Origin of the sequence: Kitasatospora sp. NPDC096077 (assembly GCF_040303245.1) — a bacterium.
In the GTDB taxonomy this organism is placed as follows: Bacteria; Actinomycetota; Actinomycetes; order Streptomycetales; family Streptomycetaceae; genus Kitasatospora.
In genome coordinates, this window is the sequence record NZ_JBEOSV010000068.1 from 1 (window position 1) to 48,179 (window position 48,179).

General features: G+C 72.7%; 41 protein-coding genes. 19 read left to right on the top strand and 22 right to left on the bottom strand.

Going from position 1 to position 48,179, the window contains the following annotated elements:
* Positions 1 to 290: 290 nt before the first annotated feature.
* The 7 genes from ABTZ03_RS35890 to ABTZ03_RS35920 form a co-directional block, all read right to left on the bottom strand.
* Positions 291 to 2,804 (bottom strand): ABC transporter permease, encoded by a 2,514-nt coding sequence (locus ABTZ03_RS35890; RefSeq protein WP_350517367.1) that lies wholly within the window; start codon positions 2,802 to 2,804, stop codon positions 291 to 293.
* Positions 2,798 to 3,607: an ABC transporter ATP-binding protein gene (locus ABTZ03_RS35895; protein ID WP_350517405.1), complete on the bottom strand. Its 810-nt coding sequence runs from the start codon at positions 3,605 to 3,607 to the stop codon at positions 2,798 to 2,800. Before ABTZ03_RS35895 ends, ABTZ03_RS35890 begins: the two co-directional genes overlap by 7 nt.
* 135 nt (positions 3,608 to 3,742) lie before the next feature.
* Positions 3,743 to 4,000 carry a hypothetical protein gene (locus tag ABTZ03_RS35900; RefSeq protein ID WP_350517368.1) on the bottom strand — a complete coding sequence of 86 codons (258 nt, stop codon included), beginning with the start codon at positions 3,998 to 4,000 and terminating at the stop codon, positions 3,743 to 3,745.
* Positions 4,001 to 4,149: 149 nt separating this feature from the next.
* Complete coding sequence (locus ABTZ03_RS35905; RefSeq protein ID WP_350517369.1) at positions 4,150 to 5,406, bottom strand: HAMP domain-containing sensor histidine kinase; 1,257 nt, start codon at positions 5,404 to 5,406, stop codon at positions 4,150 to 4,152.
* A gap of 5 nt (positions 5,407 to 5,411) precedes the next feature.
* Complete coding sequence (cseB, locus tag ABTZ03_RS35910; protein ID WP_400916425.1) at positions 5,412 to 6,065, bottom strand: two-component system response regulator CseB; 654 nt, start codon at positions 6,063 to 6,065, stop codon at positions 5,412 to 5,414.
* 243 nt (positions 6,066 to 6,308) lie between these two features.
* Positions 6,309 to 7,610, bottom strand: coding sequence for a chymotrypsin family serine protease (locus tag ABTZ03_RS35915; RefSeq protein WP_350517371.1), 1,302 nt, complete (start codon positions 7,608 to 7,610; stop codon positions 6,309 to 6,311).
* Positions 7,611 to 7,691: 81 nt separating this feature from the next.
* Positions 7,692 to 8,771 carry a bile acid:sodium symporter family protein gene (locus ABTZ03_RS35920; protein ID WP_350517372.1) on the bottom strand — a complete coding sequence of 360 codons (1,080 nt, stop codon included), beginning with the start codon at positions 8,769 to 8,771 and terminating at the stop codon, positions 7,692 to 7,694.
* Positions 8,772 to 8,928: 157 nt separating this feature from the next.
* Between ABTZ03_RS35920 and ABTZ03_RS35925 the strand changes: the two genes are divergently transcribed.
* Complete coding sequence (locus tag ABTZ03_RS35925) at positions 8,929 to 9,819, top strand: LysR substrate-binding domain-containing protein (RefSeq protein WP_350517373.1); 891 nt, start codon at positions 8,929 to 8,931, stop codon at positions 9,817 to 9,819.
* A 203-nt stretch (positions 9,820 to 10,022) separates the two neighbouring features.
* Here ABTZ03_RS35925 and ABTZ03_RS35930 read toward each other — a convergent pair whose 3' ends face one another.
* A complete protein-coding gene (locus ABTZ03_RS35930) occupies positions 10,023 to 10,655 on the bottom strand; it encodes a hypothetical protein (RefSeq protein WP_350517374.1) in 633 nt (210 codons plus the stop codon).
* A gap of 140 nt (positions 10,656 to 10,795) precedes the next feature.
* Between ABTZ03_RS35930 and ABTZ03_RS35935 the strand changes: the two genes are divergently transcribed.
* Positions 10,796 to 11,704 carry a helix-turn-helix domain-containing protein gene (locus ABTZ03_RS35935; protein ID WP_350517375.1) on the top strand — a complete coding sequence of 303 codons (909 nt, stop codon included), beginning with the start codon at positions 10,796 to 10,798 and terminating at the stop codon, positions 11,702 to 11,704.
* Between the two features lie 373 nt (positions 11,705 to 12,077).
* On the opposite strand, the gene uppS is transcribed toward ABTZ03_RS35935, so the two are convergent.
* From uppS to ABTZ03_RS35950, 3 genes are all read right to left on the bottom strand, one after another.
* Positions 12,078 to 12,854, bottom strand: coding sequence for a polyprenyl diphosphate synthase (gene uppS / locus ABTZ03_RS35940; protein WP_350517376.1), 777 nt, complete (start codon positions 12,852 to 12,854; stop codon positions 12,078 to 12,080).
* Between the two features lie 64 nt (positions 12,855 to 12,918).
* Positions 12,919 to 13,707: a hypothetical protein gene (locus ABTZ03_RS35945; protein ID WP_350517377.1), complete on the bottom strand. Its 789-nt coding sequence runs from the start codon at positions 13,705 to 13,707 to the stop codon at positions 12,919 to 12,921.
* The gene (locus ABTZ03_RS35950) at positions 13,704 to 14,003 is read right to left on the bottom strand and encodes a PadR family transcriptional regulator (protein WP_350517378.1); all 300 of its coding nucleotides are present in this window, start codon (positions 14,001 to 14,003) and stop codon (positions 13,704 to 13,706) included. The genes ABTZ03_RS35945 and ABTZ03_RS35950 overlap by 4 nt, the downstream gene beginning before the upstream one ends.
* Positions 14,004 to 14,087: 84 nt before the next feature.
* Here ABTZ03_RS35950 and ABTZ03_RS35955 point away from each other — a divergent pair, with 84 nt between their 5' ends.
* Positions 14,088 to 15,119: a hypothetical protein gene (locus ABTZ03_RS35955; protein ID WP_350517379.1), complete on the top strand. Its 1,032-nt coding sequence runs from the start codon at positions 14,088 to 14,090 to the stop codon at positions 15,117 to 15,119.
* Between the two features lie 364 nt (positions 15,120 to 15,483).
* Here the strand turns inward: ABTZ03_RS35955 and ABTZ03_RS35960 are convergent, their stop codons facing one another.
* The gene (locus ABTZ03_RS35960) at positions 15,484 to 21,114 is read right to left on the bottom strand and encodes an RICIN domain-containing protein (protein ID WP_350517380.1); all 5,631 of its coding nucleotides are present in this window, start codon (positions 21,112 to 21,114) and stop codon (positions 15,484 to 15,486) included.
* A gap of 309 nt (positions 21,115 to 21,423) precedes the next feature.
* On the bottom strand, positions 21,424 to 22,326 hold the full coding sequence (locus ABTZ03_RS35965; protein WP_350517381.1) for a LysR family transcriptional regulator: 903 nt from the start codon (positions 22,324 to 22,326) through the stop codon (positions 21,424 to 21,426).
* A 161-nt stretch (positions 22,327 to 22,487) separates the two neighbouring features.
* Between ABTZ03_RS35965 and ABTZ03_RS35970 the strand changes: the two genes are divergently transcribed.
* Positions 22,488 to 22,781, top strand: a complete 294-nt coding sequence (locus ABTZ03_RS35970; RefSeq protein ID WP_350517406.1) for a DUF1330 domain-containing protein — start codon at positions 22,488 to 22,490, stop codon at positions 22,779 to 22,781.
* Positions 22,782 to 22,943: 162 nt separating this feature from the next.
* Positions 22,944 to 24,425, top strand: a complete 1,482-nt coding sequence (locus ABTZ03_RS35975; protein WP_350517382.1) for a M16 family metallopeptidase — start codon at positions 22,944 to 22,946, stop codon at positions 24,423 to 24,425.
* 70 nt (positions 24,426 to 24,495) lie between these two features.
* Here ABTZ03_RS35975 and ABTZ03_RS35980 read toward each other — a convergent pair whose 3' ends face one another.
* Positions 24,496 to 24,897 (bottom strand): hypothetical protein, encoded by a 402-nt coding sequence (locus ABTZ03_RS35980; RefSeq protein WP_350517383.1) that lies wholly within the window; start codon positions 24,895 to 24,897, stop codon positions 24,496 to 24,498.
* 283 nt (positions 24,898 to 25,180) lie between these two features.
* On the opposite strand from ABTZ03_RS35980, the gene ABTZ03_RS35985 reads away from it, so the two are divergent.
* Together ABTZ03_RS35985 and ABTZ03_RS35990 are read left to right on the top strand one after the other, a co-directional pair.
* Positions 25,181 to 26,389: an alpha/beta hydrolase family protein gene (locus ABTZ03_RS35985; protein WP_350517384.1), complete on the top strand. Its 1,209-nt coding sequence runs from the start codon at positions 25,181 to 25,183 to the stop codon at positions 26,387 to 26,389.
* Between the two features lie 76 nt (positions 26,390 to 26,465).
* Positions 26,466 to 26,891, top strand: a complete 426-nt coding sequence (locus ABTZ03_RS35990; protein WP_350517385.1) for a hypothetical protein — start codon at positions 26,466 to 26,468, stop codon at positions 26,889 to 26,891.
* 70 nt (positions 26,892 to 26,961) lie between these two features.
* On the opposite strand, the gene ABTZ03_RS35995 is transcribed toward ABTZ03_RS35990, so the two are convergent.
* Entirely contained in the window at positions 26,962 to 29,928 is a 2,967-nt protein-coding gene (locus ABTZ03_RS35995) for a helix-turn-helix transcriptional regulator (protein WP_350517386.1), read from the bottom strand.
* Between the two features lie 119 nt (positions 29,929 to 30,047).
* Here ABTZ03_RS35995 and ABTZ03_RS36000 point away from each other — a divergent pair, with 119 nt between their 5' ends.
* Both ABTZ03_RS36000 and ABTZ03_RS36005 read left to right on the top strand, forming a co-directional pair.
* Entirely contained in the window at positions 30,048 to 30,605 is a 558-nt protein-coding gene (locus ABTZ03_RS36000; protein ID WP_350517387.1) for a TetR/AcrR family transcriptional regulator, read from the top strand.
* Positions 30,606 to 30,846: 241 nt separating this feature from the next.
* A complete protein-coding gene (locus ABTZ03_RS36005) occupies positions 30,847 to 31,224 on the top strand; it encodes a nuclear transport factor 2 family protein (protein WP_350517388.1) in 378 nt (125 codons plus the stop codon).
* Positions 31,225 to 31,355: 131 nt separating this feature from the next.
* Here the strand turns inward: ABTZ03_RS36005 and ABTZ03_RS36010 are convergent, their stop codons facing one another.
* The 3 genes from ABTZ03_RS36010 to ABTZ03_RS36020 all read right to left on the bottom strand — a co-directional run bounded on the left by ABTZ03_RS36010 (position 31,356) and on the right by ABTZ03_RS36020 (position 34,761).
* Positions 31,356 to 32,384: a sensor histidine kinase gene (locus ABTZ03_RS36010; protein WP_350517389.1), complete on the bottom strand. Its 1,029-nt coding sequence runs from the start codon at positions 32,382 to 32,384 to the stop codon at positions 31,356 to 31,358.
* A gap of 179 nt (positions 32,385 to 32,563) precedes the next feature.
* Entirely contained in the window at positions 32,564 to 33,223 is a 660-nt protein-coding gene (locus tag ABTZ03_RS36015; RefSeq protein ID WP_350517407.1) for a response regulator, read from the bottom strand.
* A gap of 794 nt (positions 33,224 to 34,017) precedes the next feature.
* A complete protein-coding gene (locus ABTZ03_RS36020; protein ID WP_502894698.1) occupies positions 34,018 to 34,761 on the bottom strand; it encodes a FadR/GntR family transcriptional regulator in 744 nt (247 codons plus the stop codon).
* 232 nt (positions 34,762 to 34,993) lie between these two features.
* Here ABTZ03_RS36020 and ABTZ03_RS36025 point away from each other — a divergent pair, with 232 nt between their 5' ends.
* Genes ABTZ03_RS36025 through ABTZ03_RS36045 form a run of 5 tightly spaced genes read left to right on the top strand, consistent with a single transcriptional unit; the run spans position 34,994 to position 40,875 of the window.
* Positions 34,994 to 36,619, top strand: coding sequence for an amino acid permease (locus tag ABTZ03_RS36025; RefSeq protein ID WP_350517391.1), 1,626 nt, complete (start codon positions 34,994 to 34,996; stop codon positions 36,617 to 36,619).
* Positions 36,616 to 37,974: a glutamine synthetase family protein gene (locus tag ABTZ03_RS36030; RefSeq protein ID WP_350517392.1), complete on the top strand. Its 1,359-nt coding sequence runs from the start codon at positions 36,616 to 36,618 to the stop codon at positions 37,972 to 37,974. The genes ABTZ03_RS36025 and ABTZ03_RS36030 overlap by 4 nt, the downstream gene beginning before the upstream one ends.
* Positions 37,971 to 38,732, top strand: a complete 762-nt coding sequence (locus ABTZ03_RS36035; RefSeq protein WP_350517393.1) for a gamma-glutamyl-gamma-aminobutyrate hydrolase family protein — start codon at positions 37,971 to 37,973, stop codon at positions 38,730 to 38,732. The genes ABTZ03_RS36030 and ABTZ03_RS36035 overlap by 4 nt, the downstream gene beginning before the upstream one ends.
* Entirely contained in the window at positions 38,729 to 40,102 is a 1,374-nt protein-coding gene (locus tag ABTZ03_RS36040) for an aldehyde dehydrogenase family protein (protein WP_350517394.1), read from the top strand. The genes ABTZ03_RS36035 and ABTZ03_RS36040 overlap by 4 nt, the downstream gene beginning before the upstream one ends.
* Entirely contained in the window at positions 40,099 to 40,875 is a 777-nt protein-coding gene (locus ABTZ03_RS36045) for a 3-oxoacyl-ACP reductase (RefSeq protein WP_502894696.1), read from the top strand. Before ABTZ03_RS36040 ends, ABTZ03_RS36045 begins: the two co-directional genes overlap by 4 nt.
* A gap of 124 nt (positions 40,876 to 40,999) precedes the next feature.
* Here ABTZ03_RS36045 and ABTZ03_RS36050 read toward each other — a convergent pair whose 3' ends face one another.
* Positions 41,000 to 41,974 carry a zinc-binding dehydrogenase gene (locus ABTZ03_RS36050; protein WP_350517396.1) on the bottom strand — a complete coding sequence of 325 codons (975 nt, stop codon included), beginning with the start codon at positions 41,972 to 41,974 and terminating at the stop codon, positions 41,000 to 41,002.
* 98 nt (positions 41,975 to 42,072) lie between these two features.
* On the opposite strand from ABTZ03_RS36050, the gene ABTZ03_RS36055 reads away from it, so the two are divergent.
* Positions 42,073 to 42,708 carry a TetR/AcrR family transcriptional regulator gene (locus ABTZ03_RS36055; RefSeq protein WP_350517397.1) on the top strand — a complete coding sequence of 212 codons (636 nt, stop codon included), beginning with the start codon at positions 42,073 to 42,075 and terminating at the stop codon, positions 42,706 to 42,708.
* Positions 42,709 to 42,852: 144 nt separating this feature from the next.
* On the opposite strand, the gene ABTZ03_RS36060 is transcribed toward ABTZ03_RS36055, so the two are convergent.
* Positions 42,853 to 43,299 carry a hypothetical protein gene (locus ABTZ03_RS36060; RefSeq protein ID WP_350517398.1) on the bottom strand — a complete coding sequence of 149 codons (447 nt, stop codon included), beginning with the start codon at positions 43,297 to 43,299 and terminating at the stop codon, positions 42,853 to 42,855.
* A 73-nt stretch (positions 43,300 to 43,372) separates the two neighbouring features.
* Entirely contained in the window at positions 43,373 to 44,170 is a 798-nt protein-coding gene (locus ABTZ03_RS36065) for a class I SAM-dependent methyltransferase (protein WP_350517399.1), read from the bottom strand.
* Between the two features lie 56 nt (positions 44,171 to 44,226).
* Between ABTZ03_RS36065 and ABTZ03_RS36070 the strand changes: the two genes are divergently transcribed.
* Complete coding sequence (locus ABTZ03_RS36070; protein WP_350517400.1) at positions 44,227 to 45,198, top strand: ArsR/SmtB family transcription factor; 972 nt, start codon at positions 44,227 to 44,229, stop codon at positions 45,196 to 45,198.
* Positions 45,199 to 45,306: 108 nt separating this feature from the next.
* Here ABTZ03_RS36070 and ABTZ03_RS36075 read toward each other — a convergent pair whose 3' ends face one another.
* On the bottom strand, positions 45,307 to 45,942 hold the full coding sequence (locus ABTZ03_RS36075) for a DUF6461 domain-containing protein (RefSeq protein WP_350517401.1): 636 nt from the start codon (positions 45,940 to 45,942) through the stop codon (positions 45,307 to 45,309).
* Positions 45,943 to 46,120: 178 nt separating this feature from the next.
* On the opposite strand from ABTZ03_RS36075, the gene ABTZ03_RS36080 reads away from it, so the two are divergent.
* From ABTZ03_RS36080 to ABTZ03_RS36090, 3 genes are all read left to right on the top strand, one after another.
* The gene (locus ABTZ03_RS36080; protein ID WP_350517402.1) at positions 46,121 to 46,690 is read left to right on the top strand and encodes a DUF4240 domain-containing protein; all 570 of its coding nucleotides are present in this window, start codon (positions 46,121 to 46,123) and stop codon (positions 46,688 to 46,690) included.
* 185 nt (positions 46,691 to 46,875) lie between these two features.
* The gene (locus ABTZ03_RS36085; RefSeq protein WP_350517403.1) at positions 46,876 to 47,124 is read left to right on the top strand and encodes a hypothetical protein; all 249 of its coding nucleotides are present in this window, start codon (positions 46,876 to 46,878) and stop codon (positions 47,122 to 47,124) included.
* A complete protein-coding gene (locus tag ABTZ03_RS36090; RefSeq protein ID WP_350517404.1) occupies positions 47,121 to 47,417 on the top strand; it encodes a GP88 family protein in 297 nt (98 codons plus the stop codon). The genes ABTZ03_RS36085 and ABTZ03_RS36090 overlap by 4 nt, the downstream gene beginning before the upstream one ends.
* Positions 47,418 to 48,179 lie beyond the last annotated feature (762 nt).

Here is a 48,179-nt window from a genome sequence, read left to right on the forward strand (position 1 = left end):
CCGATCCGTCAGAAGCCGACCCGATCCGGTGATCCGTCAGCGAGCTCATCAGTGTCTCCCTTAATCAGGGTGTCCACCTGATTCATGACACTCCCATCGATTCCAGAGCCATCGACACCGCGAAGGCAAGCAGGGACGCCCTGGTCCGGGCCGTGGTCAAGGCCGTGCGGGCACTGCGGGAACGCAACGACCAGCGGCCCGGGTGAGGTCGGCACAGGCCCCGGTTCTTCGGGAGGAACGGGAGCGCACAGCCCGGGGACCGTCCCCCGGTCGGGGCGCGGGGACCGCCGTTACACGGTGCCGGCCCTGGTCCGGGCCGCGGCGCGGCGGGCCGGGACGGCGGCGGCGAGGGCGCCGACCGCGAGGGAGAGCAGCCCGGTCAGCAGGAGTGTCCCCCAGGGGAGGGTGAGGGAGTACTGGGCGACGGCTCCGTTGGCCAGTGCGCCGACGGCCCAGGCGCCGAAGAGTCCGGCGGCGGTGCCGAGCAGGGTGCCGAAGAAGGCGACGGAGACCGCTTCGAGGCGGATCATCCGGCGGACCGCGGCGCGGTCCATGCCGAGGGCGCGGAGGGTGCCGATCTCGTGGGTGCGTTCGAGGACCGACACGGCCAGGGTGTTGACGATGCCGAGGGCGGAGATGACGGCGCCGATGGCGAGCAGCCCGTACATCAGGGTGAGCAGGTCGCCCATGGTGCCGGCGGCCTCCTGCGCCAGCTGGTCGCGGCTCTGCACCTTGAGCAGCGGGTTGTTGCCCACGGCGGTGCGCAGCTCGTCCGAGGTCGTGCCGGCGCTGCGGACCAGGATGCGCTGGACGGAATGGGGCAGGAAGCCGTTCTGCTGGACCTCGGCGCGCGAGCCCAGGACATCCTGGGCGGTGGGGTTGTCCTGGTAGACGCCGACGACGGTGTACTCGGTGAGGTCCTTGCTCCTGCCGGTCCGGGCCTTGACCTGGCTGCCGGTGTGCAGGCCGGTCTCCTGGGCGAGGCTGCGGGAGACGGCGATGCGGCCGGGGGCCAGGTCGGCCGGGGAGCCGCTGGTGAAGCGCAGGTTGATCACCTGGCCCACGGTGGCGGGGTCGACACCGGAGACACGGGTGACCTTGCCGCCGAGGACCATGGTGGAGTCCGCGACGGCGGCGGCGGTCCGCACACCCGGGAGTCGGGCGACGCGCTGCGCGGCGGCGGGGTCGATGCCGCTCGTGGTGTCGCCGGTGCTGATCACGTGGTCGGCGGCGAGTCCGGCGGCGGCCTGCCGGTCGAGGGCCTGCCCGGTGGAGTGGCCGATGGTGGCGAGGCCGGTGACCAGGGCGGTGCTGATCAGCAGGGTCGCGGCGGTCGCGGCGGTGCGGCGCGGGTCGCGCAGGGCGTTGCGGTGGGCCAGCCTCCCGGTGAGACCGCTGCGGCGGGTGGCGTACGCGGTCAGGCGCAGTACGGGCGGTGCGAGCGCGGGTGCGACGGCGATCAGGCCGGTCATCAGGGCGGTGGCGCCGAGCAGTGCGACGTTCAGGTTGTGCTGGGAGGCGTCCTCGGCGGTCGCGGCGAGCGGGACCAGCAGGCCGGCTCCGGCCAGCAGCAGGAGCGTTCCGAACGCCGGGCGCAGGCGGGAGCGGGGAGCGGGCTGGGCGGCCGAGCGCAGCGCCTCGACGGGGGCGATCCCGGCTGCCCGGCGGCACGGTAGCCAGGCGGCCAGGACGGTGACGCCGACTCCGACGGCCAGGGCGGCCGCGACCGGGCGGGGGCCGATCACCAGCGGGCCGGTGGGCAACTGGGTGCCGCCGCTGCTCAGCAGGCCCGGCAGGACCCCGGCGATCCCGAGGCCGGCCACGAAGCCGGCCGCCGAGGCGGCGAGGCCGACCAGCACGGCCTCGGCCATGAGGGTGCGCATGACCTGACGACGGGTCGCGCCGAGCGCCCGCAGCAGGGCGAGCTCGCGGGAGCGCCGGGTGACGAGCATGGTGAAGGTGTTGATGATCAGGAAGGAGCCGACGAACAGTGCCACGGCGGCGAACACCATCGGCGTCTTCTGGTAGCCGCGGGTCAGGACGCCGACGTAGACGGCCTGTTGGTCGGCCAGGAACTGGCCGGTGGTGGCGTGGGCGCCGACCGGGAGCAGCGCGGTGACCTGGCGGGCTAGCTGGTCCTGGCCGGTGCCGGGGGCGGCGGCCAGCTCGATCGAGGTCCAGCGGCCGGGGGTGGCGTACAGCTGCTGGGCCGTGGCCGGGTCGAACAGGGTCAGGGTGCCGCCGGTGGTGACGCGGGTGTCGGTGGTGGTGACGATGCCGACGACGTGCTCGGCCGTGGCCGGGCCGTTCGTGGCCAGGGTCACGGTGTCACCGACGTGCAGACGGCCCGCGGCGGCGGTGCCGCGGTCGACGGCGATCTCGCCGGCGCGGGCGGGGGCGCGGCCCTCGACCAGGGGGTAGCGGGCGTCCTTGCCGTCGCGGCCCGGCACGTACGCGGCGCCCAGGTTGGCGCCGCGTTTCGCGCGCAGGGGGCCGCCGTTCGCGGTGCCGAGGGTGGCGCTGCCGTCCGCCGACGGCCGGACGGCGGTGACGCCGGTGACGGCGGCCAGCCGGCGGGCGAGGGGGTCGGTGAGCGGGCTGTCGGGGTTTTCGGGGGTGTCGGCGGTGACGCTGACCGCGGTGTCGGCGAAGGTGCGGGAGGCCGCGGCGCGGTGGGCGGCGGCGGTGGAGTCGGCGAAGACCAGGGTGCCGGAGACGAACGCGACGCCCAGGCAGACCGTGAGGACGGTCATCAGCAGGCGGGCCTTGTGCGCCAGGACGTTGCGCAGGGCGGTAGTCAGCACTGGGAGCTCCCGGCGGGCAGGTGGGCGGCGGAGGCCGGCCGGTCGTCCGGGTTCCGGAGCGTCTTCATGACGTCCAGGACCCGGTCAGGGGTCGGGTGGGCCATCTCGTCGACCAGGCGGCCGTCGGCGAGGAAGACCACCCGGTCCGCGTACCCGGCCGCCACCGGGTCGTGGGTGACCATGACCACGGTCTGCCCCAGCTCGCGAACGGAGTCGCGCAGGAAGCCGAGCACCTCCGCGCCCGCCCGGGAGTCGAGGTTCCCGGTGGGCTCGTCGGCGAAGACGATCGTGGGTCGGCCCGCCAGCGCGCGGGCGACCGCGACGCGCTGCTGCTGCCCGCCGGACAACTGCGACGGCCGGTGGTCCAGACGCTCGGTGAGGCCCACCATGGCGATGACCCGCTCCAGCCACGGTCGGTCGGGCCTGCGGCCGGCGATGTCGGTCGGCAGCGTGATGTTCTCCCGTGCCGTCAGTGTCGGCAGCAGGTTGAACGCCTGGAAGACGAACCCGATCCGGTCCCGGCGCAGCTGGGTGAGCTGCCGGTCGTTCAGGCCGGTCAGCTCGGTGGTGCCGATGCGCACCGAACCGGAGGTCGGGAGGTCGAGTCCGGCGGCGCAGTGCATCAGCGTGGACTTGCCGCAGCCGGACGGGCCCATGATCGCCGTGAACTCGCCCGCCCGGAAGGTGAGGCTGACACCGTCGAGGGCGGTCACGCGGGTGTCGCCGCTGCCGTAGACCTTGGTCAGGCCGGTGGTGGTGACGGCGGTCCCGGGCGCTGCGTGCGGTGCGTGCAGTGCGTGCAGTGCGTGCGGTGCGTGCCGGGCGGGATCGTGGTCGGTCACGGGAAGTGCTCCTCTTGCTGACGGGGCGGCCGGGTACGCCTCGAAGGGCCGCGGAATGTGTCGGGGGGGCGGGTCTCGGCCCGGGCGTCCGGGCGGCTACCGGTGCCGGGCCCGCAGGATCGAGCGGCCCAGTGCGCCGACGGCCAGCAGCGTCCCGCCCAGGAACAGCGCGACCGCGCCGAGCACGCCGGCCGGCTGCCAGGTCTCACCCGCGTTCGGGTCCGCGGTGAACGCGCCGGCGATCAGCAGCACGGCGGCGAGGGTGGTGAGCGCGCCGGCGCCCAGCATCCCCGTGACCAGGCCGTTCTGTACCCGGCTCGGCCGGACGGTGAGGGTGTTGTCGGACGTGTTCATCGGTCTTCTCCTCCGAAGTGCGGAACCACCGGGGTGCACTTCGAAGAGTGGCCAGCGAAGGTGTCGGGGCCCGCGCCGCCGTGTATCAGCGACCGCGCCGCTCTGCAGCAGTTGTGCAGCGACCGGCCGGGCCGGCCTGACCGCGGACGTCAGTCCGGCAGGCGCAGGGTGGCCACGGCTCCGCCGTCGCCGGCGTTGGCCAGGAGCAGCTCGGCGCCGAGCAGCCCGGCCTGGCCGAAGGCGATGGTCAGGCCGAGTCCGTGGCCGGTGCCGCGTTCGGCGGCGCCGGTGTGGAAGCGGCGCGGGCCGTCCCGGAGCAACTCCTCCGGGAAGCCCGGGCCGTGGTCGCGGACCACGACGGTGCGGCCCGCGACGGTGACCTCGACCGGCGCCGCGCCGTGCCGGTGGGCGTTGACCACCAGGTTGCCGACGATTCGTTCGAGGCGGCGCGGATCGGTCTCCACCGCCCCGGTCGCGTCGGCTCCGGCCGCGTCGGCTCCGGTGACCTCGGCGGGCAGACCGGTACGGGCCACCGCCTCGGCGACCACCGCGCCGAGCGGCACCCGGGCGCGGACCGGCTGCTCGGCGCCCGCGTCCAGCCGGGAGATCTCCAGCAGGTCCTCGACCAGGGCGCGCAGGTCCCGCACCCGGGCCCGGATCAGGTCCTCGGTCTCACCGGGCGGCAGCAGATCGGCGGCGGCGAGCAGACCGCCGACGGGCGTCCGCAGTTCGTGGGCCACGTCCGCGGTGAACTGCCGCTCGGTGCGCAGGCGCCGGCTGAGGCCGTCGGCCATCAGATCGACGGTGGCGGCGATGTCCGCCACCTCGTCCCGGCCCTTCGTCGGACCGGTCCGGGCGTCGAGATCGCCCCGGTTGATCCGGTCGGCGGTCCGGGAGACCTCGCCCAGCCTGCGGGCGAGCAGTCCGGCCCCGTAGACCGCCACGGGCACGGCCGCCGCGAGCGCGAGCAGCGAGGCCACGGTCACGGCCGCATCGAGCCGGGGCAGGCCGGACAGCTCCGGGCCCAGGTTGATCCGGACGGCCAGCACGGGGCTGCCGGGCCCGCCCGTGCGCTGGGCACCCCAGACGCTCGGGCCGAGCACCCCGTCGCTGCGTCCGTCGTAGGCGGTGTGCCGGTCGCCGTCGGCCGGGTGACGCAGCGTCAACGGGAGCTCGGGCGGGTCGAGTTCGGCGCCGTCGGCCAGGGTGCCGGTGCGGCGGTAGACGTCCATCGCCGAGTACACGGTGTTGAACGCCCTGGCCTGGCCCCGGCTGCGGATGTCCTGCGCGGTCCACAGGTGGACCAGCACGCCCACCGCCACCGCGACCAGGCAGGCCGTGGCGGCGGCCAGTGCGGCGATCTTCCACCGCAGGGCCGTCCAGCGCGGCCGCCTCGACGGGCGCACCGGCCTCAGCGCCTGAACTTGTAGCCGAAACCGCGGACCGTCTCGATCCGCTCCCGGCCCAGCTTCTTGCGCAGCCGCTGCACGCACAGGTCCACGACCCGGCTGTCACCGTCCCAGCCGTAGTCCCAGACGTTGCGCAGCAGGGTGTGCCGCTCCCGTACGACACCCGGATGGGCGGCGAACTCCAGCAGCAGCTTCAGCTCGGTCGGCGCGAGCGCCACCGGGCGGCCGGCCACGGCCACCTCCAGCGCGGCGGTGTCGATGGTCAGGTCACCGAAGACCAGCACCTCCGGATCGGCCGGGCCCCCGGCAGGCTCCGGCACCGGAGGCGCGTAGGCGGCCCGGCGCAGCAGCGATCGGATCCGGGCCACCAGGACGAACGTGTCCACGGGCTTGACCACGTAGTCGTCGGCCCCGGCCTCCAGCCCGGCGACCACGTCCAGCCCGTCACCGCGCGCGGACATCATCAGCACCGGTACCAGGCTGCTCTCGCGGACCCTGCGGCACAGGCCGATTCCGTCCAGCCCGGGGAGCATCACGTCGAGGATCAGCAGGTCGAAGCCCTCGGCCCGGAACAGCTCCAGCGCGGTGAGCCCGTCGGCGGCGGCCGTCACGCGGTAGCCGTAGCGCTCCAGCGCGGTGGCGAAGGACCGGCGCATCAACTCGTCGTCCTCCACCAGCAACACATGGACCGGACTGGACGGGCTGGGCGAGGACACGGGCGGCGGACTCCTGCTCGGCTGACTGGTTTCGTGGGCCCGGTGCGGGGCCGGCGACCCGGAAGGAACACTACGGTACGGACCGGGCGCCGAAGCGGCGTCCGCCGTGCACCGGCCACCACCGGGGCCCGCGGCGCGGGAACGGGCGGAACCGGCCGACCGAGTAGGTGGTGACGCGGCGGCTCACAGCGCCGACCACCCGAACCGCGACGCGATCGGGTCCAGTGGTGTGAAGTACCCGGTGGAGAAGCACGTCGTCGGCGACGACGTGGCCGTGCAGGAGACCTTCGACCCGTTGTCGCCGGCGACGATCACTCCGACCGGCGCCATCGCATCGCCCTGCGGGTTCGCCACCACGGGGCCGCCGCTGTCGCCCTGTGCCACCGCGATGCCGCCGCTGCGCGAGCGGACCTCCGTCAGGTCGGTGCGCCCGTCCGCTGTGCTCATCCCGGTCCGCGTCACCTCCAACTCGCAGTGGAAGCCCGAGGTCGCCCCGGAGAAGCACGTGCTGTGGCCCTGGTCGAGGCGGGCCGGACCGTACAGCGGCCGGCTGTCCCCGGAGTCCCAGGCACCGTTGTAGAACCGGGCCTCGGGCGCCTGGCCGGTCGTGATGACCGCGACGTCGAGGGCGTGGTCGAAGGCGGTGATCTCGCCGACCGTGCGCTGCCCGTTGTACACGGTCCCGCTCGACTGGCAGTGCGCGGCCGTCAGCAGCACCCGCTTGCCGCCCACCCAGCCGGGGACCCCGGTCGAGCACTCCGAGTTGCCCGACACCCGCAGGGTCGCGCCGGGCGTCCAGGGCGCCGCGTCGCTGCGCCGGGTGCCGCGGGTCGGAACCGGCACCGTGCCGACCTCGGGGTGGACGGGCATCCCCGCGATCTCCTCGGCGCGCTTCTCGTACGCGGAGGCGGGAGACCCGGCAGGGGCCAGGCGCTTCGTCGCCTCCGGCCGGTAGGTCAGGCGCAGGCCGCTGCCGTCGGCGGCCGGGCCGACCGTCGACCACTCCCGCACGTCATGGCCCACCGCCGCGACGAACCGGCCGATCGCCTGCTCCAGCTCCGTCTTCGAGTACGCGGCCGACCGGTAGCGCACGTCGTACTCCGGGCTCACCGGCCCGACCGGGTTGTGCGCGGCCTTCGCGCGGGCCCCCGGGCGCCACGCGTCGACGGCGGCCTTCACCGGCGCGGGCACGGGCCCCTTCCAGAACAGGTCGAGAGCGTGGTCCTCCGGCCGGAAGACGACCGACGTGAACCCGGAGCCGTCGACCTGCCCGCTGTCGACCAGGCGGTGGATCTCGTCCGCGATCGGCTGCAGGTACTGCTCGTGGTACTCGGCGCTCAGCTTGACCGCCGGCTGGAAGCCCGTCGCCACCTGGGGATCCCGGGGATCCCGGCGGCCGTCCCGGGCCGCCTGCGCGACGGCGACGGAGGCGGTGCCGAGGAGCAGGAGGGCCGCCGCATGGCGGACGTACTTCGGTGGGCGCATGCGGCCACCGTAGGGTCACCGGCGCGGTCACCCACAGTTGTCGGATGGTATGCGTGCGCCCCGCCACCGGGCCCGGCGGGGTCAGCCGGTGCGATGCAGTGCCGGTACCGGTTGCGCCTGCGCCTGCGTCGTGACCTCGGTGGGTCGGGTCTCGGCGCCCCAGCGGCGGGCGAGGACGGCGCACACCATCAGCTGCACCTGGTGGAAGAGCATCAGCGGCAGCACCATCAGTCCCGCCGCGGCGCCGGGGAAGAGGACGGCGGCCATCGGGACGCCGCTGGCCAGGCTCTTCTTGGAGCCGCAGAAGACGATCGCGATCACGTCCTCCCGGACGAACCCGAGCCGGCGGCCGACCAGCAGGGTGAAGGTCAGGACCAGTGCCAGCAGTACCGATTCGACCAGCAGCAGGGCGGCCAGCCGGAGCGGCGAGAGCGTGCCCCACATTCCGCCGACGACGGCGGCGCCGAAGGCGCTGTAGACGACCAGCAGGATGGAGCCGCGGTCGACCAGGGTGAGGACGCCGCGGTGGCGGGTGGTCCAGCCGGTGATCCAGCGGCGCAGCAACTGGCCGGCGGCGAAGGGCAGGAGGAGTTGTTCGGCGATCTCCAGGACGGTGCCCGCCGAGATGCCGCCCTGGGTGTGCAGCAGCACGGCGGCGAGCAGCGGGGTCAGGAGGATGCCGAAGAGGCTGGAGAAGGTCGCGCTGCAGACCGCGGCGGCGGTGTTGCCGCGGGCGATGGAGGTGAAGGCGATCGAGGACTGCACGGTGGAGGGCAGCAGGGTCAGGAACAGCAGGCCCTGGTAGAGCTCCGGTGTCAGGACCGTCGGTACCAGCAGGCGGGCGGCCACCCCGAGCAGGGGGAAGAGGACGAAGGTCACCGTGAGCACGGTGCCGTGCAGTCGCCAGTGCTTGAGCCCGTCCCAGGCCTCCCGGGCGGAGAGCCGGGCGCCGTAGAGGAAGAACAGCACGGCGACCCCGACGGTGGCCGCGTCCGAGACGAGCGGTGCCGCGGCGCCGCGGGCGGGGAGCAGGGCGGCGAGCAGCACGGTGCCGAGCAGGGAGGCGATGAACGGGTCGACGCGGAGGCGGAGGCGTCGTATTCGGTGGAGGCGTCGTATTCGGTGGGGGCGGGGGAGCGGCGGGGTGTTCGGGGAGGGCATGGTTCTCCGCACTGGTGGTTCGGACAGGGTGGCGGTTCAGGCTGAACGGTGGTCGGGTGGGCTGGTGCCAGCCTGCCGCCGGGCCCGGTGATTGTGAATCCCGCTGGCCGCACTCACTGTCATCATGATTCGTGATATCAGCAGATAGAGTGGCCGGATGTTTGATCCGGTGCAGTTGAGGTCCTTCCTCGCGGTGGCCAGGACCGGCGGCTTCACCCGGGCCGCCGAGCGGCTGGGGCTGCGGCAGTCGACGGTCAGCCAGCACGTGCGGCGCCTGGAGGAGGCGGCCGGCCGACAGCTCCTGCTGCGCGACACCCACTCCGTGCGGCTCACCGGTGAGGGCGAGGCGATGATCGGATTCGCCCGGACGATCCTGGAGGCGCACGAGCAGGCGCTCGGGTACTTCGCGCGGACGCAGGTGAGCGGGCGGGTGCGGTTCGGCGCGTCGGAGGACTTCGTCGACACCGAACTGCCCCAGATCCTGCGGGGCTTCCGCCGGCGCAACCCGCAGGTCGACCTCGAACTCACCGTCGGGCTCAGCGCCGTGCTCTACGAACAGCTGGCCGACGGGCGGCTCGACCTGGTGCTCGGCAAGCGCCCGCCGGGCGGCGACTCCCAGGGCCAACTGGTCCGGCAGGACCGGCTGGTGTGGGTCGCGGCGGAGGACTTCCGGCTGGCCGACCCGGCGGAGCCGCTGCCGCTCATCGTCTACCCGCCGCCCAGCTTCACCCGGGCGCGAGCCCTGGAGGCCTGCGAGCGCGAGGGTCGGCCCTGGCGGATCGCCTGCACCAGCACCAGCCTGTCCGGCGTCCGGGCCGCCGCGCTGGCCGGACTCGGGATGGTGCCGCACGCCCGCAGCCTCATCCCGTCCGGCCTGCGCCAGGTGCCCGACCAACCGGGCCTGCCGGGCCTGCCGGACCTGGGGACCACCGACTTCGCCCTCACCACGGGACGCACCAGTGCCCGCGGTCCGGCCCGGGTCCTGGCCGAAGCCGTACTCGCGGACGCGTTCCGGCTGCAACGCGCCCCGGAGCGGGCCCAGCCCTGACCTGGTGTAGCCCCCTGACCGGGTGCGGCGCGGCCGTGCAAGACGGGCAGGCGCGGTGGCGGGCACGATCGTCCGGACACCCGACCGGAGAGGACCGTTCGCGATGACGACCCGTACATCGACGCCGTCGAACTCGCCGCCGCCATCCGGCGGAAGGAGGTGAGCCCGGTCGAGGTGGTCGGCGGAAGGTATTTGACGGCGCGTCAGCTGACCTGGGTGATCTTGCCATCCAGCGTCGCGCGGACCTGCTTGTCGGCGCGGGTGCCGTCGACGTTGACGAAGATCTGGATGGTGCTGGAGAACGGCAGGTTGCGCTTGATGACGGCTTCGCCGGTCTTGGCGCCCTCGATCTTCGACTCGTCGGCCGCCCCGGCGATCACCTTGGCGAGCACGTCGGACTTGACCTCGCTGCTGTCGAACAGGTTCGCCTTGAGGACGGCAGCGGGGTCGTCGCTGCCGGTGGTGGTGAGCTTGACGGGCCGCGGGTCCTCGACGCCCCCGTCGCGGTAGGTGAACTTGTTGACCTCGGTGGGCTTCGCGGGGTCGACGGCCTCGACCGAGACGTAGTCCGGGTACACGTCGATCTCAAGGACCTTCATTGGCGACGCGCCCACCTTCTTGGCCAGCGCCTGGAGGGCCTGGTCGATGGCCGGTGCGGTGAACAGGTCCGCGTTGGCCGTGGCGCTCGCGGTGCCCGCGGCGGCCGTGGTGCCTGCGGCGGCGGTGCTCGCCGTGGCCGTCGGGTGCGTCACGGAGCTGACGGCCGAGCAGCCGGAGAGCGCCACGGCGACGGCGAAGGAGAGCGTGAGGGCGGCAGTGAAGGAACGGCGGGACATGTGAGCGGTCTCCAGTGAAGGAATGAGTAGTGCCGACCGGTCGGAGGGGAGACGAACGGCCCTCTCCGGTCGGGTGCGCGGACGATCGTGCCCGCCACCGCGCCTGCCCGTCTTGGACGAATGTCGCGTAGCCTGCGGCCATGCATTCCACCGCGGCGCTCTGGGACGTCGCCGTCCCCTCCCTGCCCGGCCCGCTGCGGGGCGTCAGCATGGCCGGCTTCATCGACCACGCCGCCTCCCCGGTCGACCTGGACATGGTCCCCTACCCGGCCGTCACCATCGCCCTCGACCTCGGCGACGGGATCCTCGCCGTCGAGGACGGCACCGGCGGACGGCAGCACGGCACCGCGGTCGTCGGCCTCGGCGCCGGCGGCGTCCGCACGCACAACCAGGGCATCGAGTGCCTCCAGATCCGACTGTCGCCGCTGGTGGCCCACGCCGTGCTCGGGCCACCGGCCGAGCTCGTCTCTCTGGACGACCTCTGGGGGCGCGAGGCCGCCCGCGTCCGGGAACAGCTGCGCGACACCGCGTCCTGGGACAACCGCTTCGCGCTGGCGGCCACCGCACTCGCCCGACGGTACGCAGCAGGCCGCCCCGTCGCTCCCGAACTCCGCTTCGTCTGGGGCGAGTTGGTGCGCACCACTGGCGCGGTCCGGATCGAGGACCTGGCCGCCGAGACCGGCTGGAGCCGCAAACGCCTCTGGTCCCGCTTCCGCACCCAGCTCGGCCTCACCCCGAAGCGGGCCGCCCAGCTCATCCGCTTCGACCACGCCGCCCACCGCCTGGCGGCCGGCCGGCGTCCCAGCCAGGTCGCCGCCGAGTCCGGCTACGCCGACCAGTCCCACCTCAACCGCGACACCGCCACCTTCGCCGGAACGACCCCGACGGCTGTCGCGGAGGCCGCCTGGCTCACCATCGACGAGATCGCCTGGGCCCGCCCGGCCTACCTCCAACCGGGTCCGGCACCGTGCCCGGCGGCGGTCTCCTGCTTGTCGGGGTCTAGCCAAGGTATGTGCAAAAGGGGCCATGACATGATCTTGAAGCCCTGATTGGCTCCGCCGGATCCCTGCCACCGCCGGCTGAAGTCCTATCAGCGGATGGGCTGCTTCCCACTCGACTGCTTCGCCCTCGCCCAGCAACTCGACGGCCTCACCGACATCCCCGAAGCCTCAGGCCGAGGGCTGGAAGGTCGGCCCGGAGGACCTGGCCGGGGTCTCGCCCTACCTGACCGAGAAGATCATGCGGTTCGGCGAGTACTCCACCCACGAGCTCGACCTGGCCCCGGAGGCGTACGAGCCGCACCTGGACGTCGACTTCACCAAGCTCGACCCGCAGGATTTCGTTGCAGCCTCCTGATCGCCACCCGCCGCGGCGGACAGGGGCGGCACCGGCCGAGTCGGTGCCGCCCTACGAGACCGGGACTCAGCCGCCGTAGCGCCGCTGCCTGGCGGCGAAGCTGCGAACGGCGCGCAGGAAGTCGACCTCGCGGAACGCGGGCCAGTAGGCCTCGCAGAAGTACAGCTCCGAGTAGGCGCTCTGCCAGAGCAGGAAGTTCGACAGCCGTTGCTCGCCGCTGGTGCGGATGACCAGGTCGGGGTCGGGCTGGCCGGCGGTGTAGAGGTGCGGGGCGATGTCGTCGACGGTCAGGGCGTCCGCGGCCTCGGTCAGTGACGCGCCCGCTTCGGCTCGCTCGTACATCAAGTCGCGCACGGCGTCGACGACCTCCTGTCGGCCGCCGTAGCCGACGGCCAGGGTGACGTGAGCGCCGGTGGTGCAGGTGCGGGTGGCCTCGACGGCCTCCTTGAGGGCGCGGGCGGTGCTGTCGGGCAGGGCGTCGGTCATTCCGGCGAGGTGGACCTGCCAGCGGGCGCCCGGGCGGGTGAGGCGATCGACGACCACCTGCTCGATCAGCCGCATCAGGTAGGCGACTTCGGTGTCGCCGCGGCGCTGGAGGTTCTCGGTCGAGCAGACGAACACGGTGATGTGCTTGATCCCCAGGGCCTCGCACCAGGAGAGCACCTCCTCGACGTGCTCGGCGCCCACCTTGTGGCCGAGGCTCGGGTTGGCCATGCCCATCTGTCGGGCCCAGCGGCGGTTGCCGTCCATGATCAGCCCGACATGTCGGGGCAGCGGGCCGGCTATGACCTGGCGACGCAGGCGGTGGGCGTAGAGGGAGCGGAGCAGGTCGGGCATGGGCACCTCCGAGTGGGTCGGGAGCGGCTGCCGGTTCTGGCGGGCCACGGTGAGGCGGATGCCGCCCGGCTTACGAGGCCGACGGCAGGTCGCGTAGGTCGCGCAGGGTGCCCGCGCACACCGCCGTCAGCAGCAGCAGGCCCACGCCGATGCCGACGCCGAGCGGGTGGAATCCGGAACCGGTGAGCGAGAGTCCGAGGATGGTCGCGCCGCCGGTGGCGCTGGCGCCGGCGAGGGTCCACACCCCGACGCGGAGGCGGCCGGTGCCGGGTGGCACGACGGCGTTCGCGCCGACGCCGGTGAAGATGCGGGGGATCTGGATCGCTCCGAGGCCCAGGGTGATCCACCAGGCGGCGAGGACGGCGGTGCGCAGGGTGGGCGGTGAGGCGTCCGCGTCGACGCCGCCGTGCACCAGGACGACCACGGTCGTCCCGAGGAGTGTCGGTACGGCGAGGCGACGGAGCGCCCAGCCCAGCAATGTGATCGCGGCGCGCAGCGTGGGCCGGGGCCTGGGTGCGACGAGGGCGATGCCGAGCAGCAGCAGGGTGGTGCAGCCGTGCGTGACCTGCTCCCGGAGGCCGTCGGCGGGCAAGGGGCCGGCCTGTTCGGCGGCCAGGTGGCTCAGGAACCAGGCGGCGAGGGCGACCGTGATGCCCATGGTGGCCACCCGCCGCTGGCGCTGTGCCGGGGAGTCGGCGGGCCAGTGGGCCGGGTGCAGCCACATGTCCACGATGCCCGCGATGAGATTGGGCCAGGACTTCCAGCCCGCGCCCCGGGCCTCGTCCTCCACCATCGCGCCCCAGCGCTCGCGGAAGGCGTCCGGGTAGAGCCTGACCAGGCTGCGGGTGACGACGCTCATGCCGGGTGCACCCCCAGGCGCCGCAGTCCCGCGTTCGCGACCCGGGCCATGGCGCGCAGTTCGCGTTCCAGGACCTCGCGGCCGAGGCGCGTCAGCTGCACCGGGCGCTGGCGGCCCTGGCCGTCGAGCGGCTCGATCAGCCGCTTGGACTCCAGCCTGGCCAGCGCCCCGTACAGGCTGCCGGGGCCCAGCCGCTCCCCGGTCAGCTCCTCGATCGCCGTGTTGATGGCGTATCCGTGCAGCGGCCCGTCGGCCAGCGCGCAGAGCACCAGCGTCTGGGCATCGTTGGCTTGCATATCGCTCCTCCCGATCTGACGAAGCACCATACTACGTGCCACGAACTACACGCCACGTACTACGCGGCGTGTACTATCGCCGCCATGTCCCATGACTTGACGATCGATCAGCTGGAGGTCGGACACCCCGCTCGGCCTGCCGCTGCCGCGGCGCTGCTGACGTCCCCCGTCGGCGCCGCCGCCTTCACCCTGTTCGCCTACCTGACGACACAGGTTCGCGGGGTGCGGGCGGGCAGTCCCTGGCAGGACGATCCGTACGACGCAGTGGTGACCTTCACCATGTTCTTCGTCCCCCTGCTCGGCGCGCTCGGTGGGGCAAGGGCGCTGCTGTGCCGCCGCGACCGGCCGCTGCCGCGCTACCGGATCGAGCAGGTACTTCGGGCCGCGCTGGTCTGCACGCTGCTCATCGCCGCCACGCTCGCCACCGACTGGGCGGCGGTGGTCGCGAGGGCGGACCGCGCGTCCTGGGACGGCGGCACCCGATGGCTGATCGCGTCCCTGCTGCCGCTCACCGGGGTGACGGCCGGGAGCCTGCTGCTGCACCGCCGGGCGATCCGACGGCTACCGAAGCCGGTACGCGGGGCCGAGGACACGGGTGGGGACTGGTTGGACGACCTCGCATCCCTCGCGACTCTGCTCGCCGGCCCCCGCTCCCGCATGGGGCGCGCACTCGCTGCGCTGATCGGCCGCGGCAAGGTGCTCGGCTTCGTACGCCTACGCTTCACTCTGCTCTCCGCTGCGGCCGCTGTCGCCGCCGGCCTGCTGGTCGCCACGGGACTGGCTTCCGGCGAGGGCTGGCCCGGGGTACTGCTCTTCACCGTGGAGGCCGCGGTCTTCGCGGGCGGCACCTTCGCCTTCGTGATGATCTGCAACAGTGTCCTGCGGTTCGCCGCGCTTCCGTCCGCGTCGGGGACGCGACGGGCCGCCCGGATCGCGATCACCGCAGGCGCGTTGGCACTGCCGGTCTCGTTGGCGCTGCGGGACACCGCGTGGCAGCTGCTCGGGCTCGGCGACCAGGTCGACTCCATCGGGCAGTGGGCGGCCGTCACACTCACGTTCGCGCTACTGACCGGCACACTCACCTTCGGTGTGACTGCGACCGCAACCAGGGAGTGACAGCGGGAGGCACCCGGTCAGTTGCCGGAGCAGGGCGCTGCCGTTGAAGCTGGCTCACGGCCCGGGACGGACAACTTCCAGCACCAGCTCAGCCCACCACCGCGGTGTCATCCACCCCCGAGAAGTCGACCCGGCCCGCGGTCGACGGTGGCGATCCCTGGCGGGTACAGCTCCGGGCGGGCCGTCAAAATCAGGTGCTGCAGGGGATGCGCCGGGGTCCGGCCGGCTTCCGCCGGGCTTAGTGTCGGCGGCCGACGCGGAGCGGGAGGGGCACTCGGTGCCCCTCCCGCTCAGCGAACTCGCCCTGTGCTAGCGGACCTTGCGTGAGCAGGTCAGCAGGTCGTCCGGTCGTCCGGTCGTCCCGTCAGGTACAGGGGATCACCCGGCCCCCCGACACGACGCACTTGGGCGGCAGCAGGCGCTGGTGCCCCGTGTGCGTCTCCCACTGCACCCTGGGGATGGCCTTGATGATCGCCTGAAGCGCGTCGATGAAGGCCTCCAGGAACTGGCCCTTCCCCGCGGCGGCCAGCGCGTGGGCCGCGTCGATGGCAGCACCGTTGGCGTCGCCGGCCTGGAGGACCTGGATGTTGCCCAGGGGGCTGACCATCAGCCAGGCACCGTCGCGGCCGGGGGTTCCCGACGACCAGCAGACGCGGTCGTCGGCCGAGTAGACGACGAGGTTGCCGTCGTCCTGCATGACGGCCCGGAATCCGCAGCCCATGGTCTTGGTCTCCCACACCGGCCAGGTGTGGTCACCGAGGGCGTCGCCCTCCGTGTAGTAGGCGACGAGGTTGCCGTCCCGCTGCATTTCGAGACGGGTGGACTGCTCCGCCGCCGAGGACGTCAGCCGCTGACCCTGGCACAGGGTGTCTCCGTGCCACATCCACGCGGCGGAGGACTGCCGTCCGTTGCAGGTCGGGGGGAGCTGGATGCCCGGAGGCAGGCGCACTCCGCCCCCGCCCCCGCCACCGCCGCCGGTGTTGCCTCCCCCTCCGCCGCCACCGGTGTTGCCGCCCCCGCCGTTGCCCCCACCGGTGGCTTCGTCGAGCTTCCACCACTGGGCGGAAGAGGCGGCGCAGGCCCAGACGGCCAGGTCCTCGTTGTTGTTGACGGCGGTGAGGCAGCCGTTGTCGGCCACGGAGACGATCCGGTACCAGCCGGGCGTGCCCTCCTGGAAGCGCCAGAGCTGGTTGTTGTTGCCCTCCTGGGCGCTGGTGAGGTGCGTGCGGTGGGTGCTGGGATTGTGGTCCATCAGCATCGCCCCGGCGAACTTCGTCTCGATCTGCCACTGGTTGTTCGGCTTCTGCCACAGCATCCACTGCTGCGCCGTGTTGCCGTTCGCGCCGTTGGCCTTGATCCGGGTGCCGGCGGCGGTGTTGCCGCCGTCGAGGTCCGCGACCATGTCGTTGTTGCCGGAGTGCAGGACCGTGGTGACGCCGTGTCGCACCCCACTGCCGCCGCCGCCCTGCGGGGCACCCCCGTTCCCGGCGTTCCCGCCACCGTTCGAGCCGCCGCCAGGGGAACCACCGGTGTTGCCTCCCCCGGTACCGCCGCCGGAGCCGCCGCCCTGGGTCGGGCCGTTCTGGATGTTGTCCAGGCGCCACCGCTGCTTGTCCGAGCCGTCGCAGGCCCAGATGCCCAGCTGTTCGCCGGGGTTGGCGGCGGTCAGGCAGCCGTTGTCGGTGTCGCTGGTGATCCAGTACCAGCCGCCGCCGGCGTCGTGGAACGCCCAGTGCTGGTTGGCGTTGCCGTCCGCCGTCCGGATCAGGTGGGCCCGGTGGTTGCCCGGGTCGTGGTCCATCACCATGCCCTGGCCGGCCGCGGTCTTCCCGTCGGTGAGCAGGGTCTCGATGATCCACCGCCCGTTGGCCGTCGGCCAGAACGCCCAGCGCTGCGCGTCGTTGCCGTTCGCGGCGAGCGACTTGATCGACGTGCCCGAGGCGGTGTTCGCACCGTCGAGGTCCGCGACCATCGCGTTGTTCGCCGAACGCAGGGTGGCGACCTGCGACGAACCGATGCCGGGAACCACCGCCGGGGTCGTGCCGGGCTGTTGCGCGGGCCGCTGCGGCCCGCGCGGCGGAACGCTGTTCAGCCCCCAGCGCTGCCCGTCACTGGCGTTGCAGTCCCAGATCTGGAGCGCGGTGCCGTTCGCCGGGTTGCCGGCCGGGACGTCCAGGCACTTGCCCGAGCCCGGGTTGACCAGGGAGTAGTCCTGGCCCTGGCGCCAGGCCTGCGCCGCGGTGCCGTTGCAGTCGTACAGGTCCACCCGGGTGCCGTTGGCGGCGTTGCCGCCCGTGACGTCCAGGCACTTGCCGAACGCCTTCAGGGCGAACCCGCCGCCCGTCGCGACCGGGGTCCACCGCTGGGAGGCGGTGTTGTTGCAGTCGTAGATGTCGATCGGGGTGCCGTTCGCGGTGTTGCCGGCGGTGACGTCCAGGCACTTGGACGGGAACGCCGAGTAGACCGGGACCGCGGCGGCGCCATCGGGGTTCCCGCCACCGCCGGTCCCGTTGCCGCCGTTGCTTCCGCCACCGTTGCTTCCGCCACCGTTGTTGCCGCTACCGTCGGTCGGCGGGTTGTCGACTGCCTCGGTCAGCCGCCACTTCTGGGCGTTGGTGTCGTCACAGCCGCGGATCGCCAGATCCTCGCCGCCCGCCGTCGCCGTGAGGCAGCCGTTACCGGCCGCGCTGACCATCGTGAACCAGCCGCTCCCGGCATCGGCGAACCGCCACAGCTGGTTGGCGTTGCCGTCCTGTGCGCCCTGGAGGTGGGTGCGGTGGGTGTTGGGGTTGTGGTCCATCACCATGCCGCCGCCGAGCTTCGTCTCGATCAGCCACTGGCTGTTCGGCTTCTGCCACAGCGTCCACTTCTGCGCGTCGTTGCCGTTGCGGCCCTGCGCCTTGATCCGGGTGCCGGCGCCGGTGTTCGCACCGTCGAGGTCGGCGACCATGCCGTTGTTGCCCGATTGAAGCACCACCGTCCGGTTGTGCGCGGGCTGCGTGCCACCGGCCCCGAGCGGGGGCTGGGGCCCGGGCGTGCCACCGCCGTTGTTGCCACCGCCGTTGTCGCCGCCGGTGCCGCCGTTCGGACCGGTCAGGCGGAACTTCTGGCGGTCGGAGCCGTCACACGTGCCCACCGTCAGCGGCTGGCCGGCGGCGGACAGGGTCAGGCAGCCGCCGCCGTCACCGTTGGTGATCGTCGCCGAGCCGTTCCCGGCATCGGTGAACTTCCAGAGCTGGCTCGCCCGGTCCGCCGTCACGGCCTGGAGCGCCGTCCGGTGCGAACCGGTGTCGTGCCCGAGCACCATCCGCGCCTCCGGACGGCCGGCGCCGTAGGTGAGCCGGGTCTCGATCAGCCAGTTGCCGTTGCCGCGGTCCCAGAAGGCCCACCGCTGGGCGTCGGTCCCGTTGGGCTGGTACGCCTGCACGGGCGTGCCGGCCGCGGTGGCCGCCGCGCGCACGTCCGGCACCAACTGCGGGTCGGCCGCGGACGTGATCCCGACTCCCTGCGCCGGATCCGGCCGCTGGCCACTGCCGGGGCCACCACCGGGACCGCTACCCGGACCGCCCGGGCTCCCCCAGACGGGGAGGAGCGGGAACACGGGGAAGCCGGGCAGCTGAACTCCGGGCAGCGAAGGAAGGGGCCCACCACCGGGAGTGGTACCGGTCCCGGGGTCGGGGGTGCCGGTGCCGGGGTCACCGGGCTTCGTACCGGTCCCGGGATCGGGGGTACCGGTCCCGGGATCGGGGGTACCGGTCCCGGGATCGGGGGTACCGGTCCCGGGGTCGGGGGTACCGGTGCCGGGGTCACCGGGCTTGTCGCACGGTCGGGGTGCGGGCTCCGGCGGGAGCCGCTTGGAGGGCAGGTTCGGGAAGCCGGAGACCGAGGGCCAAGGCGTCGACGGCAGGCCGGGAAGGGCCGGCCACGGCACGCCCTGGAAGCCCGGGATCGACGGCCAGGTCCAGGACGGGACGCCGGGCAGCGACGGCCAGGCGTTGGCCGGCAGGTTCGGCGCACCCGGCCAGGAGATGGCGGGCATGTCCGGGTGGCCCGGCCACGGGACGTCCGGCGAGCCGGGCACCGCGGGCCACTTCACGTCCGGATAGCCGGGAACGGCCGGCCACTTGAGCTCCGGATGACCGGCGACCGCCGGTGTGGTGGGCCGGGGCCGCCCGGGGAGGATCACGTCGGTGCCGGCGCCTGGGCCGGACGAGGACGGCAGGATCGGCCAGGGGACGTCCTTGGTGCCGGGCATCACCGGCCACGGGAGGTTCGGGAAACCGTGGACGGCCGGCCAGTCACCGTCCCCCGGCATCACCGGCCAGCCCAGCGGCGGGAGTTGGGGAGCTCCCGGCCAGGACACCACGGGCAGATCGGGACGGCCCGGCATCGGCACATCCGGGTAGCCCGGCACCGAGGGCCACGGAATCCCCGGCGCGCCGGGAAGCGCGGGCCACGTCAGCTCGGGGTGACCCTTGACGGTCGGCCATGGCAGGCCCTGGTAGCCGGGGACGGTGCGGCCGGGGACGGGCGTCACCGGATCGGCCGGCGCGCACGGTGCGGCGAGGGTCCACTTCTGGGCGCTGCCGCCGTCACAGGGCTTGACGCTCAGGCCGACGGACTGCTGCCCGGCCATGGTCAGGCACTGCTGGTCGGCCGTGCTGGCCAGGCTGAACGTCCCGTCACCGGTGTCCTTGAACGTCCACCGCTGGTTGGCGCTGCCGTTCGGCTTGCCCGCGTCGTCGTTCTGCACCGGCAGCAGGAAGGTCTTGTGGAGGTAGAGGTCCTGGTGGAGGACGACGTCCTTGGCGAGGGCGCTCTCCACCACGTACTGGCCGGGCGACACCTCGCGCAGCCGCCAGTTCTGCGAGGCGGAGCAGTTGCGGGTGTACGCCTGGACCGTCGTGCCGTTGAAGGTCGTCCCGTCACGCGCGTCCAGGTTGTAGGTCGGGCTGTCCGCGGCCGCTGCTGCGGTGAGCTGGAACGTCGCGCCGTCGAGCGGGCGCGGTCGGCCGCTGCCGCTGCCGCCACCGCTGCTGGGGTCGGCGGTGGTGCCGGGGGCGGCGATGCCGGGCGCAGTCCCGCCGTCCGCGGCCGCGTCCATGGACACCGCCGGCGGTGCCGCCCCGGTGACGCCGACCGGCGCGACCGAGCGCAGGGCGGCCTGAGTGGCGGGCGTCGCCGATGTAGTGGGCGGCGACGTGGTGGGCGGCGGGCAGCTCGGCTTCTCGGGGGCGGGGACCTTGCGGCACGCGTCCCGGTCGGCCGGAGTGGGTGCCATGAGTCCGACCGGTGCCTGCGGGCTCCAGCCGTAGCTCAGCAGATCGGGCACGGAATCCCGCTGCGGCGCGACCGCGTGCGGATTCTCGACGGTTTCGAGCTGCGTCGGCCGCCCCTTCTTCTCCAGACCCTTATCCGTACGGACGAACTCCTGGCTGTACTTCGTCGCGGACACCACGAAGCTGCCCGGGATCCGTCCGATCGCGGCCCACTCGAACTCCCCGATGCTGCTCTGCGGGGGCGTCGTGTACTGGATGGGAATGGAGAAGAAGCGCTTGTCAGGGCGGATCTTGTAGACCCAGCCCGTCTTCGTGCCGCCGGCGGCCGGTCCGTCGTCGTTGCCCACGCGGGAGAATCCGCTGTACTCGGTGGCGAACCTCAGCGCCGGCGCCTCCTGGGCGGACGTGCTCACGTAGACGGGCTTGGGGAGCTCCTCGGCGGTGTGCGGAGTGCCCGTGACGTGATGGGGCACCGAGAAGTCCGGCTTGTCCACCGCTGTGCCCCAGGAGGTGAACCCCTCGCTGAACACCGTGTCCGGGTCGGCCCCTTCATAGGGCCAGCCGAGTTCGACCAAGTCCTTCTGTGCGTCGGTGACACGCATGGTCAGTCCCACCCCGCGGTACACGAAGTCGGGGAGCCGCATGCTCGTGTCGAGGCAGGGGTGCAGGTAGGGCGGCGCCTCGGCCGCCTGGGCGGCCGGTGCGACAGCGCCCAACAGGGGGACCGTCATCACCCCCGCGATCAGAGCGGCCACCAGGGGCCGCACGTTGCTACTAAGGAAATCCCGGCGCATGGGCGTCGGCGACCTCGCCTTCATCTGAACATGCCGATCAGCCCGCAACCGAGACGGTCACGGGCGTGCACGAACGTAGGTCGAGGTGGTCAACAACGCGTATACGCGCGACTTCCGCCCCGGAGAGGCTGTCGGAGACCCGTTGCGGTGGCGCCCGGGACAGTCCCGGGATCGCCCGCCGAGGGCTTCACGCCCGGTCCCACCGGCCGCCGGTTGTCGTCGGTGTGCGCGTCAGGCCGGCAGCCAGTGCAGTTCGTGTGCCAGGGTTCTGGCGGCGGCGCGGATGCGGCGGTGCAGTGGCGACGGGTCGCGGGGGAGGACCAGGTGGAACGTGAGGCCGGGCGCGTCCCGTAGTGGTCGCCAGGTGAGGCCGGCCGGTTGGGTCGTGGCTGCGGCTTCTCCGGCCGGGGCGAGGGTGAGTCCGTCGCGCAGGTCGTGCTGGGACAGGTCGAAGGAGACGGCGGGTGTGCGGAACCGGGGGTGTGGCCGGGTGCCCTGGAACAGGGCGGACAGCTGGTCGTGGATGACGGGGTTGGCCGCACGGTCCGGGAGTCGCAGCGGGTAGGCGGCCGCGTCGGCGATCTCGATCTCCGGGTGTTCGGCCAGTGGATGGTGCTGCGCCAGCTGGACCCCGATGCGCGTGCGTCGTAGCAGCAACCGGCGTACGCCACGGCCCGGTTGCTCGCCGCGGGTGATGCCGGCGTCGATGCGGCCGTCGGCGACCGCGGGGGAGATCTCCGGTGTCGCCATCGGGACCGCGCCCACCTGGAGTCCGCTGTTGTCGCGGATCAGTCTGTCCACCAGGGCCGGTGCGGTCCCGGCCCCGGCGCTGAGGCTGTATCCGATGCGCAGCGTGCCCAGTTGGCCGGCTCCCGCGCTCCGGGCGGTGTCCCAGGCCCGGTCCAGTGCCGCCAGCGCGGGCGGTGCGGACTCAGCCAGAGCCGCACCGGCCGTGGTCAGTGCGACGCTGCGGGTGGTGCGGACCAGCAGGGCCGTACCGAGTTCCGCCTCCAGTCGGCGTATCCGGGCGCTGAGTGCGGGCTGTGCGATGCCGATCCGTGCGGCTGCGCGGGTGAAGTTCAACTCCTGTGCCAGCACCAGGAAGTAGCGCAGGCTCACGGTGTCCGGCGGCACCTGCCCTCCCTGCGGATTGATAACGATCCGTTCTGAGTCTAGCCCGTACCGGTCTTTCCCCTGACTGCTCGTCAGGTCCTAGCCTGCGGATGCCGGGATCGATCGTCGATCCGGGTGCCGAGACGCAGTCGGGTGTGTCCGGCCGAACACAGGAGGTTTCCGTGGCCAAGGGCTACTGGGTCAGTGTCTACCCCGCCGCTTCCGACTCCGAGGTGCTGACCGCCTACGAGGAGTTGGCCGGTCCGGCGGTCCGGGCCGGGGGCGGGCGCCTGCTGTCCCGTGGCCGTCGAGTCGTCGCCCGGGAGGCCGGAATCACGCAACGTGTGGTTCTGATCGAGTTCGACGGCTTCGAACAGGCCGTCGCGGCCTACGGGAGCGAGGCGTACCAGCAGGCGCTGGCTGCCCTCCCCGACGGCTTCGAGCGCGACTTCCGCATCGTCGACGGCATCGACTGACGGTCATCGGGACGACGGTGGCGAGTGGATGCTCTCCGGGGCCGGTGGTGTTCGGTCACTTCACCGGGTGGGGGCCGAAGTGAGGACGGAAGTGCAATGCCCGGAATTAGCAGAAGCAATGGAGTGGCAAAGGTATTTCCCGAACGGCCTTATGATCAAGCCGTGAATCACGAGGTCATCGATGGAGTCCCTGTTCTGTGGGCGGAAGCGCCCGGTCCGCTGGAGGCCGCCCTGCTGTTCGGGTGCGGGGCCCGGGACGAGTCGTTCCGCACGCTGGGGGTGACCCATCTGGTGGAGCACCTGGCGATGGGCACGCTGCCCCGGCTGCACCACGAGCACAACGCCTCGGTGGGGCTGACCACGACCGAGTTCACCTGTTCCGGGCGGCCCGAGCAGGTGGTCGAGTTCCTCGGCCTGGTCTGCCGGGCGCTGGGGGCGCTGCCGCTGGAGCGGATCGAGCGGGAGGCGGGGGTGCTGGCCGCCGAGGGTGGCATGTCGGCCGACCCGGTCACCGGCGAGTTGCTGTCGCACCGCTACGGGGTGCAGGGCGTCGGCCTGGCTGCCTACCAGGGCCCCGGCCCGGACCGGATCCCGGTCGAGGCGGTCCGGGAGACGCTCGCCCGGTACTTCCACGCCGGTAACGCCGTCCTGGTGCTGACCGGTCCGCCGCCGGCCGGACTGCGGCTGCCGCTGCCCTCCGGCGAGCGGCCGCCGCGCGGCGCCACCCAGCCCGTCCTGCGTGGCGGCGCCGCCTGGTACCAGGAGAACGTGCCGAGCCCCGGCCTCGCCCTGCACGGCGACCTCGACGACGACGCGCTGTTCCTCGCCGTCGAGGTGCTGGCCAACCGGCTGCGCGAGACCGTCCGCCACCAGCACGGCCTCTCCTACGACGTCGGCCGCGACACCGTGTTCGTCGGCCCCGGCCAGGGCGAGCGCACTCTCGTCCTGGACGCCCGCGAGGGCCAGGACCAGCGGGTCGCCGAGCTGCTCTGGGCCGAGACGGTCCGGCTGGCCCGGGACGGCATGTCCGAGCAGGAGCTGGCCGAGGAACTGGCCGGCGTTCGCGAGGCCTTCCAGGACCCGCGCTCGACGCCCTTCGAACTCCGGGAGGCCGCGGCCGAGTCGCTGTTCGGCGGCGACTACCGGGACGCCGACACCCGGCTCGACAGCCTGACCCGGGTGACCCCGGACGGGGCCCGGCAGGCGCTCGCGCAGGCCCTGCGCACCGCGGTGCTGGTGGTCCCGTGCGGCACCGAGCCGGACGTGCGGCAGTCGGACGGCACCCCGCTGCCGAAGTACTCCTGCGGGGGCGGCGGTCAGCGACTCCCCGCCGCCGGAAGGACGTTCCGGCCGCCGCTGCTCGCCCGGTTGTTCTCCTCGAACGCCCGCCGGATACGCCTGGTGGTGGACGAGGCGGGACTGTGGATGGGCCATCCCGACGGCACCGTCTGCCACGTCCGGTACGACGAGGTGGTGGGTGTGGAGACGGACGGCCCGAGCCGGGTGGTGTTCGGCCGCAACAGCTGCTTCATCCCCGTCGTGTCCGACCTGTTCCCCGACGCCGCCCCGGCGGTCGCGGCCATCGACGCGGCCGTCCCGGAGTCCCTGCGCTACCCGGTCTCGGCGTTCCGCCCGACCGAGTGAGCCGGCCGACTGACCCGGCCGCCGGACTCCTGGACACCCCGGCCGCACGCCGCCGTCGGCCCGCCTCTGGTCAGCGGTGGCGGCGGTCGCGTCGGCTGACGAGCCGAAGGCGTGGGGAGGGCAGCAGGAAGCCGGTGAAGCCGACTTGGAAGAGGATCAGGCCGATCAGCCACCACGTGCCGCCGAGGAGCAGTCCGGTGAACATCGCCGGTCCGCACAGCAGGAAGGCGAGCACGGTCCTGTGGTACTCGTTTTCCCGCATCGGGGCGGTCAGCAGGAGCAGGACCAGCGACGGGACGCCGACGTAGATCGACAGGAACAGTCCCAGCAAGGCGAAGTACCCGTCCGCCTCGTTGAAGAGGGCGAGCCCGCCGACCACGGCTCCCCAGCCGCACGCGAGGGCGATCAGGTATCCGGCCGCCGCGCGCAGGAACCACAGCAGGGCGCTCTCGACCCTCAGCACCATCCCCATCGGCACCGGCTCCCCCTCGTCCGCTCCTGAGGTCGATATCGTCGCAGGAAAATTGAACATGTTCAATATGAAGGCGGAAAGCCGAATGCGCGGTGGTGAAACCGCCCACTCCGCGGGCCCGGGGTTGTCACGAGCCCGCGCAGGAACCCGGACACGTTCTCGGGGTTGCCCCTGACGCGGCCCCGAGAGGCGGGCGGGTCGAATCAGTGGTCAGTCCTGATGACACGTCAGATCCTGGCTGGGAGCGTGGAACCGACGGCCACCGGTCAAGGGAGTTGACGTGATGTGGGGTAGGGGAGTGCGCCGGGCGCCGATCGTGGGCGCGGCACTGGTCGCGGGTATGGCGATGACGTTAACGGCCGCACCGGCCAACGCGGCGTCGCCGAGGTCGGCCACGCAGGGTACGGACACAGCTGTACGGCTCACCCTGCCCGCCCCGACGGGCCGGCACGCGCTGGGCACGGTGTCGCTGCACCTGGTCGATCCCACGCGCCGGGACACCTGGGTACCCGGCCGGCCGGTGCGCGAGTTGATGGTGCAACTCTGGTACCCGGCGGATCACTCGCCCGCGCACCCGAAGGCGCCGTACATGACCCCCGGCGCCGCCACGACCTTCATGACCACCAACGGCCTTCCCGCCGACCGGATCACCCTGCCCGTCACCCACGCGGGCCAGGGCGTGCCCGCCGAGCCCGGCCGCTTCCCGGTGCTGCTCTACGCCCACGGCTCGCACGACAACCGCGCCGGCAACACCGCACTGCTCGAAGACCTGGCCAGCCACGGGTACATCGTCGTCTCGATCGACCACACCCACTACGCCGAGGAAGTCGAGTTCCCCGACCACCGCGTCGAGACCGAGGTGCACGACCCCGATCCCGTCCACGAACTGGACACCCGGGTCGCCGACGTCCGCTATGTCCTGGACGAGATCACCGCCCTGGCACACGGCGCCGATCCGGACGCCGAGCACCGGGCCCTGCCCCGACGGCTGGCCAGGACCCTGGACCTCGACCGCATCGGCATGTTCGGCGCCTCCTTCGGCGGCGTCGAGAGCGCGGCGGCCATGAACGCCGACCCGCGGATCAGGGCCGCGGCCAGTCTGGACGGTCCGCTCGCCGAGCCGGGGTTCGGACCGATCAGCCGCGACGGTGTGACCAAGCCGCTGCTGAACCTCACCTCGGCCGCCGCCGACGGCCATCCCCCGATTCGCCCGCTGCTGCACGGCTGGGGCCGGGTGTACCGGATGGACGGCAGCGAGCACCTGACCTACTCCGACGGCGAGGTCCTCATCCCCCAGGCCGAGCCGGTGCTGCAGATCCCCGCCGACCAGCTGACCCAGCAGTACGGCACCATCGCCCCACGACGCGCCCTGCGCCTCGAACGCACCTATCTGCGCGCCTACTTCGACCTGCGACTGCGGGACCGCCACACCTGCCCCGACCTGTTCGACGGCCCCTCCGCCGCGTACCCCGAGATGCAACCCGGCGCCTGAGCGGCCGGCCGCGTCCGCATGCCGGCCGGCCCGTCCGGTCGAGACCATGTGCCACCGGACCCGTACGCTCGACTCCGTGCCCCGCGATCCGAAGAAGCCCCGCCAACTCGTCGCCGACGGACGCGTGTTCCTGTGGACGCTCCGCCACGATCACCGCACGCTGGACGACGGCCGGTCCGAGGGCTGCCGCGAGACCCTCACGCTGCACCCCCAGCCCGTCGGCACCGGCGGCCCGCTGCGCATCGTCTTCGCCCAGGGTCCGGGCCGGTACGTCGGCGGGTTCCCCCTGGGCTCCGGGGACGTGGGGTACGTCCGGGGCGGCTCCCTGAACCTGCACGAACCGGGCGCCGTCCGGGCGTTGCTCGATGTGGCGTCGGCCCGCGGGTGGCAGCCGGGACGGCGGCGGGCGGAGGAGGTCGACGGCTGGTCCCTGCTGGAGGCGGCAGTCGCCGTGCGAGCCGGGGACACCGGACCCGCGGGCCAGGTCGCGGAGGGGAGGTAGCGGGCTGCCGGCGGGCGAAGGAGCAGGGAGACGGCGTGGCCCGGCCCGACCACGAGGAACCGAAGGCTCCTCAGCGGGAACCGGCGGATCGGAAGCTGTGTTCTGCGGGGTGGTGGTCGAGCCTGGTGAGGGCGTCGCGCAGGGCGGCGCGGGTGGTGACGCCGAGCTTGGGGAAGACGCGGTAGAGGTGGGCGCCGACGGTGCGGGGGGAGAGCCGGATGCGTTCGCCGATCTCCTTGTTGGTCAGGCCGCCGGCGGCGAGTTCGGCGACGCGCAGCTCCTGCCAGGTCAGCGGCACCGCGGCGGGCACCGCGGCGGGCCGTGCGGCGGACACCACGGCAGGCGGGGCAGTGGACACCGCGGCGGGCGGTGCGGTGTCGGTGGCGCGCAGTTCGGCGCGGGCCCGGGCGGCCCAGGCGGTGGCGCCGAGCCGTTCGAGTGCCTCGGCCGCCGGGGCGAGGACCGCCCGGGCCGCCGCGCCGCCGCGGCTGCGGCGTATCCGGGTGCCGTACGCCAGCCGGATGCGGGCCAGTTCGAACGGGTACCGGTCGGCGGCCGGGTGGGAGCGGACCCGGGCGTACAGGTCCGCGGCCTCGTCGTCGTCCTCGGCCGTGATCGCCAGCGCCCCGTAGGTGACCAGGGCCAGGCGCGGGGAGGTGTCGGGCAGCCTGGCGTCCCGGGCGGCGAGGGCGTGGGCGCGGGCCTGCTGGGTGCGGCCGGTGTGCAGGGCCGCCTCGACCAGGTCGAGGAGGGTGCGCGACGCCTGGTGGTGGTAGGGCCGGAACGCACCCGGCGCGGTGATGCCGGTGGCGTGCAGGAACGCGGACTCGTGGTCGCCCGCCCCGAGGGCGGCGCTCGCGCCGGCGGCGTCCGCGAGCCCGGTCAGGAATCCGATGCCGCGCGGGCGCGCCCACGCGTCGACCTCGGCCCGCAGGTCGTGGGCCTCCCGGGTGCGGCCGCGGACGGCGGCGAGGTGGGCGAGGTAGGCCCGGGTCTGGTGGGCGAAGAGCTGGTTGTCGGCCTCGGTGGCCAGGGCGAGGGCGCGGTGGCCGGTGCGTTCCGCGGCGTCCCACTGACCGAGCGCGGTCTGGTCGAGCATGATCAGGTGCAGCATGACGATGCCGCTGGACGTGGCGCCGGTGTCCAGTTCCCGGTCCACGACCCGGTCCAGGTACGGGCGCAGCGGGCACAGCGCGTCGAGGTGGTGGGCCGAGACGGCGAGGCGGGTGACGTCCCAGGGGTCCTGGTTCTCCGGGTTCGCGGCGGCGCGTTCGATCCGCTCGGCCCAGCCGGAGCCGTGCCGGAGGACGTCGCTCCAGGTGTCGGCGTACATCCGGGCCCGTTCGGTGGCGAGGCCGCCCAGTGAGGCGAGGAGCTCGTGGGTGCGCTGCCAGGTGGTGCGGCTGCCGGCGTACTGGCTGGCGGCGAGCAGGAGGCTCACGAGGCGGTCGAGCATCGCGTCGTGACGGTCGGGAGTGGGGCCGGCGGCCACGTCGTCGCACTGCTGCCGGAGCAGCTGTCCGGGCTGCTCGTGCCGATGGTGTCGCTGGAGCGGGTGGAGCCGGTGGAGCCGGTGGAGCCGTTCCACCGCCGCCGCGACCTGGCGGTGCACGGTCCGGACGGCGCCGTCGCGGTAGAGCGCGAGGTAGGCGTCGGCGAGGACGGCGGCGGGGTTGTCGTCCTCGCCGGGTACGGAGGCGGCCAGCGCGAGGCTGCGGGCCCGGCCGGGCCGGTCGGCCTGCCCGGCGACGTACGCCGCCTCACCGAGCCGCCGGGCCCGTTGCGCCCGGTCCTCGCTCAGTTCGGCGGCGCGGGTCAGCCAGGCCACGGCCATCCGCGCGCCGCCACGCCGGGTCACCGACCGGGCGGCGGCTTCGAGGGCGGCGGCCACGCCCTCGTCGGGGTCGACGGTGGCGGCCGCCAGGTGGGTGGCGCGCCGTTCCGGGTCATCGCGGTGGACGCGGGCCAACTGCCGGTGCGCGCAGCGGCGTTGGTCGGGCGTGGCCAGTTGGACGACGCTTGAGCGGACCAGCGGGTGGCGGAAGACGAGGTGGCCGCCGGCCGGTTCGACGACCAGCAGGCCGCAGGCGAGCGCCTCGTCCACGTCGCGCATGCGGTAGCGCGCGGCCGGGGCGGGGCCGTCGCCCGGTCTGGCGGTCGCACCGTCGAGGGCGCCGGCGAGCAGCTGCGCCCGGACGGCGGGGGCGAGGCGGGCCAGGCGGGTGGCGTAGATCTCCTGGATGCGCCGGGGCAGCGGTACGGGGTCCGGGCCGAGGAGGATGCCGGGCGCCGGGGCGTCCGGGCGGGCCTGGAGGTGGGCGGGCAGTTCCAGCAGGGCGAGCGGGTTGCCGCGGGCGGTGTCCAGTACGAGGGCGCGCAACTGCCGTTCCAGGCGGGGGTGGTGGTGGTCCAGCAGGCGGGTGGCGTCGGTGTCGGTGAGTGCGCCGATCGGCGCCTCGGGCAGCGCGGCGGTGTCGAAGCGGGAGGCGGTGTCGCCGCGGACGGCCACCAGCAGCCGGACGCCGGGCCGGCCGGCCAGTCGACGGCCGACGAACCCGCAGACGTCGGCGCTGGCGTCGTCCAGCCACTGGCCGTCGTCGAGGACGAGCAGCAGCGGCTGCCGCGCGGCGGCCGCGGAGAGCAGGTCGAGCACGGCGATGCCGAGGGCCATGACGGAGGGCGGCGGGCCGTCCGTCCGGCCGAAGGCCGTCCCGAAGGCGGTCCCGAAGGCGGTCCCGAAGGCGGTCCCGAAGACGGCCCGGGCGGCGGGGTTCAGTCCCGGGTCGGGGTGGGCGCCGTCCGGGAGCAGGGGGTAGAGGAGTTGGTGCAGCCCGGCGTGCGGCAGGTCGGCCTCCGCCTCGACGCCGGTCGCGCGGATCACCAACTGGCCTTCTTCGGACGCGAGTTGTGCCGCCAGGTCGAGCAGGGCGCTCTTGCCGACGCCGGCCTCGCCCCTGAGTACCAGGGCCTGCCCGCCCGGGGCCCGGACGAACGCGGCCAGCCGCGCCCGTTCGCCGTCCCGACCGACCATCACCATGCCCGGCTCCACGCCCGGTCCCCTTCCTGCGCCCCCCGCCGTATTCAACTGGACGGTTAGTTGATTAGATTGTGCTCAGGTCAAACTGTCAAGTAAACGGTTAGTTAGGAGCTGGGTGCATGGAGCGTGACGCCGAGGCGACCAGACGCAGACTCGTCGCGGCCGGCCGGGCCGAGTTCGCCGCACACGGGCTGAACGGGGCCCGAGTCGACCGCATCGCCGCCGCCGCGCGGAGCAACAAGGCGCAGATCTACCACTACTTCGGCAACAAGGCCGGGCTGTTCGACGCGGTCTGGGACGAACTCGTCGAGCAGATCGTGGTCGGTGTACCGCTCGACGTGGACGACCTGCCCGGCTTCGCGGCCGACCTGAGCGACCTCTACGCGCAGTTCCCGGACATCCCGCGGATCGTCACCTGGCAGCGCCTGGAACGCGGCGAGGCGCTCAACGACCTCGGGGTCGCCGAGGTGCGGGAGCGGACCGCCGCCATCGCCCAGGCGCAGGCCGGGGGCCGGGTCTCGACCCGCTTCGAACCCGAGATCCTGTTCCCCCTGCTCGCCCACCTCGCGATGCTGTGGGCCGCCGCCAACCCGGAGGTGCTGACCGTCGTCGACCTCGACGACCGCGCGCGCCGCCGGGACGCCGTACGCCGCATCGCCGCCGCCCTGGTCGAGTGAGCCCACCCGGCCACCGCCCCGCCGGCGCCGCCTGAAGCCCGCCGCCTGAAGCCCGGCGCGGGAAGTCGGCGGGGCCGACTCCCTGTGCAGCGTCAACCGTGCGGACGGGCACCGGGCTTCCGCCGCCACAGCCGGGTCCGCTGTGGCGGCGGGAGCCCGGTGAGGTCACCGGGACGGTCCACCGCGACCGGAAGGCGGCCTGCGGGACGAGCGCACGCGAAACGGCTGGTATTACTAGGGCATGCAGGAAGAGATTGCACGCTCCGCGATCGACACGTTCATCTCCGCGTTCAACGCCTCGGACGACAGCTATGTGACCGCCCTGCTCTCCCAGGCCCTGACCTCGGACGTGGTCTTCTGGGGGCCGTTGGGCCGCAGCGAGGGAATCGCGGCGGTCGAGCGGTTCGTGCTGGAGCTCCGGCGCCACCCGGCGGGGCCCGGAACGATGGCGCGCTGCTCGGAGGTGGACATGCCCGACGAGTGGGCCCGCTACCAGTGGGTCTTCACCACGCCGGACGGAGGTCCCCACCTCGCGGGAACGGACGTCGTCCACCTGCGGCGGAGCCTCATCGACCAGGTCATCGTCTTCGCGGGCGAGATCAAACCGTCCGCCTCCTGAGCCGTCCTCTTCCGGTTGATGCGAACGTCCGGCTGAGGTAACCAGCCGGACGTTCGCCATCCGGTCACCGGGTCCGCCGTCATCGCTGCAACCCCCGGTCAAGGCAGTGTGCGTGAAGGCGGGCGGTGGGTTCAGTGCCGGCGGTCGGGCAGGGCGGCGTGGAGGCGGTAGCCGCCGTCCGGGGTGGGGCCGCTGGTCAGCGTCCCGCCGAGGTTCTCGGCGCGTTCGCGCAGGCCGATCAGTCCGTGGTGGGAGCTGGGCAGGTGGAGGCCGGGGCGGGTGGGGGCGGTGTTGGTCACGGTCACGTCCAGGCCCGGTCCGGGCCGGTGGATCTCGACCGTCGCGGTGGCGCCGGGGGCGTGCTTGCGCACGTTGGTCAGGGCTTCCTGGACGATCCGGTAGACGGTGCGCTGGACGGCCGGGCTGGTGTCGTCGGGCACCTCGCCCACCAGGCGGGCGCCCAGGCCGCTGCCGGCCACCAGGTCCACGAGTTGCGCGGCGCCGGGTTGCGGGGTGATCTCGGTGTCCCGGCTGCCGGAGGCCCGCAACAGGGTGACCATGTGCCGCAGCTCGTCCAGCGTGGCCACACTCAGCTTGCGGATCGTGCGGGCCGCCTCCCGGGTCTCGGCGCTGTCGGTGCCGACCTGGAGCGCGCCGGAGCGCACCGCGATCAGGCTGACCTGGTGGGACACCACATCGTGCATCTCCCGTGCGAGCTGCGCCCGTTCACGGGCCAGGACGGCCTGGGCGTGCAGTTCGCGCTCGTGCTCCTGGGCCTCGTGGAGCCCGGCCATGCTACGGGCCAGTTCCCGGCGGGTCTGCAGCAGCCGACCGAGGAGGACCGCCGCACAGGCGGGAAGGAGCGTGCCGCTGAGGAACCAGAGGTGTTGCAGAGCACGAACGGCCAGGAGCGGACTGAAATCGATGCCGGCGTGCTGATCGGCGTACATCGCCGCCGTGAAGCACACCAGGCCGGTCAACGCCCAGCGCGAGGACCGCTCGGCCAGCGTCAGCAGTGCCACCAACGCAGCCAGTGGATGGTGCTCGTGGGCCAACACCGCCAGTACGGCCGTGCCGGCGAAGACCGGGACAGGAAGTCGCCTGCGCAGCAGCAGGAGCAGCGCCGCCGAGACGCCCAGGAGCAACCGTCCCAGTTCCATGGAAATGAACGAACGGTGCGGATCCTGCTGACAGTGGTGTATCACCAGGCTGTTCAACCAGGCCAGGATCAGGGCGCCTGTCACCAGTAGGGCGTCGAACGTCCACGGTGACAGCGCCCGCCTGCTCCGCAGCCCCACCGCCGCACGGTGTGCCCACACTTCTCCTGCACCGGCCGTGCTCACCGGTCGTCGTCCTCGGCGAGCAGACCGGCGCGCTGCGCCCACAGGGCGGCCTGGACGCGGTTGGCGACCGACAGCTTGGTGAGGAGCGTGGCGACGTGGGCTTTGACGGTGCTCGTGCTCAGGTGCAGGAGGGTACCGATCTCGCCGTTGGAGAGTCCCTGGGCCAGGTGGACGAGGACGTCACGTTCGCGCTCGGTGAGGTTCTCGGTGCCGGCGGCCGCGGAACCGGGTGCGCGGTGGTGGCGGAGGTAGCCGTCGATCACGGTCGGGACGACCTTCGGGGCGAGGACGACGGCGCCCTGGAAGAGGGAGCGGACCATCGGGGCGAGATCGTCGGGGTCGGTGTCCTTGAGCAGGTAGCCGGAGGCGCCGTTGCGCAGGGCCTGGGCGATGTACTCGTCGGAGTCGAAGGTGGTGAGCATGGCCACGACGGGCGGCTCGGGGAGCTCGGTCAGGCGGCTCAGGATGGTCAGGCCGTCGACGTCGGGCATCCGGATGTCCAGCAGCACGAGGTCCGGGGTGTGTGAGGCGACCGCTTCCAGGGCCTGTCCGCCGGGGACGGCGGCCACCACCTCGATGTCGTCGGCGGCGTCGAGGATCAGGGAGAAACCCGATCTGATCAGTGCCTCGTCGTCCACCACCGCAACCCGGATCACGTTCACGCCCTGCCTTGTCGTCCTGTCCGTCGGATCCGGTCGACCATGCAGAACCCGTCCCGTCCGTGCGCCGCGAGTCCGGCGGGCGCCGTTCCGAGGATAACTGATCGTGTCCGATCGATCCTTCTGGGTGCAATGTCGCCGAGGTCCTCACCCCGGGGCGGGGCATCCGCCGATGCCCCGCCCCGGGGGCGCTCTGTGTGCGGCCTCCGCTGTCTCGCCTTGCCGGGCCGCAGCCGTGCGGGCGGAAGCGGCGGCCGTGCCCCGTACGTCGGCGACGGCGGCCCCGGTGCGGGCCCGGGCGGTGTGGCCTACCGCCCGGGCCCGCACGTCGTTCACACGTCGCTGCCCCCTCCCCTCCTGGGAGGCAGAGACGTGTGAGGTCTTCGAGGCGGGCCGCAGCGCCGACCGCCGGCGCCCACGACGCCTCACGGCCTACGCGGACGACCACGAGGCGGGGCTCAGCCTCTCCCGCACCGAGGGAGTCCCGTAACCCCCGGACCGGCCACTCCCGGTCGGCCACCCGGCCACTCCCGACGGGCCACCCGGCCAGTCCCGGACACCCGGATGCGCAGGCTCCGGGAAACAGGGGCCGACTGTCCGGCGTGGACGCGTGCAAGGGGCGATGATCGCCCCGATGCCCTGGCCCTGGGCCGCGGCGGAGACCGGGAGCTGCTCCAGGTCCGCGTGCGGGCGGTGGGTGGGGCGCTGGTGGTGCAGCTAGGTCCTGTCCGGCCGATCGCGCCCGGCAAGATAGGCCGGACAGGACCTAGGGGGAGGGGCCCCGGAGGGCGTCAGGCCAGGAACCCCCGCAGCAGCGAGGCCGTCGCGGCGAGGTGCTCCTCGGTGGCGCGCCGGGCGCCGTCGCCGTCGCCGTCGAGGATCGCCCGGACCATCGCCCGGTGCTGTTCGGCGGCGTGCTCGATGTTGCGTTCCAGCATGGGGATCGCGTTCAGCAGGTCGTTGAGGCGCATGCGGGCCCCGGTGATGGCGGCGGCGAGGGCGGGGGAGCCGGTGAGCTCGGCGATGGCGAGGTGGAAGCGCGAGTCGAGCTGGCGGTACTGCTCCGCCGGGGCCGCGTCCAGTTCGGTCAGCCGCTCCTGGAGGTGGGCCCGCTGCTCGGCGGTCAGCGGGCGTCGGGCGGCGGCCTCGGCGGCCCCGACCTCCAGGACCTGCCGGTAGGTCAGCGCGTCCTCCAGTTCGCCGCCGAGGTCGCGCACGGCGCGGCGCAGGTCGGCGACGTCCGGTTCGGGCATCCGGTAGGTGACGAAGGTCCCGCCGTAGCGGCCGCGGCGGGCCTCGACGCAGTCGGCCTGCTGGAGCGTGCGCAGCGCCTCGCGCAGGGTCTCGCGGCTGACGCCGAGCCGGGCGGCGAGGTCGCGTTCGGCGGGCAGCCGGTCGCCGGGGCCGAAGACGCCGAGCTTGATCGCCTGGAGCAGCCGTTCGACGGTCTCCTCGAAGGCGTTGCCGGTCCGGATCGGGCGGAAGATCGCCCCGGCCTCCCAGTCGAGCCGTGCCTGCTCGCGCGTCACGTCCACGTCCACGTCAACGTCCACGCCGCGAATCGTACCTGTGAACGGATCTGCCGCACTCGTTCCCGTCCCGCCCTTGACGCGGCCACCGTCCAGCCGGAACGATGCTGCTCACCCACCCAATGGTCTGACTTTAGACCATTGACGAGCCGTCAGACCGTCGAACCCGCCGGGGCGGGTGCGCCACGCCGCCGTGGCCGCGTGCACCCCGGCACACCCTCAACCCCCAGGGGTGCCCATGACCGACGCACGCTCACCCGACCACCCTGGCCCCGCCGTGTTACCGCCGGACCCTTCCCCCGTTTCCGCCGACGAACAACGCCTCCGCGAGCTGGGCTACACCCAGGAACTGGCCCGCTCGATGTCGGGCTTCTCCAACTTTGCGGTCTCCTTCTCCATCGTCTCCATCCTGTCCGGCTGCCTGACCCTCTACGGGACCGGGATGAAGACCGGCGGCCCGGCCCTGATCATCTGGGGCTGGCCGGTGGTCGGCCTGCTGACGCTCTGCGTCGGCCTCGCGATGGCCGAGATCTGCTCCAGCTACCCGACGGCCGGCGGGCTCTACTACTGGTCCGCCAAACTCACCCGCAACCGGAGCCGGGGCCCCGCCTGGAGCTGGTTCACCGGCTGGTTCAACTTCCTCGGCCAGGTCGCGGTCACCGCCGGCGTCGACTACGGCGCCGCCTTCTTCACCAACGCCTTCCTCGAACTGCGCTACGGCCTCGCCGCCACCCCCGCGCACACCATGGAGATCTTCGCGGTCATCCTGCTGGCGCACGGACTGCTCAACACCCTCGGGGTGCGCCTGGTCGCCGTCCTCAACAGCGTCTCCGTCTGGTGGCACCTGGCCGGCGTCGCGATCATCGTCGGCGCGCTCGCCCTGTTCCCCGACCGGCACGCCTCCGCCTCCGCCGTCTTCACCGAGTTCGTCAACCGGACCGGCTTCCACAGCCAGTTCTACGTCGCGATGCTCGGCCTGCTGATGGCCCAGTACACCCTCACCGGCTACGACGCCTCCGCGCACATGACCGAGGAGACCCAGGACGCCGCCCGCTCCGGCCCGCGCGGCATCGTCAACGCCATCACCGTCTCCCTGGTGGCGGGCTGGATCCTGCTGCTCGGCATCACCTTCGCGATCCGCGACTACGACGGCGCGCTCGACAGCACCACCCAGGTCCCGCCCGCCCAGATCTTCATCGACGCGATCGGCTCCGGCGGCGCCCAGTTCCTGCTGCTCATCGTCATCGGCGCCCAGTTCTTCTGCGGCATGGCCTCCGTCACCGCCAACTCCCGCATGATCTACGCCTTCTCCCGCGACGGCGCCCTGCCCGGCTCCCGCCTGTGGCACCGCATCTCCCCGCGCACCCAGACCCCGACCAACGCGGTCTGGCTGGCCACCGGCGGCGCCCTGCTGCTGGGACTGCCCGCGCTCTGGAACAACACCGCCTACACGGCCGTGACCTCCATCTCCGTCATCGGCCTCTACATCTCCTACGTCATCCCGGTGTACCTGCGGCTGCGCCAAGGAGAGGACTTCCCGCGCGGCCCCTGGCACCTGGGCCGCTGGAGCCGGCCGATCGGCGTCGTCGCCGTCGCCTGGACGGCCGTGATCACCGTCCTGTTCATGCTGCCCACCGCCAGCCCGATCACCGCCGAGAGCTTCAACTACACCCCGGTCGCCGTGGCCGTGGTCGCCGGCTTCGCCGGGGTGTGGTGGCTGGCCTCCGCCCGGCACTGGTTCGCCGGACCGCACACCGGCGCCGAGCCGGCCGCGCAGCCCGCCCCCTCCGTACCCCCGGCGCCCGACGCCCTGTCCGCGCACGACGCCCCACCCGCCCCCGACACCGAACGGGAGACCCGATGACCACCCCCCGGCTCACCCTCGACGAACTGCGCACCCGCGTCGCCGACGGGTCCGTGGAGACCGTCGTGCTCGCCATGACCGACATGCAGGGACGCCTCCAGGGCAAACGCGTCGCCGCCCGCTACTTCCTGGACGACGTCGTCACCGGCGCCGCCGAGGGCTGCGGCTACCTGCTGGCCGTCGACGTCGACATGAACACCGTCGACGGCTACGAGGTCTCCTCCTGGGACAACGGCTACGGCGACCTGACCCTGCGCCCCGACCTCACCACCCTGCGGCCCGTGCCCTGGCACCCCGCCACCGTCATGGTCCAGTGCGACGTCGTCCAGCACGACGGCACCCCGGTCGCGGTCTCCCCGCGCCAGGTCCTCCAACGCCAGCTCGACCGCCTGGCCGGCCACGGCTGGCAGGCCCAGGCCGCCACCGAACTGGAGTTCATCGTCTTCCGGGACAGCTACGAACAGGCCTGGGACAAGGACTACACCCGGCTCACCCCGGCCAACCAGTACAACGTCGACTACTCCATCCTGGGCACCGGCCGCATCGAACCCCTGCTGCGCCGCCTGCGCAACGGCATGGCCGGCGCCGGGCTGACCGTCGAGTCCGCCAAGGGCGAGTGCAACCTCGGCCAGCACGAGATCGCCTTCAAGTACGCCGACGCCCTCACCACCTGCGACAACCACACCGTCTACAAGACCGGCGCCAAGGAGATCGCCGCCCAGGAGGGCTGCAGCCTCACCTTCATGGCCAAGTACGACGAACGCGAGGGCAACTCCTGCCACATCCACCTGAGCCTGCGCGACGACCAGGGCGCCCCGGTGTTCGCCGGGGACCGCCCGCACGGCTTCTCCCGCACCATGGAGCACTTCCTCGCCGGCCAACTCGCCTGCCTCGCCGACTTCGCCCTGCTGTTCGCTCCCACCGTCAACTCCTACAAACGCTACGTGCCCGGCAGCTTCGCGCCCACCGCCATCGCCTGGGGCCGCGACAACCGCACCTGCGCCCTGCGCGTCGTCGGCCACGGCCCCTCGCTGCGCTTCGAGAACCGCGTCCCCGGCGGCGACGTCAACCCCTACCTCGCGGTCGCCGCCCTGATCGCCGCCGGACTGCACGGCGTCGAGCAACAACTCGAACTCCAACCGGAGTTCACCGGCAACGCCTACACCTCCGACGCCCCCCGGGTGCCCGCCACCCTGCGCGACGCCGTCGACGCCTTCGAACGCAGCGCCGTCGCCACCGAGGCCTTCGGCAAGGACGTCGTCCGGCACTACACCCACGCCGGACGCACCGAACTCGCCTCCTACCAAAGGGCGGTGACCGACTGGGAGCGGCGCCGCGGATTCGAGCGGCTGTGACCGCCATCGCCCCGACCCCGGCCACCCGGCCGGCCCCCGACGACGGTCACCCGCGCCCGCTCATCGGCATCACCAGCTACCAGGACGACGCCGCCTGGTCCGTCTGGAACCAGCGCGCCGCCCTCCTGCCGCAGACGTACGTCGACGCCGTCGTCCGCGCGGGCGGCACCCCGGTCCTGCTGCCGCCCCAACCCGGCGAGGCCGGCCCCCTGGTCGACGCCCTCGACGGACTGGTCCTGGCCGGCGGACCGGACCTCGACCCGGCCCGCTACGCGGCGGCCCCCCACCCACGCACCGGCCCGCCCCACCACGCCCGCGACGACTGGGAGAGCCGACTGCTGCACGCCGCCCTCGCCCGCGACCTCCCGCTCCTCGGCGTCTGCCGCGGCATGCAGCTGCTCAACGTCGAACTCGGCGGCACCCTCGACCAGCACCTGCCCGACGACACCCACCAGCGCGTCCCCGCCCGCTTCGTCCGCCACCGGGTCACCCTGGCCGACGACAGCCGCCTCGCCGCCGCCCTCGGCCCCACCACCGACGTCTCCTGCTACCACCACCAGGCCGTCGACCGGATCGCCGCCGGTCTGCGGGCCACCGCCCACGCCGCCGACGGCACCGTCGAGGCCCTCGAACTCACCGGCCACCGCTTCGCCCTGGGCGTCCAGTGGCACCCCGAGACCGACCCCGACGACCCGCGCCTGTTCCACGCCTTCGTCACCGCCAGCCGATCCGCCACCCACAGGGAGACCCTCCGATGACCGAACCGGACCTCTACGAGGTCGTCAACCCCGCCACCGAGGAGGTGATCACCACCCTCGAACTCGCCGGTACCGCCGAGACCGACGCCGCCGTCGCCCGCGCCCGCGCCGCCTTCGACACCTGGCGCCACGTCGCCCCCGCCGACCGCGCCCGACTGCTGCGCGCCTTCGCCGCCGCCGTCGACGCCGACCGCGAGCACCTCGCCGCCCTGGAGGTCGCCAACGCCGGCCACACCATCGGCAACGCCCGCTGGGAGGCGGGCAACGCCCGGGACGTCATCGAGTACTACGCCGCCGCCCCCGAGCGGCTGTTCGGCCGACAGATCCCCGTCGCCGGCGGCATCGACGTCACCTTCCAGGAGCCGATCGGCGTCGTCGGCGTCATCGTGCCCTGGAACTTCCCGATGCCGATCGCCGCCTGGGCCCTGGCCCCGGCGCTCGCCGCCGGCAACACCGTCATCGTCAAACCGGCCGAGCTCACCCCGCTCACCGCGCTGCGCCTGGCCGAACTCGCCCTGGAAGCCGGGATCCCCGAGGGCGTGCTCCAGGTCCTGCCCGGCCGCGGCCCGGTCGTCGGCGGGCGCTTCGTCACCCACCCCGACGTGCGCAAGGTCGTCTTCACCGGCTCCACCCGGGTCGGTAAGCAGATCATGGCCGGCTGCGCCGCCCAGGTGAAGCCCGTCACCCTCGAACTCGGCGGCAAGAGCGCCAACATCGTCTTCGCCGACGCCGACCTCGCCAGGGCCGCCGCGACCGCGCCCTACGCCGTCTTCGACAACGCCGGCCAGGACTGCTGCGCCCGCTCCCGGATCCTCGTCGAGGCCCGTGTCCTCGACGACTTCATGGCACTGCTGGAACCGGCCGTGCGCGGCGTGCGGGTCGGCGACCCGACCGACGAGAAGACCGAGATGGGCCCGCTGATCTCGGCCGCCCACCGCGAACGGGTCGCCTCCTACGTCCCGGACACCGCCGCCGTCGCCTTCCGCGGCAGCGCCCCCGACGGGCCCGGCTTCTGGTACCCGCCGACCGTCCTCGCGCCCGTGCGCCACGACGACCCGGCCTTCACCGAGGAGATCTTCGGCCCGGTCGTCACCGTCGTCCCGTTCCGCGACGAACAGGACGCCCTGCGCATCGCCAACGCCACCGAGTACGGCCTCTCCGGCTCCATCTGGACCGGCGACCTCGGCCGCGCCCTGCGGGTCTCGCGCGGCGTCGAGGCCGGCAACCTCTCCGTCAACTCGCACTCCTCGGTGCGCTACACCACGCCCTTCGGCGGCTTCAAACAGTCCGGACTCGGCCGCGAACTCGGCCCCGACGCCCTCGACGCCTTCACCCAGACCAAGAACGTCTTCATCTCCACGGAGGAATGATCACCATGACCCAGCGACTCGACGGCCGCGTGGCCGTCATCACCGGCGCCGGCAGCGGCATCGGCCTGGCGACCGCCCGCCGCCTCGCCGCCGAGGGCGCCAAGGTGGTCGTCGTCGACCTCGACCCCGAGAGCGGCGCCAAGGCCGCCAACGAGGTCGGCGGCCTGTTCATCCAGGCCGACGTCACCGACGAGACCGCGGTGCGCGACCTCTTCCAGCGGACCGTCGACGAGTACGGCCGCCTCGACATCGCCTTCAACAACGCCGGCATCTCCCCGCCGGACGACGACTCCATCCTCACCACCGGCCTGGACGCCTGGAAGCGCGTCCAGGACGTCAACCTCACCAGCGTCTACCTGTGCTGCAAGTACGCGATCCCGCACATGCAGCGCCAGGGCAAGGGCTCCATCATCAACACCGCCTCCTTCGTCGCCGTGATGGGCGCGGCCACCTCCCAGATCTCCTACAGCGCCTCCAAGGGCGGCGTACTGGCCATGTCCCGCGAACTGGGCGTCCAGTTCGCCCGCGAGGGCATCCGCGTCAACGCCCTGTGCCCCGGCCCGGTCAACACCCCGCTGCTCCAGGAGCTCTTCGCCAAGGACCCGGAGCGCGCCGCCCGCCGCCTGGTCCACATCCCGCTGGGCCGCTTCGCCGAGCCCGAGGAGATCGCCGCCGCAGTGGCCTTCCTCGCCTCCGACGACTCCTCCTTCATGACCGCCAACACCTTCCTCGTCGACGGCGGCATCTCCGGCGCCTACGTCACCCCGCAGTAGCCGCACCCGTCCCGCCCGCCTGCACCCGCCCGCACCCGGTCGCGGTGGTGCGGGCGGGCGCCACGGCGCCGGGAGGGTCACAGCGCCCGGTGCGGCGGAACGAGGCGGGACCGGTGGCAGTCGGTCACGGTGTCAGGACGATGCGCCCGAAGACCTCGCCGGCGTCCATCCGCCGGTGGGCGTCCGCCGCGGCTTCGAGGGGGAGGACGGCGTGGACGACGGCGCTGAGGTCGCCCCGCGCCGCGGCCTCGAACTGGTCGGCGCGCAGCCGGGCCAGGTCGGCTCGCGGCACCGTGTCCAGACTGAAGGTCGCGACCGACAGCGACCGCTGGAACCGGCTCAGCAACGCCGACCCGAAGTCCGCCGGAGGAGGCCCGGCGACGAGGCCGACCAGCACCAGTCGACCATTGGGCGCGAGCCGGGTGAGGAACGAGGACACCGCCGGCCCGGCGACGATGTCGACGATCACGTCGAAGCCGGCCGGCTGGGGACCACGCGTACTGTTCCCGTCGCGGTCGAGCACGTGTGTCGCGCCGTACGCCCTCAGCCGCTCGCCCCGCTCGGCCGACGACGTGGTCACCGCGACCGCCCGTGCGCCGGCTCGGGCCGCGATCTCGACGGCTGCGATGCCGATGCTGCCGGCCGCGCCCCGTATCAGCACGCTCTCGCCCTCGGCGAAGCGCGCCTGCCGCAGGGCGAAGTGCGCCACGGGGGCCGCGCTGCCCAGTGCCACCGCGTCGACGGGCGTCAGGCCGGCGGGAAGTGGGGTGACGTTCTCGATCCGCGCGAGCGCGTGCTCGGCGTAGCCGCCGGAGAGGCCGGTGAACGCCCAGACGCGTCGGTCGAGCCACGACGCCTCGACGCCCGCTCCCACGGCTGTGATCGTCCCGGCCACCTCGCTTCCCGGTACCAGGCCGTCGCGGGGGAGGGCCGGGCCGAGCGCGCCCAGGGTGCCGCGCCGGATCACCGCGTCGACTCCGCCGACCCCGATCGCCGCGGTCCGGATGACGACTTCGCCTTCGCCCGGGCCGGGGGTGCGGACGTCGACGACCTCCATACCGTCCGGGCTGCCGAAGGTACGGATCGAGACTGCTCGCATGTGTCGCTCCCCAATGGTCCGAGCCGGTCGGCTCCCGTACGATCGAACGTAACGGACGGATGCGTCCACTTGCCGTTGTGAGAGAGATCGCCCGGAAGATGACTCACCTGCTGCGTGTCGACGCGAGGGAGAACCGCGACCGTGTCCTCGCCGCGGCCCGGGAGCTCTTCGCGGAGTCCGGGCTGGAGGTGACGATGCGGCAGATCGCCCGGCGTGCGGACGTCGGGCCCGCGACCCTGTACCGCCGGTTCCCGACGAAGCGGGACCTGGTGCTCAAGGCGTTCGAGAACGAGCTCGCCGAGTGCGGCTCGATCGTCCACGACGGCGCCGCCGACCCGGATCCGTGGCGCGGGTTCTGCGATGTCATCGAGCGCATCCTGCTCCTCAACGCGCGCAACCAGGGCTTCACGGACGCGTTCATGTCGGCACACCCCGACGTCGTCGACTTCGAGGCACACCGCGAGGAGCTGGGCCGCGTCGTCTCCACCGTCATCGGCCGCGCGCAGGCCGCGGGTCGGCTGCGTCCGGACTTCGGGTTCGACGACTTCGCCGTCCTCCTCCTCGCCGGCCGCGGACTCACCGCCGCACCCGCCGCCACGCGCGACGCGGCGGTACGCCGCTTCGCGGCTTTCCTGATCGACGGCCTCCGCGTCGCCGACCCCGAGCCGAGCACCCGGGCCGGTGGCGCCGCGGGTGACGGGGGCTCCGGACCGCGGCCGCACCCTCGATCGTGAGGAGCCGCTTCTCGGCCCCGCTGTCGTCGAATCAGGTCCCGATCAGGGCCCGACGGTGCTCAAGTGCCGCGCGGTGTCGACCGTCCTTCTCGGCGCTGCCCCACTCGCACCGCGGGAACGCCGGTCCGGTTGACGTCATCGCCGTTAGCGGCCCCGGGCCGCGGCCAGGTGGCGGGCCACGCCCTGGCGTCCGCCGGGAATCCTGACCGTGGACCATGTCTTGGCGAGGCTCATGAGCAGTGAGATGCAGCCGACCGCGCCGATGACGAGCCAGGAGGATGACGCGGACAGGGCCGGGCCGCCGAGTTCGCGCGCCGTCAGGGACTGCAGCCAGAACACGACCGGCGCGAGGATCACGAGGGCCAGGACGACGACGAGCGACCTGCGGGTGAGTTGCGCGGTGTCGAGCGCGGCGGCGCGGGGCAGCGGCGCGTCGGGATCGCGGAGCAGGTGTGGGTGCTGGCGGCCGATGCGGTGCACGGTCGCGCGGACCTCCGGGGGCAGGGCCGGGTCGGCCAGGTCGATCGCCCAGCCTCCGGAGGGGGCGGTCTCGGCGATGTCCGCCAGCCGAGGCAGCGCGGCAATGCTCACCGAGAAGACCGTCCCCTGATGGCACAAGCGCCCCCGGAGCCGGTCGATCGCGTCCGTCCCGGCAGGAGCCTGCTCAGCTGCCCAGACGACTTGCCTTCTCACCGCTTCCCGCGATGAGCAGGCGATAGCCGTAGTCCACGGACTCCTGCTCCAGCAGGTCCGCGTGGCGTCGCTGCCAGGCCCCGGAGGCCAGGTCGGCACGCAGTCGTTCGATCGCTGGTTCGATCACCGACGGCGGGAGCTGGGCGAACGTCGAGCTGGCCTGCCGGACCACGGCATCGAGATAGAACTCCGGCCGTCGCCAGTAGGCGATCTGGAAGCCGTCGGTGAAGTCCTGCGGAATCGCGAAGGGCAGCACGGTGTGCGCGCCCAGCGCCTCCACCACGGTGGACAGGGGCTCGAAACGGGCATGTTCGAGGCGGCGGATCTCGGGCAGGTACTCCTCGACCAGCCACAACTCGGGCCGGTGCTCGGGATCCCAGGTGAAGACGACCTGCCGGCGCGAGACGCGCCGCATCTCGCCCAGGCCACGGCGCAGGTCGGGCCAGTGGTGCACCGTCATCACCGCCATCGCGGCGTCGAACGAGCCGTCCTCGAAGGGCAGTTCCTCCGCACCCGCCAGGACCTTGTGCTGTCCGGGATGCTGCTCCAGCATCACCCGCGACGGGTCCACCGCCGTCACCTCCGCGTCGGCCGGCTCGTAGGAGCCCGCCCCCGCACCGACATTGACGACCGTACGCGCTCCGGCCAGCGCCCGGTGGATCAGATCAGCCAGGCGCGGGTCGGGGCGGCGGACACCCCGGTAGCCGACACCGATGCGGTCGTACACCGCCGTCGCCCGGGTCCCCCCGGCAGCAGAAGCAGAAGTCATGCACCAGACTCCACCACCACGACCACCAGCCGGGCCAGAGATTTAGCATGAGCCAAATGTTGCTCCTCCGGCTCGATGTGGAAGCCCTGGCCTCGGTCCGGTTCGCCTGCTCCCCCCTGCAGGAGACCGTCCAGAGCCTACGGGCCTGGCGCAGCCCCACCCGCTACGCGGTGCACCAGCCACTACTGCGGCAGGCAGCCCCCGGGCTCCGGCACCTCGACTGGCCGCTGCTGCAGGCCCTGGTCGGCCCGACCCGCCTGGTGCCCGACTTCCTCACCCCCCACCCATCCCGGCCGAACAGCGACATCGACGACGAGCTCGCCACCCTTCGCTCGACACCGCCGCAACGCGTGACACACGAACTGCTGCAGGCCGCCGACGGCCACCCCCTGCACCCGCTGCTGTCCGACGCCCGGGCCGACCCGCTCGGACTGCTGGGGCGCATCGCCCAGGCCCTGCACACCTACTGGCTCCTGGTGATCGCACCACACTGGCCACGCATGCACGCCGTGCTGCGCGCCGATGTCCTCCACCGTGCGCGTCGCCTCGCCGACGGCGGCGCGGCCGCCCTGTTCGCCGACATCGACTCGGGCCTCACGTGGCAGCCGGGCTCAGGCACCCTGGCCGTCGACGCCTTCCCCGCCGAGCACCACGACCTGGTCGTCGACGGACACGGTGTGACGTTCACGCCCTCCGTGTTCTGCGACCACGCCGTCACCGTCGTCGACCTCGACCTTCCACCCCGGATCTGGTACCCGGCCCGCGGCCTCGCCACGGTCTGGCACACCGCCACGACCGCACCGCCGACAGCACTCGCCGACCTGCTCGGCCGCACCCGCGCCCGGATCCTCAGCCACCTCGCGGAACCGGCGAGCACGACCGAGCTGGCCCACCGGCTGGACGTCACCCCCGGGACGGTCAGCCAGCACCTCGGAGTCCTGCACCGCGCCGGACTGGTCACCCGCGCCCGCCACGGACACCTCGTCCTCTACCTGCGCAGCCCGCTCGGCGACCAGCTCCTGACCTGAACGCACCCTCGCCCTCCGGAGATCCGACGACGCGGACGACGGCACACCTCGGCCCCGGCACTGCTCCGGCAAGCCGGTCGCCGCGCGGCCTGCGCAATGGCAGTCGTGTCAGGGCATGTCCCAGGCAGGGGTGTTCGCATAACCGAAGGCCGGCGGAACGGCGAACGTGTCGAGCGGCTCGGTGAACCACGAGGGGTGGACGGCGGCACCCGTCACGCGCTCCATCAGCGCGAAGATCTTCACACCCCAGATCTCCGTCTCGTCACTCACGTCGATCAGCCCCTGGCACCACTCGGCATCCCAGCGTGGATCTCCCGCCCGCAGCGGGTTGACCGGCCCGTGGTGCTCCTCGTGGACAACGAGCTCACCGTCCACGGCATAGTGGACGGTGTCTCCCCCGTTGATATCGATCTGCACACTGAAGCACCGGCCACCGCGCGACAGATCGCGAAGAACCCCCGGAATCGCTGTCGTGTAGCCACCGGCTTCCACCACGAACACCAGGTCACCGACCATCCCGATTCCGACCAGATCCTCGTCCCGGTCGGTGCGAGCCGTCTCGTCGGCGGCCTGTCGTGCCGTCAGGAGTCGACCGGTCTCCGGATCGCCGTGCAGTCGGCGGATCACCTCGTCCCGCCCCACACCGGCGATCACCGCGACGGTGGGCAGGATGTAGTCCTCCTCCAACTCATCGACCCAGGCGAAGCGCTTCTCGGCGTCCTCCGCAACCGTCAACCCCTCCATGCCGGCCTCCGGTCCGAGGCCCGCACCGAAGCGTGGACAGCTCGACCCAGCTCGGCAGGTGCCGGCCGAGAGTACTCCCCGATCATGCTCATGCGCGGCAGAATACGCGGGGACCCTGACAGGTCCCCCGTCGCTTCGCAGGTCCGCTTGTCGTCCCCGGGTGGCAGAGTGCCACGTCATGGAAATGGACGAGTTCTGGCACCTCATCGAGACCGCACGCTCGCAGGCCGAGGAGAGCGGCACTTTCGACCAGGCGCTGGTCGGACTGCTGGCCGCCCGCTCGAAGAGGGAGATCCTGGAGTACCAGGAGCGGTTCGACGAACTCCACGGCGCCCTCCACCGCTGGGACGTCTGGGCAGCGGCGTACCTCATCGGCGGCGGCTGCTCGGACGACAGCTTCACCGACTTCCGCGCAGGAGTGATCGCCCAGGGACGAGGCTGGTACCAGCGGGTTGCCATCAACCCCGATGACCTCGCGGAACACCCGCTCGTCGTCGCGGCTGCCGCGGAACACGACGACGACGTCCTCTTCCACGAGGTGGTCAACTACTCGGCCACCTACGCGTTCAAGCAGCTCGCCGGCGATGACGAGGACTTCTACGAGGCGTGGAACGAGTACTGGAAGGCCCACCCCCGTGAGCGGGTGGAGGTGGACATGGGCGAGGACTTCGACTTCGACGACGCCGAGCAGATGCACCGTCGACTGCCGCGGCTCTCCGCCCTCCATCTCCCGGAGCACCCCGCGTGACCCTGGGAACACGTTCCTCTCCGCTCGCAACACGTGCTGCTGCAACACGAGGATTCATCGGTCAGCCGGGGTACGGCGTCGGGGTCGGGAGCGGGGGTCACCGCGTACGCGGGTGCGGCGAGCAGTTGAGAAAGTGGCTCGCCGAGCGATCCACCCGATGGCCCTCCACGACCAACCCTCACCTCTTGCTCAGCCGCCAGACCGCCGTGAACGACAGAAACGCCGCGCTGTCGGACCTGTCAACCAAGAAGCCGTTCACGGCAATTGGCGTACGAGCATCTGCCCTGCGGGCCGACCGGATCCTCGACGAGGCCAAGCACACCGCCGACCCCATCCACCTCATCAGAGTCTTCGGCATCGCGCCGAATACCGCGATGCACTACCTTCGCGCAGCTCACCCCGCCCAGTTCCGTTCCGACCCCATCGCACCATGAGCCGTGCACCCGGGCTGAGCCAGGTCGACCTCAACCGCGACCGCCACGCCGACCTCTTCCCCGACCTTGAGTCGCTGGAGGCTGCCGGCTACCTGGACCAGAGCGCGTCCGGCCTGATCGCCGCTCAGCCGGACGTGAGGGTCGACATGGCGGCGAACCGGATGCCGGTCCTGCTGCGGCGCCAGGGCAACGCGTCGTTCGGGGAACTCCAGCAGACCCGTGCCGCACGGCTCTTGGAGAAGAACCGGCGGTGGTCGGCGGTCGCCGCCAAGCGGGTTCCACACGCTTCGTGAACCGCTTTTCATCTGCTATCGCTTGTCTTGTCGCGACCGGGCGGTCCGGCAACTCACCCCTTCGGCACCCCGGCCAGGGAACGCTCGGTCCCTGCCTTCGCTGCGGTGAGCCCGAAGGGCGGGCAGGTCGCGTTCCGGGCGGGAGCGCGGAGAAGCGGAGGTTCGGGTGGGTCGCACCACGATGCTCTTGAAGAACTTTTGGGTGCGAGGTCACGCTGAGGCCGCCCTGACAGCACTCCCCCTTTGACGGACTGTCTTCTCCAGATGTGTCGAACGGAGCGCAGGATGATGCCGGAGTATGTGGTCACGGGGGGAGTCACGGTGGCGGGGTACCTGGCTGTAGTACTGCGTGCCTGGGTTCGGACTCGGGGGCGGGTTCAGTTGGAGAAGGCACGCGGAGGTTTCGCTCCGCGGTGGTGCGCGATCTCCCGGAGGGCAGCCGTCTGGTAGACGGGGCGAACCAAGTACGCGGACAAGAGCCTCCGCGTCGACCGCCGCACCTACAAGGCCACCATCAGCATCGACATCCTCTCGACAGAGTCGAGCAGCCCTTAACTTCACGGCCTTGGGCCAAAGCCCGACGCACCCGGCGGATTCACCGGTGGCAGGCCGCCTTCTGGTCCTACCTGGAGCGGACCTTCGCCACCGGCCACTTCCTCGCGCTCGCCTCAGAAAGTGTTGGGTTAGCTGGTGACTACTGGTTGTTGAGGTCGTCGGCGAGGCGGCGTGCTGCTTCGGTCTCGATGGTGCCGCGCGGTTCGA

Bases quoted from the DNA above. Each gene is read 5' to 3' on its own strand.
- ABTZ03_RS35900 (WP_350517368.1), bottom strand. From the start codon at position 4,000: ATGAACACGTCCGACAACACCCTCACCGTCCGGCCGAGCCGGGTACAG.
- cseB (WP_400916425.1), bottom strand. From the start codon at position 6,065: ATGCGCCGGTCCTTCGCCACCGCGCTGGAGCGCTACGGCTACCGCGTG.
- ABTZ03_RS35915 (WP_350517371.1), bottom strand. From the start codon at position 7,610: ATGCGCCCACCGAAGTACGTCCGCCATGCGGCGGCCCTCCTGCTCCTC.
- ABTZ03_RS35920 (WP_350517372.1), bottom strand. From the start codon at position 8,771: ATGCCCTCCCCGAACACCCCGCCGCTCCCCCGCCCCCACCGAATACGA.
- ABTZ03_RS35925 (WP_350517373.1), top strand. From the start codon at position 8,929: ATGTTTGATCCGGTGCAGTTGAGGTCCTTCCTCGCGGTGGCCAGGACC.
- ABTZ03_RS35930 (WP_350517374.1), bottom strand. From the start codon at position 10,655: ATGTCCCGCCGTTCCTTCACTGCCGCCCTCACGCTCTCCTTCGCCGTC.
- ABTZ03_RS35935 (WP_350517375.1), top strand. From the start codon at position 10,796: ATGCATTCCACCGCGGCGCTCTGGGACGTCGCCGTCCCCTCCCTGCCC.
- ABTZ03_RS35945 (WP_350517377.1), bottom strand. From the start codon at position 13,707: ATGAGCGTCGTCACCCGCAGCCTGGTCAGGCTCTACCCGGACGCCTTC.
- ABTZ03_RS35950 (WP_350517378.1), bottom strand. From the start codon at position 14,003: ATGCAAGCCAACGATGCCCAGACGCTGGTGCTCTGCGCGCTGGCCGAC.
- ABTZ03_RS35955 (WP_350517379.1), top strand. From the start codon at position 14,088: ATGTCCCATGACTTGACGATCGATCAGCTGGAGGTCGGACACCCCGCT.
- ABTZ03_RS35980 (WP_350517383.1), bottom strand. From the start codon at position 24,897: ATGGGGATGGTGCTGAGGGTCGAGAGCGCCCTGCTGTGGTTCCTGCGC.
- ABTZ03_RS35985 (WP_350517384.1), top strand. From the start codon at position 25,181: ATGTGGGGTAGGGGAGTGCGCCGGGCGCCGATCGTGGGCGCGGCACTG.
- ABTZ03_RS35995 (WP_350517386.1), bottom strand. From the start codon at position 29,928: ATGGTGATGGTCGGTCGGGACGGCGAACGGGCGCGGCTGGCCGCGTTC.
- ABTZ03_RS36000 (WP_350517387.1), top strand. From the start codon at position 30,048: ATGGAGCGTGACGCCGAGGCGACCAGACGCAGACTCGTCGCGGCCGGC.
- ABTZ03_RS36005 (WP_350517388.1), top strand. From the start codon at position 30,847: ATGCAGGAAGAGATTGCACGCTCCGCGATCGACACGTTCATCTCCGCG.
- ABTZ03_RS36010 (WP_350517389.1), bottom strand. From the start codon at position 32,384: ATGGAACTGGGACGGTTGCTCCTGGGCGTCTCGGCGGCGCTGCTCCTG.
- ABTZ03_RS36025 (WP_350517391.1), top strand. From the start codon at position 34,994: ATGACCGACGCACGCTCACCCGACCACCCTGGCCCCGCCGTGTTACCG.
- ABTZ03_RS36030 (WP_350517392.1), top strand. From the start codon at position 36,616: ATGACCACCCCCCGGCTCACCCTCGACGAACTGCGCACCCGCGTCGCC.
- ABTZ03_RS36040 (WP_350517394.1), top strand. From the start codon at position 38,729: ATGACCGAACCGGACCTCTACGAGGTCGTCAACCCCGCCACCGAGGAG.
- ABTZ03_RS36045 (WP_502894696.1), top strand. From the start codon at position 40,099: ATGATCACCATGACCCAGCGACTCGACGGCCGCGTGGCCGTCATCACC.
- ABTZ03_RS36050 (WP_350517396.1), bottom strand. From the start codon at position 41,974: ATGCGAGCAGTCTCGATCCGTACCTTCGGCAGCCCGGACGGTATGGAG.
- ABTZ03_RS36055 (WP_350517397.1), top strand. From the start codon at position 42,073: ATGACTCACCTGCTGCGTGTCGACGCGAGGGAGAACCGCGACCGTGTC.
- ABTZ03_RS36065 (WP_350517399.1), bottom strand. From the start codon at position 44,170: ATGACTTCTGCTTCTGCTGCCGGGGGGACCCGGGCGACGGCGGTGTAC.
- ABTZ03_RS36070 (WP_350517400.1), top strand. From the start codon at position 44,227: ATGTTGCTCCTCCGGCTCGATGTGGAAGCCCTGGCCTCGGTCCGGTTC.
- ABTZ03_RS36075 (WP_350517401.1), bottom strand. From the start codon at position 45,942: ATGGAGGGGTTGACGGTTGCGGAGGACGCCGAGAAGCGCTTCGCCTGG.
- ABTZ03_RS36080 (WP_350517402.1), top strand. From the start codon at position 46,121: ATGGAAATGGACGAGTTCTGGCACCTCATCGAGACCGCACGCTCGCAG.
- ABTZ03_RS36090 (WP_350517404.1), top strand. From the start codon at position 47,121: ATGAGCCGTGCACCCGGGCTGAGCCAGGTCGACCTCAACCGCGACCGC.